Genomic DNA, 55471 nt, shown 5'->3' on the forward strand with positions numbered 1-55471 from the left:
CAGCGTCCCGCCACGCGGTGTCGCCCGGGGAGCCAGCGTCCCGCCACGCGGTGTCGCCCGGGGAGCCAGCGTCCCGCCACGCGGTGTCGCCCGGGAAACCAGCGTCCCGCCACGCGGTGTCGCCCGGGAAACCAGCCTCGCGCCATGCCGCGTCGGCCGGGTCGCCGGCGGTCGGCAGCGCGCCCACCCAGGTCGTCGAGCGGCCGGCGTCGGGCCAGTGCGGGGCGGCGGACACGGTCTCCACCCGGACGGCGGGGTCGGCGAGCAACGCCGACACCGGCCGGGACAGCGTCGGCCGGCCGACCACCAGCACCCGGTCGGGCCGGTGCGCGGCCAGCCAGCCGGGCACCCCGAGCAGCAGCGCGCCGCCGCGCACGGATCCCGCCCAGGCGCCGCTCGACGGCTCGGCGACCACGGGCCAGCCCTGCGCGCCGGCCAGCTCGGCCGCTGCCCGGCCCAGCGGGGGCGGGGCGTCCCCGACGACGACCAGCGTGCGGGCCGGGCCGGGATCGGCCGGCCGCGGCGGTGCGGGCACCGAGCCGTCGGTCCACGGGGCACCGTCCGGCCGGCCGGACCACGGGCCGGTGGTGCGCACGCCGGCGTCCTCGGGCAGCAGCGGCTCGCGGAGCGGCAGGTTGAGGTGCACCGGGCCCGGGTCGCCGGAGAGTGCGCCGCGCGCGGTGAGCAGCGCCTTGGCCGCCAGCGAGCGCCAGTACCGGTTCTGCGCCTCCTCGCGGCCGACCTCGGGCACGCCGACGTCGACCGCCGCCCGCACCGCGCCCCCGTAGAGGCCGGGCTGGGCGATGGTCTGGTTGGCGCCGGTGTCGCGCAGCTCCGGCGGCCGGTCGGCGGTCAGCGCCAGCAGCGGCACCCCGGCGGCGTCGGCCTCGAGCACGGCGGCGTGCAGGTGCGCGGTCGCCGTCCCGGAAGTGGTCAGCACCGGGACCGGCCGCCCGGACGCCTTGGCCAGGCCCAGCGCGAGGAAGGCCGCCGTCCGCTCGTCGATGCGCACGTGCAGGGTGAGTCGGCCGTCGCGCTCGGCGTCGGCCAGCGCCAGCGCGACCGGCGCGGAGCGGGAGCCGGGCGCCACCACGGCGTCGGTGACCCCGCCGCGGACCAGCTCGTCGACGAGCACCCGCGCGAGGGCGGTGGAGGGGTTCACCCGCGCACCGCGGCCAGCCGTGCCCGCCAGCGCGCCTCGACCTCCGGGCCGGCGGCGACGTCGGCCAGCCGGTCGGGTGTCACGGCGCGCACCGGGAGCGCACCCTCCACGGGCAGCAGCGGGTCGCTGGTGACGTCGCCGTCCAGCAGTGCGACGGTGGCCAGCCCGCAGGCGAACGGCAGCTCCGGCAGCGCGGCGGCCAGCGCCACGCCGGCGGCGATGCCCACCGAGGACTCCAGCGCCGAGGAGACGACGCACGGCAGGCCGTGCGCGCCGGCCACCTCGAGCGCTGCGCGGACACCGCCGAGCGGCTGCACCTTGAGGACGACGACGTCCGCCGCCTCGCGGAGGTCCACCCGCAGCGGGTCGGCCGCGCGCCGGACCACCTCGTCGGCGGCGACCCGGACGCCGACCCGGCGGCGCAGCACGGCCAGCTCCGACAGCGACGCGCACGGCTGCTCGACGTACTCCAGGCCGACCCGGTCCAGCTCGCGGATCCGGGCGGCGGCGGTGTCGACGTCCCAGGCGGCGTTCGCGTCGACCCGGATGGCGCCGTCCCGGCCGAGGGCGTCGCGCACCGCCTCGACCCGGGCCAGGTCGTCGGCCGCGGTCTGGCCCGGCTCGGCGACCTTGACCTTCGCCGTCCGGCAGCGCGAGGCGGTCACGATCGCGTGCGCCCGCTCGGGGTCGACGGCGGGGACGGTGACGTTCACCGGCACGGCGTCGCGCACCGGCGCCGGCCAGCCGTCGCAGGCCGCCTCGACCGCCGCGGCCCACCAGCGGCGGCTCTCGGTCACGTCGTAGTCCCAGAACGGGGAGAACTCGCCCCACCCGGCCGGCCCGCGCACCAGCACGCCGTCACGGACGTCGATGCCGCGGAACCGCATCCGCATCGGCACCGACCAGACCCGCGCCCCGTCGGTGTCGATCACGGCAGCAAGCGTAGTTCGGCCCCGCTGCAGGGTCCCGCCGCGAGCCCTACCGGCCCCCGTGCGGGAGCCCGCCGCGAGCGTGCGGGTGGCGGGTGGGCAAGGGGGTCCTCCACGGGGGCAGGAGGGTCCCTACTCTCGGACCTCGTGCCCCGGCACCTGACCCTCGTGCCCGCGCCGGCCGACCCCCTCGCGCTCCTGCCACAGCTGCGAGCCGCCCTGGACGGCACGGCGCCGCTCGCGGTGCTGCCCGCGGGCCCGCCGCCTGCCCTCGAGGCCGCCCGGTGGGTGCTGCGCCCCGAGGTGCCCCTCGAGGACGGCGCGGACCTCGTCGTCGTCACCTCCGGCTCGACCGGTGGCGGCCGCGGCGTACTGCTGCCGGCGGCCGCGGTGCGCGCGTCGGGCGAGGCCACGCTGCGCCGGCTGGGCGGCGCGGGCGCCTGGCTGCTCGCGCTGCCGGTCTCGGCGATCGCCGGCCTGCAGGTCCTCTGCCGCTCGATCCTGGGCGGCACCGACCCGGCCGTGCTCGCCTCCGGGGAGCCGCTGGCCGCCGCTGTCGCCCGGATGCCGGCCGGCCGGCGCTACACCTCGATGGTGCCCACCCAGCTGCGCCGGTACCTCGATGCCGAACCCGCCGCGCTGCGCGCCTTCGACGCGATCCTGGTCGGCGGCGCGGCCACGGATGCGGCGCTGCTGGCCCGGGTCCGGAAGGAGCACGTCGCCGTCGTGACCACCTACGGGATGACCGAGACCGCCGGCGGCTGCGTGTACGACGGCGAGCCGCTGGACGGCGTGCGGGTGCGCGTCGCCGACGGCGGGATCGAGCTCGCCGGGCCGGTGCTCGCGACCGGCTACCGGCTCGACCCCGAGGGCACCGCCACGGCCTTTCCCGACGGCTGGTTCCGCACCCGCGACGCCGGTTCTCTCGACGACGCCGGCCGGCTGACCGTGCACGGCCGGCTGGACGACGTCGTCGTCACCGGCGGGGTCAACGTCGCGCCGCAGGCGGTCGAGGCGGTGCTGCGCCAGCACCCGGACGTCGCCGACGCCGTCGTCTTCGGCCGGCCGGACGAGGAGTGGGGCCAGCGGGTGGTCGCCGCGGTCGTGCCGGCACCCGGCGCGGAGCCCGACCTGGCCGCGCTGCGCCCCTGGGTCACCGCGCGACTGGGTGGGCCCGCCGCGCCGCGGGAGCTGCACCGCATCGCCGCCGTCCCGACCCTGCACACCGGCAAGCCCGACCGCCAGGGTGTCGCCGCCGCGATCCTCGACGGGAGGTCCTGACCGTGGCGACCCCCGCCCAGTGGCTGGCCGGTGCCCGACCCCGCACGCTGCCCGCGGCCCTGGCTCCCGTGCTCGTGGGCACCGGCGCCGCCGCGGCCCTCGACGGCTTCCGGCCGCTGACCGCGCTGCTGGCCCTGCTGGTCGCCCTGGCGCTGCAGGTGGCGGTCAACTACGCCAACGACCACTCCGACGGGGTGCGCGGCAGCGACGCCGTCCGGGTGGGCCCGATGCGGCTGGTCGGCTCGGGCGCGGCGACCCCGCGGCAGGTGCTCGGCGCGGCGCTGGCCTCGTTCGCCGTCGCCGGGCTCGCCGGGCTGGCGCTGGCAGCGTTGTCGAGCTGGTGGCTGGTCGCGGTCGGCGCGGCCTGCATCGCCGCGGCCTGGACCTACACCGGCGGCCCGCTCCCCTACGGCTACCGGGCGCTGGGCGAGGTGTTCGTCTTCGTCTTCTTCGGCCTGGTCGCCGTCGTGGGGACGACGTTCGTCCAGACCGGCTCGGTCGACGGGCTGGCCGTCGCGGCCTCGGTGCCGATCGGCCTGCTGTCGGTGGCGCTGCTGGTGGTGAACAACCTGCGCGACATCGAGGGCGACGCCGCCGTCGGCAAGCGCACGCTGGCCGTGCTGCTCGGCGACCGCGGCACCCGGATCGCCTTCGCGGCGCTGCCGGCGGGGGCGTTCGCGGTCGTCGTCGCGATCGGCGTGGTCCGACCTTGGGCCCTGCTGGCGCTGCTCGCCGTCCCGCTGGCCGTGCCACCCGTGCGCACCGTGCTCTCCGGCGGGCGCGGACCGGCGCTGATCGCGGCGCTGCAGGGCACCGGGTTGCTCACCCTGGTCACCGGCGTGCTGCTCGGCGCGGGGCTGGCCCTCAGCGGCTGAAGAAGGACCCCGTCCTCCTCACCGTGGAAGGACCCCGTCCTCCCCACCCCTCGCTCCGCTCGGGGCGGTGCCCTGGACGGGGCCGGCGGCGAGCCTCTGGACGGGGCCGGCCCGGGAGGGTCGGTCAGCCCTCGCCGGTCAGGCGCGCCTCCCGCGCGGCCTTGGCCTGCTGCCGCGCGACGCTGCGCGCGGCCAGGCCCTCGGTGAGCCGCTCGCGCGAGGAGCGCAGCAGCAGGTACGAGACCGGCATCGACAGCAGCAGCCCGAAGAGGGCACCGGACCAGAAGTCCAGCCCCAGCAGCCACAGCAGCAGGACCAACGCGGCGGCGATGGCCAGCCGGCCGATCGTGTACACCACCAACCAGGGCGCGATCCTGGGCGGCGCTGCCGGCCCCCCGGTCGGCGCGCCGGGCACCGCCGGCTCAACCCTCTCCGCCATGACGGCCCTCCCACTTGGTGCTCAACACGACCGTCGTCCGCGTGCGGGCGACGCCTCTGATCCGGTTCAACGCGCTGATGGTGGTCTCCAGTGCCGCGATGTCGGTCACCCGGACCTTCAGCACGTAGCCCTCGCTGCCGGCGACCCGCCAGCAGTCCTCGACCTCGGGCATCGCGGCCAGCGCCTCCTCGATCCCGGTCTCGTCGACCGAGTCGCTCTCGATCACGCCCACCAGCGCGGTGACCCCCAGGCCCACCGCCGCGGGGTCCACGATCGCCCGGTAGCCGGTGATGACCCCGGCGGCCTCCAGCTTGCCGACCCGCTCGTGCACCGCGGGGGAGGAGAGGCCCACCCGCCGGGCCAGCTCGGCGTAGCTCGCCCGCCCGTTGGCACGCAGCAGGTCGATCAGCTGCTGGTCGACGGCGTCGATGGCGCACTCCTCTCGCCGTGTGCGCGGTCGAGTATCGCCCGCGCACGTACTGTGGAGGACACTCGGGCTCGATCGAGGGGGTGGCCGCGATGGCCTTGGTGGTGGTGCTGGTGGTGGCGATCGCCGTCGTGGTGCTGGTGCTGCGCGCGGCCGAGAAGGGCGGTCCCGGCGGGGTCCGTGCGCCGAGGCGGCCGCGGCCGCAGCGCGCCGTCCCCCCGGTGGCGCCCGACGACGACCCGGAGTTCCTGCGCGAGCTGGAGCGCCGCACCCGGCGCGACGACGGCTCTCCCGCGTAGCGCCTCGAACGCCCAGGCCCGAGCGCGGCCTCGGCCAGGATCCCGCCCTGGGCCCGCGAAGGGTGGGGAGTACGGGTCCTCCCTCACGCGGCGCGGAAGAGGCGCCGCCACCCGCGGCGTATCTGCGGCTGCCCGGCGTCCGACGCGGCCTGAGGGGCCTGGTCGGAGATCCCGCCGGGCCAGCCCAGGCCCTCGTGCGTCGTCGGGTCACCCGGCCAACCCAGGCCGCTCTCGGTGCCCTCGGCACGCGGCTCGCCGTGCCGGCCGGCCGGCACGTCCGCCGACCGCTGCGCGAGTGCGGCGGCCACCACGGGGTCCACCGCGGCCCCCTCGAGAGCAGAGTGCCTACCCACGGGGAGCTCCCCTCCGGCGCGACATGGGGGCATGGAAGCACGGCCGCGTCCGGCGTGTCACCGACACGCCGCCGGTACGGGAGGCCCGTGTCACCTCGTGTGACGAACGGGACGGCGCGCTCACCGGCCCCTGCCCCCGCGGATGCCCCGGTCAGTACTCCCAGGAGGCGTACCGCGGGTCCCGCTCGGCCATCGTCCCGAACAGCAGCACCATCCGGTCGATGAACCAGGCCTTGGCGCACTGCACGAGGAGGAGCCCCCCGACGACGGACTTCAGGTCGAACACGACCAGGCCGCGGGCCAGGACGGCCAGCCCGGCGAACTGGAACGCATAGGTGGTGTTCGGGACGGCGGTCGACCGGAACTGCTCCGGGAGGTCGACCACGTTCCGGTCGGCCCAGATGCGCTCGCCGAACACTCCTCTCGACGCCCAGTTCCGGGTCGACCGCGGCGGGGGGAACAGCAGCGGCTCGACCACCATGAAGACCAGCGACGCAGCGAGGGGCAGCAGCGACCGCGGCCCGATCCACCGCCGGCTCCAGATCGACAGGACGATCAGCGGCACGACGGCGAACCGGACCCAGACGCTCACCGGGTTGGCGTGCCGCAGCCAGCCGTCGCCTCGCAGGCCGAACAGCGCCGCCAGCCGGGCGTCGGTCGTGACGGCGTCGGTCGTGACGGCGTCGGGCGACGGGGTGGTTCCGGCCGCGCCGTCCCCTCCGGGCGCGGCACCGGTCCCCCGCCGGCCGGCCACCGGAAGACGAGGACGCGGTGCCCCGGGAGCACTGCCCGCCGTCGTGCCGCTCCGCCCGCTCGTCCTGGCCATGGCGCTGCCTCCTCGATCGAGCACCCGGGTCCGGCGCAGTTCCTCCTCGGCGGAGTCGCTCGCGCACGCCGGCGGGGTGTCGCGCGGAGGGAATGCTCCGCCGGTGCGGCCGGGCGGGGAACCCCCGGCGGGGTGCCGGGAGGGCGGGACGTGTGGCCGTGGCACCCCGTCCGCAGGGCGATCCACCCCGTCCAGGCCTCAGCCTGGGGTCGCGAACGGGTCCGGCGGCCCCGTCCCGGGTCCCGCCCCGAGCTCGCGAGGGGTGGGGAGGACGGGGTCCTTTCTCAGTCCAGCCCGCCGTAGCTGTGCAGGCCGGTCGAGACCATGTTCACGTAGAGCAGGTTGAAGACCATGACGGCCAGGCCGACGACGTCGACCCACGCGGCCGGGCGCCCCCGCCAGCCGGCCGTCGTCCGCGCGTGCAGGTAGCCGGCGTAGACGACCCAGGCGATGAACGCCCAGGTCTCCTTGGGGTCCCAGCCCCAGTACCGGCCCCAGGCGCTCTCCGCCCAGATGGCCCCGGCGATGACGGCGAAGGTCCAGATCGGGAAGCCGAAGACCGCGGTGCGGTGGGCCACCCGGTCGAGGGTGACCGCACCGGGCAGCCGGGAGAGGAACGTGCCCTCGGCCTCCGCGCCGCGGGCGTCGGAGCGCAGCTTCAGCAGGTAGAGCACGCTGGCGATGCCGCTGACGAAGAAGATGCCGAAGCCGAGGATGGCCGTCGAGACGTGCACGGCCAGCCAGCTCGAGCGCAGCGCGGCGACCAGCGGTCCGGTCTCGGTGTAGAGGAACAGCCCGGTGGCGACCAGGGAGATGACGACCGGCGCGAGCACGAAGGCGCCGATGTCGCGGACGGCCGGGATGCGGACGGCCAGCACCAGGTAGACGACCACGCCGACGAGGACGACGGCCGTGGCGAACTCGTACATGTTGCCCCAGGGCAGCCGGTCGGCGGCCATCCCGCGGGTGACCAGCACACCGGCGTGCACGGCGGCGCCGAGGACGGTGACCGCCAGCCCGGCCAGCCCCCAGCGGTCGGTGCGGGGCGGGGCGGCAGGCGCACCCGCACCGCCGGACCCGGCGGGGACCAGCTGGCGCGCCGGGCGCCGGCCGAACGCCAGCTGCGCGGAGAACGCCACGACGGCGACCGAGTAGAGCGCGACGGCGATCGAGAACAGCCTGTCCGACAGCTCGGCCAGCGACGGGTCAACGGTCACTCGGGGGGACCTCCGGTTCCGGTGCGGCCCCGCCGGACGGCGGGGCGGAGGGGGTCGGGGAACGCTCGTCGAGCGCGGCCCGCAGCCGCCCGGTCAGCTCGGCGAAGGACGTGGCGCTCTCGCCGCCACCCCGCGTCAGCGAACCGACCGACAGCACGGTACCGCCGCCGTCGGGGGCCGGGCCGACGCGGGCGAAGAAGCGCTCACGGCGCAGCAGGAGCAGCGCGAGCAGGCCGACCAGCAGGGCGATCGCGGCGGCGAGCACCCACACCTGGCCGGGGTCGTGGGAGAACTGCAGCGCGGCGAACTGCGAGACGCCGGTGAAGGTGATCGCCGTCCCGTCGGGGAGGGTGAGCGTCTCGCCGACCGCCAGGTTGGCCCGGCCGACCTCGGCGAGCCGGCCGCGCTCGATCTGGCTGGCGTCGAGGGAGTAGACCGACTGCGGCAGGCCGGAGTCCAGGCCGAGGTAGCCCTGGTAGGCCAGGACCGCCACCTGCGGGTTCAGCGGCCGCGGGTCGATCGAGGTCAGCACGCCGCCCTGCATCAGCCCGGTCGGGGCGAAGAAGCCCTCGAGGGCCAGCTGGTCCTCCACGCCGGCGCCGAGGTCGGGCAGCTTGAGCGCGCCCTCGCTGGACATCGTCGTCTGGTCCGAGGGCAGGAACGGCGCCGAGACGTCGGTGAACGCCGTCCCGTCGGCCAGGGTGACGGTGAACCGCGGCGCGTAGCCGTGGCCGGTGACGTACACCCGGTCGCCGTCGAGCCGGAGCGGGTCGTTGACGCCGATGGTCGCCGGCTCCCCCTCCTCGCCGGGGCCGCCGTAGCGGATGTCGGCGGTGTAGGAGGCCGCGGTCAGGTCCTCCTCGTACTCCGCGCGGAAGTCCTCGAGGTCGATGCAGAGCGGGCTGAGGTCACCGCTGTCGACCAGCGCGCCCGAGGAGTGCGTGTCGTACTGCTGGAAGGCGTTGCAGAAGCCCTGGCCCTCGGTGACCAGGATGCTGCCCTCGTAGCCCCACAGCTTGCCGCCGGCCAGGCCGAGCAGCAGCGCCACCAGGGACAGGTGGAACAGCAGGTTGCCGGTCTCCTTCCAGAAGCCCTTCTCCGCGGAGAGCTCCGGGCCGTTGCCGCTGGACCCGGCGGAGTCGGCGTGGCCGGTCTCCCGACGGACGACGCGGAAGCGCCGCACCCGCAGCTCCTCCTCGACCACGTCGAGGGCGGCCGGGCCGGTCAGGGGGGTGGCCAGCTCGGCGGAGTCGGGCAGCCGCTGCAGCCGGCGCGGCGCGGGCGGCGGAGCGGCCCGCAGCGCGCGGACGTGCTCGGCCAGCCGGGGGACGACGCAGCCGATGAGCGAGACGAACAGCAGCAGGTAGACCGCGGCGAACCACGGCGAGCCGAAGACGTCGAAGGCGTAGAGCCGGTCGAGCACCGGCGCCAGCGTCGGGTGGTCGGCGAAGTACTGCCGGACGGCGTTCTGGTTCAGCGAGCGCTGCGGCAGCAGCGACCCCGGGATCGCCGCCAGCGCCAGCAGGAACAGCAGGACGATCGCCGTCCGCATCGCGGTCAGCCGGCGCCACCAGCGGAGCCACAGGCCCCGGACGCGGGTGCCGAGGGAGGGTCGGGCGGGGGGCGGCGGCGCCGGAGCCGGCCGCGGCGGGGCGGTGGTGGTCACAGGACGCTCTCCGCGAAGCCGTTGGCGGCCAGCCAGCCCTGCAGCCAGCGCATCATCTCGGTCCAGGCGCCGGTGACCAGCAGCAGGCCGACCACCACGAGGACGACGCCGCCGAACCGGGTGACCGCCCGCGCGTGCCGGCGCAGGAACGACGTGGCGCCCATGGCCCAGCGGGCGCCGAGCGCGACCAGCACGAACGGCACGCCCAGGCCCAGGCAGTAGGCCAGCCCGAGCAGCGCGCCGCGGCCGGCGGTGGCCTCCTGGAAGGCGAGGTTCTGCACCGCGGCGAGCGTCGGGCCCAGGCACGGCGTCCAGCCCAGCCCGAAGACGACGCCGAGCAGCGGGGCCCCGGCCAGCCCGGTCGCCGGCCGGAACGCCACCCGCCTGGTGCGCTGCAGCAGCGGCAGCCAGCCGAGGAAGCCCAGCCCGACCAGGACGGTGACGACGCCGAGCACGCGGGTGATCTCGTCGTTGTACTGCAGCAGCAGCCGGCCCAGGCCGCCGACCGCCGTGCTGATGGTGACGAAGACGGCGGTGAAGCCGAGCACGAACAGCACCGCGCCGAGCACCATCCGTCCGCGGGGCGAGCGCTCGTCGGTGCGGACCGCCACCGCCGTGCCGCCGGAGCCCTGGACCGCCGGTGCGGGAGCCGGCACGGCACGGGTGCCGGAGCCGACCAGGCCGGTGACGTAGGACAGGTATCCGGGCACCAGGGGCAGCACGCAGGGCGAGGCGAAGCTGACCAGCCCGACCAGGGCGGCGACCGCGGCGGCCACGAGCAGCGGCCCGTCGGCCACCAGGCCGCTGAAGGTCTCCCCCATCAGCCCTCCTCGGCCATCAGCAGGTCGAGCACCGCACGCAGGTCCTCCTGCGCGACCGCGCCGGTGTAGACCGCGGCCACCCGCCCCTGCGCGTCGAGCACGATGGTGGACGGGATGGCGTTGGCCGGGTAGTCCCGGAACGCCAGCGCCACCTCGCCCCGCGGGTCGTGCAGCGAGGGGAACTCGATGCCGAAGCTGTCCTCGAACGCGCGGGCCAGCTGGTCGGTGTCCTTCACGTTGACGCCCAGGAACTGCACGCCCCGGTCGCGCACCTCGGCGTGGACCTCCTGGAACTCCGGCGACTCCACCCGGCACGGCGCGCACCAGGAGCCCCAGAAGTTGACCACCGCGATGCCGCCGTCGAGCTCGGTGGAGTCGAAGTCGCCGCCGTCGAGCAGGGTGCCGGAGAACTCCGGCGCGGCGGCGCGCTCGCCGGACGGGATGACCTCGCCGGCCGGGGTGCCCTGGACGAAGCGGAACTCCCCGCCGTTGTTGACGTCGACGGCGCCGTCGCCGGTGGCGCAGCCGGTGAGCAGCAGCGCACCCACCAGGGCGCCGAGCAGCCCTCGCCTCATGCCCCGGGCACCGCGTCGGGGGGTGTGGCGCCGGCGGGCTCCGCGTAGGACAGCCCCACGAAGTGGTCGCCGTCGTAGGTCAGCGAGGTGATGCTGGCCAGGCCGCACTGCCGACGGCGCGGGTCGTGGGCGTAGCGGCGTCCCTCCAGGTGCAGCCGCAGCGTCCAGATCGGCAGCTGGTGGCTGACGCAGACCGCCGCGGCGCCGCGGGCGGCGTCCCGGGCGGCCTCGACCGCGGCCAGCATCCGCGCGGCGATCTCGACGTAGGGCTCGCCCCACGAGGGGCGCATCGGGTTGCGCAGCTTCCACCAGTGCTGTGGCGAGCGCAGCGCGCCGTCCCCCACACCGACCCGCAGCCCCTCGAAGGCGTTACCGGCCTCGATGAGCCGGTCGTCGGTCTCGACCGGCAGGTCGAGCTTGCCGGCGATCGGCGCGGCCGTCTGCTGCGCGCGCTCGAGCGGGCTGGAGACGACGTGGGTGAGCCCCTTGTCGCCGAGCCACTCCGCGGCGGCGAGCGCCATCGCCTCGCCGGTCTCGGACAGCCGGTAGCCGGGCAGCCGGCCGTAGAGCACCTTCTCGGGGTTGAACACCTCGCCGTGGCGCAGCAGGTGGACGACGGTGGTCTCGGCCATCAGGTGCTCATCCCGGTGGCGGCGTCGGCCGGCTCCTCGGCCGGCGGGGCGGACGACGGGTCGACGGCCGCCGCGGCGCGGGCGGCAGCCGGGAGGGCCTCGAGGACCCGCTCCACGGCCTCGTCGTCGAGCGCGGCGCTGACGAACCACGACTCGAACGCCGAGGGCGGCAGGTAGACGCCGCGGGCGAGCATGGCGTGGAAGAAGGCGGTGTAGCGGGCGGCGTCCTGCGAGCGGGCGTCGTCGTAGTCGCGCACCTGCCGCTCGTCGGGGACGAAGAAGACCGAGAACATCGAGCCGGCCTGCTGGACCCGGTGCGGGACGCCGGCGGCGAACAGCGCGGCGCTGGCCGCTCCGCGCAGGGTGACGGCGACCTGGTCGCAGCGGGCGTAGACCTCGGGGGTGCAGTGCCGCAGCGTGGTCAGGCCCGCGGCGACCGCGACCGGGTTCCCCGACAGCGTGCCCGCCTGGTAGACCGGCCCGGCCGGCGCCAGGTGCTCCATGAGGTCGGCGCGGCCGCCGAAGGCCGCGGCCGGCAGCCCGCCGCCCATGACCTTGCCGAAGGTCATCAGGTCGGCGTCCACCGGGTCCAGGCCGTACCAGCCGGAGCGGGAGACGCGGAAGCCGGTCATGACCTCGTCGACGATCAGCAGCGCGCCGTGCGCCGCGGTGACCCGGCGCAGCGCCTGGTTGAAGCCGTCCAGCGGGGGGACGACGCCCATGTTGCCGACCGCGGCCTCGGTGATGACCGCGGCGATCTCGCTGCCCCGCTCGGCGAAGACGGCCTCCACCGCGGCCGCGTCGTTGTAGGGCAGGACGACGGTGTCGGCGGCGGCACCGGTCGTGACGCCGGGGGTGTCGGGCAGGCCGAGGGTCGCCACGCCGGAGCCGGCCGAGGCCAGCAGCGCGTCGACGTGGCCGTGGTAGCAGCCGGCGAACTTGACGACGACCCGACGTCCGGTGACGCCGCGGGCCAGTCGCACCGCTGAGAGCACCGCCTCGGTGCCGGAGTTGACCAGCCGCACCTCCTCCACCGGGGGCATCCGGCGGACGATCTCCTCGGCCAGTTCCACCTCGCCCTCGGTGGGGGCGCCGAACGTCAGGCCGCGGCGGGCGGCGGCGGTGACCGCCTCGACGACCGCCGGGTGGGCGTGGCCGAGGATCAGCGGCCCCCACGAGGCGACGAGGTCGACGTAGCGGCGACCGTCGGCGTCGGTGAGGTACGCGCCCTGGCCCTGGGCCATGAAGCGCGGGGTGCCGCCGACGGCGCCGAAGGCGCGCACGGGCGAGTTCACCCCGCCCGGGGTGACCCGCTGCGCGCGGCCGAACAGGTCGGCCGACGCGGGGGCCTCGTAGGCGTACGGAGGGCTGTCCAGCGAGGTCACGACCCCAGTGTCCCCTGCCTCCCCGGCGCGCCGCCGGGGACGTCCGACACAGCCGCGAGCAGTGCCGCGGCGAGCGCGGCGGGGTCGCGGGTGGGCACGAGCACGGTGCGCCCATCAGTGGTGCGCAGGGGCAGACCGGAGCGGCCGCGGGGCAGCGACCAGCCGCCGCCGAGGACCGGGGCGCCGGCGTCCACCCCCGCCGTCCCGGCGCCGACCGCGCGCAGGTGCGCGGCGTCGACCGCGGCCAGAGGCACGCGCTCGGGGCCGACCGACAGCGCCGGCTCGTCGCCGGCGGCGTCGACCCGCACCGTCCAGGCACGGCGGGCGGAGACGACACCGGTCCCCGCCACGCCCAGGACGGCGACCACCGCCAGGACCCGCACGAGCGGCGGCAGGTCGGGGCCGGGTAGGACGGCGGCCAGGACGACGAGGAGCCCGAGGACCCCGGCGACCAGCCAGAACGGCCGCCAGGAGCCCCCGGGCTCGTCGTAGGACATCAGCGCTAGCGCTAGGGGCGGGTGCGGGACAACCACTGCGCCGCTTCCACCGCCCAGTAGGTGAGCACGGTGCCCGCGCCCGCCCGGCGGATGGCGGTGAGGGTCTCCAGGATCGCCCGCTGCCGGTCCACCCAGCCGTTCGCGGCGGCCGCCTCGAGCATCGCGTACTCGCCGCTGACCTGGTAGGCGCTGACCGGGACGTCGACGGCGTCGGCGACCCGGGCGACGATGTCCAGGTAGGGCAGCGCCGGCTTGACCATGACCGCGTCGGCGCCCTCGGCGAGGTCCTGCGCCACCTCGCGCAGCGCCTCGTCGGCGTTGGGCGGGTCCATCTGGTAGGTCGAGCGGTCGCCGAACTGCGGCGCTCCCTCGGCCGCCTCGCGGAACGGGCCGTAGAAGCCCGAGGCGTACTTGGCGGCGTAGGCCAGGATCGGCGTCTCCTGGAACGCGGCGCCGTCCAGCGCCCGCCGGATGGCCGCGACCTGGCCGTCCATCATCCCGCTGGGGGCGATCACGTGCGCTCCGGCCTGGGCCTGGGCGATCGCGACGGCGGCGTAGCGGTCCAGCGTCGGGTCGTTGTCGACGACGAGCTCCCCGCCCTGCCCCCGGACCCCACCCCTGGCCGGGGTGACCAGCCCGCAGTGCCCGTGGTCGGTGTACTCGCACAGGCACAGGTCGGCCATGAGCACCAGCTCGTCGCCGAGGTCGGCGCGCAGCTGCTTCAGGGCGACGTTGACGACGCCGTCGGCGGCGTCGGCCTGGGAGCCGACGGCGTCCTTCTCCGACGGGATGCCGAAGAGGATCAGCCCGCCGATGCCGGCCTGGGCCGCCTCGTGCGCGGCCTTGCGCAGCGACTCGGTCGTGTGCTGGACGACGCCGGGCATCGAGCTGATCGGCTGCGGCTCGTCGATGCCCTGCTTGACGAACACCGGCAGCACGAGGTCGGCCGGGGCCAGCCGCGTCTGCGCGGTGAGCCGTCGCAGCGCGGGCGTCGACCGCAGCCGACGCCCGCGGGCGAACCCGGGACTGGCGCCTCCGGTCACTCGTCCGCCTCGCGCAGCGACAGCGCGTGCTCGGCCAGCGCGTCCACCAGCGGGCCCACCGCGGCGGTCTCCGGCTGGACGTCCACCCGCAGGCCGAACTCCTGCGCGGTGGCCGCGGTCTGCGGGCCGATCACCGCCACGACGGTCTTCGCGTGCGGCTTGCCGGCGATGCCGACCAGGTTGCGCACGGTGCTCGACGAGGTGAAGCACACCGCGTCGAAGCCGCCGCCCTTGATCGCCTCGCGCACCGGGGCGGGCGGCGGGGCGGCCCGGACGGTGCGGTAGGCGGTGACGTCGTCGATCTCCCAGCCGCGCTCCTTGAGGCCCGCGGCGAGGGTCTCGGTGGCGATGTCGGCGCGGGGCAGCAGCACCCGGTCGATCGGGTCGAGCACGTCGTCGTACTCGGGGAAGTCGGCCAGCAGGCCCTCGCTGGACTGCTCCCCGCTGGGCACCAGCTCCGGCACGATGCCGAAGGCGCGCACCGCGTCGGCGGTGGACTCCCCGACGCAGGCCACCTTGACGCCGGCGAACGCGCGGGCGTCCAGGCCGAGCTCGACGAACTTCTCGCGCACGGCCTTCACCGCGTTGACCGAGGTGAAGACGATCCAGCCGTAGCGGCCGGTGACCAGGCCCTTGATGGCGCGGTCCATCTGCGCCGGGCTGCGCGGCGGCTCCACGGCGATGGTCGGCACCTCGACCGGGACGGCGCCGTACGACCGCAGCCGGTCGCTCATCTCGCCGGCCTGGTCCTTGGTGCGCGGCACCAGCACCCGCCAGCCGAACAGCGGCCGGCTCTCCCACCAGGACAGCCGGGCGCGCTTGTCGACGGCCGACCCGACGGTGGCCACGACCGGGCCGCTGACGGAGTCCAGCCCGGCGGTCTTCTCGGCGACGGCGGCGAGCTTGGCCACCACGCTCCGCTGCCCGGTGCCCGAGCCGCCGGTGGTGACGACGACCGCGGTGCTGCCGGACAGTCCGCCTTCGACCAGCCGCGCGGCGGCGTCGGGGAGGTCCTCGGCGTTGCCCTGGAGCACCAGCGGCGCGTCCAGGCTCTTGGCTGCGGCGGCCAGCGCCGTCAGGTCGGCCTCGCCACCGCGCAGGTCCGCGGTCAGCGAGGTGCCGCCCAGCGCGACGCCGGCGAACGCCGGGACGGCGGTCTGCGAGGCGACGCCGGGGACGACGTCGAACCCGACCGAGGTGCGGCCCACGGCCAGCACCTCCTTGACCACGGCGTCGGAGGTGAACGGGTCGCCGGCGACCAGCCGGACGACGGTGCCGCCGGTCCGGGCGGCGGTCACGGCGGCCTTGGCGACCTCCGCCGGCTCCCCGGTCGCGGGGGTCAGCTCGAGCTCCGGCCGGTCGGCGCGGACGGCCTCGGCGATCGCCGGCGGGACGTCGGCGTCGACGAGGACGGCGTGCGCGTCGGCGAGCGCCGCGGTCGCCCGGGCGGTGAGCATCCCGGGGTCGCCCGGGCCGGCGCCGACGAAGACGACCGTGCCGGTCGTCCCGCCGTTCTGCTTGCGGAAGCGCGTCATCGCGTGCTCCTGGGTAGGGCCCTGACGGGCTGGTGTGCGGGGGTACGGGGGGCCGGGGGCTGCTGCCCGGCCCGGAGGGTGCAGCTCACCGGGACGCCGCCATCAGCTCGGCGGCTCCCCGGTCGAGGAGTTCTGCGGCGAGCTCGCGGCCGAGCCGCTCGGCCTCGGGAGGCGGTCCGGTGATCGAGCCGCGGACTCCGTCGCTGCCGTCGAGCGCGGTGACCGAGGCGCGGAGGAACATCTCGGGGCCGTCCTCGCCCTCGGCCAGCTCGGCGTAGGCGGCGACCGGCGCGCTGCAGCCGGCCTCCAGGGCCGCCAGCGTCGTCCGCTCGGCGACCACGCAGGCACGGGTGCCGGCGTCGTCGAGGGCGGCGAGCAGCTGCCGGGTCCGCTCGTCGTGGCTGCGGCACTCCACGGCCAGCGCGCCCTGCGCCGGCGCGGGGAGGACCTGCAGCGGGTCGAGGGTCTCGGTGACCGCCGACAGCCGGCCGAGCCGGGACAGCCCGGCGCGGGCGAGCACGACGGCGTCCAGGTCGCCCGGCACGACCCGGGCCAGGCGGGTGTCGACGTTGCCGCGGATCGGCACCACCTCGAGGCCCAGACCCAGCGCGCGCAGCTGGGCGACGCGGCGCGGGGCGCCGGTGCCCACCCTCGATCCCGACGGCAGCTCGCCGAGGGTGAGGCCGTCGCGGGCGACCAGCGCGTCGCGCGGGTCCTCCCGGGGCGGGATGGCGGCGATGGTCAGCCCCGGCTCGGGCAGCGTCGGCAGGTCCTTGTAGCTGTGGACGGCGACGTCGACGGTGCCCTCGAGCAGCGCCTGCCGGATCGCCGCCACGAAGACACCCGTGCCGCCGAGCTGGGCGATCGCGGCCGAGGAGCGGTCGCCCTCGGTGCTGATGGGCACGAGCTCGACCGGGACGCCGCCGGCCGCGGTGATCGCGTCGGCGACGGTCCGCGACTGGGTGGTCGCAAGCCGGCTGGCGCGGGTGCCCAGCCGGAGCGTGCCGGTGGTGGTCGCCGTCATGCCGTGCCCCCGGGCCGCAGCTCGTCGGGGTCGACGGCGACCGCCTCGGCCAGGTTGGTCCGCGCCGGGAGGACCTCGGCGTCGATGCCCAGGCCGAACAGGGCCCGCAGCGCGTCGGCGTAGTCGACACCGCCGGGGGCGCTGGCCAGCTCCTTGACCCGCACGGTCGGCTCGTGCAGCAGCTTGTCGACGACGCGGTGCACGGTCCGGGCCACCTCGGTGCGGGCGCGGGCGTCCAGGTCGGGCACCCGCGTGGACAGCCGCAGCAGCTCCGCGTCGACGACCTCGGCGGCCTGGCTCCGCAGCGCGGAGACCGTCGGGGCCACCGCGGCGGCCTGCCGCTCGGCACGCAGCAGCGCGGTCTCGGCCTCGATCAGGGCGTGGGCGGCGGCGAGGTCGTCCGCCGCCACCGGGCCGGCGGACGCGTGCCCGTCGGCACCCCGCGCGCCCTGCAGCAGCGCTCCGTTCCGCTCGCCCTGCAGCAGCGCGAGGTCGACCACGTGCACACCGGGCAGCGCGGCCACGCCGGGGTCGACGTCCCGCGGCAGCGCCAGGTCGATGACGACCAGCGGCCGGTCCGGCCTGGCGGTCCCGATCCTGGCCCGCATCGCCCGGGCCACCACCTCGGTGCCGATGACGAGGCCCCGGGCGCCGGTGCAGGTGACCAGCACGTCGGCGGCGGCGATCTCCGCCGGCAGGTCGGCGAGGTCGGCGGCCCGGCCCTCGACGGACGTCGCCAGCCGCTGGGCGTGCGCGGGGGTGCGGCTGCTGACGGTGACGGCGGCGCCGCGGCGGGCCAGCGTGGTGGCGGCCAGCGCCCCCATGGAGCCGGCTCCGACGACGAGCACCGGGCGGCCCTGCAGCGAGCCGATCCGCTCCTCGGCGCGGTCGAGCGAGACCGACACCAGGGAGGCCCCGGCCCTGTCGATCCCCGTCTCGGAGTGGACGCGCTTGCCGACCCGCAGCGCCCGCTGCGCGACCGGGTGCATCGCGCGGCTCACGGTGCCCTGCTCCCGGGCCAGCGCGTAGGCGTTGCGCAGCTGGCCGAGGACCTGGGTCTCGCCGACGACCATGGAGTCCAGGCCGGCGGCGACGGTGAACAGGTGCGCGACGGCCTGGTCCTCGTAGTGCACGGTGACGTACGGGGAGAGCTCCTCCACCGTGGCGCCCGCCTGCCGGGCCAGCACCCGGCTGACGTCGGTGACGCCGCCGTGGAACCGGTCCACCTCGGCGAAGACCTCGACCCGGTTGCAGGTCGCCAGCACGATCGCCTCGCTGACGTGGTCGCTGCCGACCAGCTCGTGCAGCGCCTTGACGGTGTCGTCGGCGCCCATCGCGAACTGCTCGAGCAGCGCCACGGGGGCGGTCTGGTGGCTGATCCCCACGGCGAGCAGGCTCACGAGTCCTCCTCGCCGGCGCTCGTCGGACGCGTCCGCCGGGCTGCTGTGCCCATGGGTGAGCTCGCGAGCTCGCTCACGCAGTCACCTCCACGGTCGTCGCGGCCGCGCCGCGCTGCTGGCCGAGGAACGCGAGCACCTGCAGTTCCACGGAGAGGTCGACCTGGCGGACGTCGACCCCTGCGGGCGCGTTCAGCGCCACCGGCGCGAAGTTCAGGATGCTCCTCACCCCTGCCGCGGTCAGCCGGTCGCAGACCGACTGGGCGACGTCGGCCGGTGTCGCGATGACCCCGATCGTGGCCGCGGTGGCGGCAACCACCTCGTCGAGCTCGGCCACCGGTCGCACGGGCTGGCCACCGATCCGCCTGCCGACGCGGTCGGGGGCGGCGTCGAAGAGTCCGACGAACCGGAACCCGCGGCTGCCGAAGCCGGCGTAGTCGGCCAGGGCCGTGCCCAGGTTGCCGATCCCGACCAGCACGCAGGGGCGGGACTCCTCGACACCGAGGACCCGGGCGATGCGGTCGCGCAGCGTGGCCACCTCGTAGCCCACCCCGCGGACGCCGCAGGGGCCCAGGTGCGAGAGGTCCTTGCGCAACCCGGCCGGGTTGACGCCCGCCGCCGAGGCGAGCTCACCCGAGGACACGTTGCTGCGCCCGCCGTCGGCCAGACCGACGAGCACGCGCAGGTACACGGCCAGGCGGGCGACGGTGGCCTCCGGGATCCGGGGCCGGGGTGCGGACACGGGCCACTCCTCGCTGGCGCTCGTCGACCCCGCACCCTGAGGAGCTGTGCCGTCGCACGACCTCGCAGGCTCGGTCATGTGGCACTCCACAAACGGTCGCGCCCGGAGGTCCGGCGGGTGCCGGATGCGGTCGAACGACATCGGGGACCCGGGCGGTCGGCCGCCCGGCGAACGCCACGGTAACCGCTTGTGAACGCAGGAACAAAGTCGCCGAGGGGCCACCAGGCCGCTCCCCAGCGCAGACGCGCACTGCTGTGGTGGAGACCATAGCAAGGACCCCCGTGCAGGGGCCCGGTCGGGCGAGGCCGATCCGTCGTCGACCGGCACCCTCTCGCGCTGTTCCACCCGCGTCCGCGCCGTTGCAGCGGTGCGTGAGTGCCGGGAACAGCGCGGGAGTCGACGGCAGTGCCGCTTGCCCGGGCGCCGGTCGCTGCGCCCCTACCGGCCGAGGTCGCGCCGCAGCCGGGGCACGTCGACGGTGAAGTAGGAGTGCTCCCGCCCGTCGAGCAGCACCACCGGCACGCGGTCGCCGTACTCGGCCTGCAGCTCCGGATCCGCGTCCACGTCGACCGTGGCCACCGCCAGCCCGGCCTCCGCGGCGAGTCGGTCGAGGGTCTCCGCGGCCACCGCGCACAGGTGGCAGTCGGCCCGGGTCAGCAGCTGCAGCCGGGGAGCGTCACCGGTCACCGTCGCCCCCGGCGGTCGGCTCGTCGTCGGCGCGGGCCAGGCCCAGCTCGCGCAGCCGCGCCCGGCTGACCTTGCCGGTCAGCGAGTGCGGCAGCGCGGCCAGCACGTGCACCGACGTCGGCACCTTGTACCGGGCCAGGGACGCCGCGGCGTGCTCCCGCAGCTCCTCGAGACCCAGCCGCGCACCCGGCCGCAGCGCGACCACGGCGCGCACGGCGGCGCCGGTCCGCGCGTCGGGCACGCCGATGACCGCGCTCTCCGCGACGGCCGGGTGCGCGTCGAGCACCCGCTCCACCTCGGCCGGGTAGACGTTGAAGCCGCTGACCAGGACCAGGTCGCTGCGCCGGTCGACCAGGTGCAGGTCGCCGTCCTCGTCGGCGTAGGCGAGGTCGCCGGTGGCCAGCCAGCCCTCGGCGTCCGGCCCGTCGGCGCCGTCGGGCCAGTACCCGGAGAAGAGGTTGGCGCCGCGGATCCATACCTCACCGGGGCCGTCCTCGGCGAGGTCCCCCGGCGCCGACACCTCGCCGTCCTCCGGCGGCTCGTGCAGCGCGGTGTCGCGCAGCTGCAGCTCCACCCCGGGGACCGGGCCGCCGATGCAGTTCGGCTTGGCCCGCCCGGTGGCCAGCGTGCTGGCCACCACCGGGCAGGCCTCGGTGAGTCCGTAGCCCTCCCACACGGCAACCCCGGCCCGCTCGCGCATCGCCGTCCAGACGTCCTCGGGCAGCGGTGCGGCGCCGGAGGAGGCGATCCGGACGGCGGCGAAGGCGCGGCGCAGGCCGGTGTCGGACCCGGCGGCGTCGGCCACGGCCAGCCAGGCCTGGTACAGGGGCGGGGCGCCCGGGATCGCGGTGACCTCCTCGCGCGCCATCACCTCGAGGGAGGTGACCGGGTCGAAGGACTCCACGAGCACCGCGCAGGCGCCGGTCGCGGCGACCAGGCCGAAGCCGGCGTTGAGGCCGTAGACGTGGAACAGCGGCAGCACCAGGAGCACGCGGTCGTCGGGCCGGACCGGCGGCGGGTCCATCCGCAGGCACTGCTCCTGGTTGGCCTGCAGCGCGGCGGCCGACAGCATCGCGCCGCGCGGCCGGCCGGTGGTCCCGCTGGTGTAGGCGAGGACGGCCAGGGAGCCGGGGGCCTCGGGCACCGCCGGCGGGGCGGCGTCGTCCGTCGGCGGCCCGGCGAGCACGGGCACGCCGGCCACCTGCGGCCGGTCCCCGGTCGCCACGAGCAGCGCCGCTCCGGAGTCGGTGAGCACGTACTCCAGCTCCGGGTCGGTGTAGGCGGTGTTGACCGGGACGACGACCAGCCCCGCGCGCAGGGCGCCCAGCGCCGCCCGCAGCCAGTCCACGCCGTTGGGCAGCTGGACGGCCACCCGATCGCCCAGGGCGAGGCCGCGGGCGGCATACCCGGCGGCCACGCGGTCGACCTGGGCGTCCAGCTCGCCCCAGCCCAGCCGCTGCTCGCCGGCCACGACCGCCGGCGCGTCCGCGCGGTCCCGGGCGGCCGCGTGCACCAGCACGGACAGCGAGCTACCGACGTCGGTCATGCACTTCTCCTCCGGTGGAGCGCTTCCGGTCACCCGCGGGAGGCGCCTCGGCCCGGCCGCGAACGGGGTGGCGTGGACGGGCCGCAGCGATGTTGTCACCACGGGCACACCCGCAGCGCCGGGCCCCCCGTACGGCGGGCGTTCCGGACCGGGACGACGGGGTCCCGGCGGGCGAGGAGGACGGACGCTCGCGGCGGTCGCGCCCGGTCGACGAGCGCGCGCCCGCAGCAGCGTCCGCCGGGTCACGGCCGCGACCCACCCCCGTGACCACGCCCTACCCGCGGACCGCCGGCGACACACTGCCCGCTCCGTGATCCCCGGGAGCCTGACGCGCCGATGCTGGACACCCCGCGGCCGATCTTCATCCGGCCGCTCGTCTGCTGAGCCCGGGCGAACGGTCGCGCCCGGACCCCCGGCCGCCGTGCCCGCGGACGCCACTAGGGTTCCCCCGGAGATCCACCAGCCGCCCGGAGGGGCGGTGGAGGAGCGACAGTGGAGGTCGTCGTGCCGGGACTGCCCTTCCGCGGCCGCCGCGCCCGCCGGGCGGACGTACCGGACGAGGAGACGCGGGCCCACGTCGCCGGCGCCGCCTCGGCCGCGGCCGCCGAGGTCGAGCCTGCGCCGGCCGCCGTCCCGGACCTGACCGCGGCGGCGTTCTTCGACGTCGACAACACGATGATGGTCGGCGCCTCGATCTTCTGGTTCGCCCGCGGCCTGGCCGCCCGCAAGTACCTCACCGCCCGCGACATGTCGCGCTTCGTGTGGCAGCAGGCGAAGTTCCGCATCGCCGGCAACGAGAGCGCCGGCGACATGCACACGATCCGGGAGAGCGCGCTGGCCTTCGTCGCCGGGCGCCCGGTGGCCGAGATCGTCCAGGCCGGCGAGGAGATCTACGACGAGCTGATGGCCGACCGGATCTGGGCCGGCACGCGGGTGCTCGCCCATCAGCACCTGGACGCCGGGCAGCGGGTCTGGCTGGTGACCGCGACGCCGGTGGAGCTGGCCGGCATCATCGCTCACCGGCTCGGGCTGACCGGCGCGCTGGGCACCGTCTCGGAGGTCGTCGACGGGCACTACACCGGGCGGCTGGTCGGCGAGCTGATGCACGGCGAGGCCAAGGCGGAGGCGGTCCGGGCGTTGGCCGACCGGGAGGGTCTGGACCTCTCCCGCTGCACCGCCTACAGCGACAGCTCCAACGACCTGCCGATGCTGACGCTCACCGGCCGCGCGGTCGCGGTGAACCCCGACACCGAGCTGCGTGCGGTCGCCCGGTCCCGCGGCTGGGAGATCAAGGACTTCCGCACCGGTCGCAAGGCCGCGAAGACCGTCGTGCCCACCGTGGCGGCCGCCGCGCTCTCCGGCGGGCTGGTCGGCGGCGCGCTCGCCCTGCGCCGCCGCAACAGGTTGCCCTGGTGACGCTCTGGAACGGCCCTCGTCAGGGCCCGCCGGCCTCCCTGCAGGGTCCCGCCGCGAGCGTGGTGACGTGCTGGAACGGCCCGGCTGCAGGGACCCGGCCCGAGCGGAGCGAGGGTCGGGGGGCAGCCGGGTCCTTCTTCAGCTGAAGACGGACCTGCGCTGCAGGAGCAGCTCGTAGAGCGACTGCTGGATCGTCTCGCGCACCTGGTCGGTGAGGTTGAAGACGAGCATCGGGTCCTCGGCGGCGGACGGACCGTAGGACGCCGTCTCGATCGGCTCCCCGAAGGCGATCAGCCACTTCGACGGCAGCGGCACCAGCCCCAGCGGGCCGAGCGCGGGGAAGGTCGGCGTCACCGGGAAGTAGGGCAGACCGAGCAGCCGGGCGAGGGTCTTGACGTTGCCGATCATCGGGTAGGTCTCCTCGGCCCCGACGATGGCGCACGGGATGATCGGCGCACCGGTGCGCAGCGCGGCGGTGACGAAACCGCCCCGGCCGAACCGCTGCAGGGTGTACCGCTCGCGGAACGGCTTGCCGATCCCCTTGAAGCCCTCGGGGAACACCCCGACCAGCTCGCCGCCGGTGAGCAGCCGCTCGGCGTCCTCGTTGCAGGCCAGCGTGGAGCCGAGCTTGCGCGACAGCGAGCCGATGACCGGCAGGTCGAACACCAGGTCGGCGCCGAGCAGCCGCAGCCGGCGCCGGGCCGGGTGGTCGTCGTGCAGCGCGACCGTCGCCATCATCGCGTCGAGCGGCACCGTCCCCGAGTGGTTGGCGACGACCAGCCCGCCGCCGGTGTCGGGCACGTTCTCCACCCCGTGGGTCTCGACCCGGAACCAGCGCGAGAACAGCGGCCGCAGCAACGGCAGGAGCACGTGGTCGGTGAGGTCGGCGTCGAACCCGAACTCGTCGGTGTCGTAGTCGCCGGTCAGCCGCCGCCGGAGGAACTCCAGGCCGCCGGCGACCTGCTCCTCCCACGAGGCGGACGACGGCGGCGGGACCCGCGGCTCGTCGTCGTCCGGCCGCAGCTGGATGACCCGTGCCTCAGGCATCGCGCACCGCCCGCAGGCCGGGGGTCGGCGGCGCCGGCCACAGCCGCTGCCCGACCGAACCCGCCGCCGAACCGACGCGGGCCACGAGATCCTGCGCCCGCGTGGTCACCCCGGTGACCACCTCGGGCGGGATCACCGGCGTCAGGGTGCTCGCGTAGTCGGCCAGCGCCTGCTCGGTCGTATAGCGCGGGGTGTAGCCGAACTCCTCGCGCAGCACGGTGGTGTCGACGACCCGGCCGAAGTTCAGGAAGCGCATCTGCTCCGGGGAGTAGTCGACGTAGCCGAACCGGCGGGTGAACCGGCCCAGGGACCCCAGCGCCGGCGAGGGCAGCGGGACCTGCAGGCGGCCCAGCCGGCGGATCACCTGTGACAGCAGCAACGTGCCCTCCCCACCGACGTTCGCGGTGCCGGCGAAGTCGCCGGTGGTGGCCCGCGTCAGCACCGCCAGCGCGTCGTCCTCGTGCAGCAGCTGGACACGGGCGTCGTACCCGAGCGCCGTCGGGACCAGCGGCATGCGCAGGAAGTGCGTGAGCACCGAGTCGATGCGCGGGCCGATGAAGTTGGTGAAGCGCAGCGCGGCCACCCCGACGTCGGGACGACGGCGGGCGAAGGACCGGACGTAGCCCTCGATGTCGAGGCTGTCCCGGGCGAAGCCCCCGGAGGGAACCCGACGGGCCTGCATGGCCTCGGTGAAGACGGCCGGGTCGCGCGAGGAGGCGCCGTAGACGGCACTGCTCGACTTGAGCACGAACCGACGGACCGACGAGGCCCGCTGGCAGGCGGCCAGCAGCTGCATCGTCCCGATGACGTTGAGTTCCTTCATCGGTCCCCGCCCGCCGGAGCCGGCGGGCGTGGAGCTGATGTTCATGTGCACGACCGTGTCGACCGACGCCGTCGCGATGACCTTGCCGATCAGCGGGTTGCGGATGTCGGCCCGCACGAACTCGGTGCGGCCCAGCCGGCGGAGCATCTCCGGCGACGGGGGGATGGTGTCCACCCCGATGACGCGCTCGATGGAGCGGTCGCGAGCGAGCTCGGCCGCCAGCGCACCACCGAGCCACCGGCTGACGCCGGTGACCAGGACGACGACGGGCGGCACGAGCGTCAGCTCACTTCTTGTTGCGGCGCTGGACGCGGGTCTTCTTCAGCAGCTTGCGGTGCTTCTTCTTCGCCATCCGCTTGCGGCGCTTCTTGATGACCGAACCCATGTGCGTGCTCCCGACGTCGTCGCGGCGCGGCGGCCACCGTCGACCGGGAGGTCGTACCGGGCACCGCGCGAGGTGATCAGCTCGTGTGCGACGACCGGGACCGATCGGTCCCGGTGTCGCTCGGCGCCCGAGCGTACCCGGCGGCCCCGCGGCGACGCTGCCGCGTGGGCCTGCCGGCGATCCGGACCCACCCGCGAGGGGTGGGGTGGTGCAGGAGGCCTCCGCGAGGAGCGGCGGTTCCGCCTCCTCCAGGGTCCTGCCCCGAGCCTGCGAGGCACTGGAACGGCCACCCTTCACGGACCCGCTGGCCTCCCTGCAGGGTCCCGCCGCGAGCTCGCGAGGGGTGGGGGCGGAGAGGTCCTCTCACGAGGGGTGGGGGAAGGGTGGTCCTTCGTCAGGCGAGGGCGACAGCGCGACTCCGCGCGCCGGAGCCGGCCCCTCTGCAGGGTCCCGTCGCAAGCTTGCGAGGGGCGGGGCAGAGGGGTCCTCTCTCACGCGATGTCGGTGTAGGCGTCGCGCAGGTAGTCCTGAACGGCGCGCTCGGGCACGCGGAACGAGCGGCCGACGCGGACGGCGGCGAGCTCGCCGGCGTGCACGAGGCGGTACACGGTCATCTTCGAGACGCGCATCATGCTGGCGACCTCGGCGACCGTCAGGAAGGTGACGGCGGCGCGGGGGGTCGGGACCGGCGGGCGGCCGACCGGCATGGCGGCGGGGTGCTGCGGCGGGATCGGGCGGGCCATGGTGGCGGCCTGGATCGGCCGGCCGACGGGGCGCGGGCCGGGAACGCCGGGGCGGGCGTAGGCGGCGGCGGGAATGGTGCGCTGGGGCATGGTCATCTCTTCATCTCCGGACCTAGCACGCGCCGGGCGTCGGCTTCCCCACCGACTACGGAGCCCGCATGTGCTGACACAGAGAGTAGGGGGACATGCGTGACAGAAGCGATGGAAGAAACGAACAGGGGGAACGGTCCGTCCTGGGCAGAACTAGACCTATGTAGCCGTATCGACATGTGCCTGGGCGCGTCGTCGACGACACGTCCCGACCCGGTCACGGATTGTCGACACATCGATGCTCCGTCGCGCTACGGTCACCGGTCGCGCGCGGCCCGCCCCAGCTCCACCGAGCGGGCGTGCGCCGCCTCGATGGCGGCGATGAGCGCCGCACGCACGCTGTGCCGCTCCAGCTCCCGGATGGCGGCGATCGTCGTCCCGCCGGGGCTGGTGACCGCCTCCCGCAGCTGCACCGGGTGCTCACCGGAGTCGCGCAGCATGACCGCCGAGCCCAGCGCGGTCTGCACGATGAGGTCCGCGGCCAGGTCGCGCGGCAGGCCCAGCAGGATGCCGGCGTCGACCATCGCCTCGACCAGGTAGAAGAAGTACGCCGGGCCGCTGCCCGACAGCGCCGTGACGGCGTCCTGCTGGGCCTCCGGCACCCGCCGCACCCGCCCGACGGCGGCCAGCAGCGTCTCGGCCTCGTCCAGGTGCCCCTCGTCGGCGTGCGCCCCGGCCGAGAGCACGCTCATCCCCTCGTCGACCAGCGCCGGGGTGTTGGGCATGACCCGGACGACGGGGACGCCCGCGGGCAGGGCGGCCTCGATGGTGGCCGTCGGGACGCCGGCGGCGACCGACACCACCAGGTGACCGGGGTCCACCGAGCCCGCCAGGGACCCCAGCAGCGTGCCGATGTCCTGCGGCTTGACCGCGAGCAGCAGCACCCGCGCCCGGGAGGCGGCCTCGGCCAGCCCCAGCACCGGGACGCCGTAGCGCGCGGTCAGCTCCGCGGCCCGCTCCGGGTGCCGCTCGCAGACGACGATCCCGTCGGCCCCGCCGCGGCGGACGAGGCCGGAGATCAGGGCCTCCCCGATCTTGCCGCCACCGATGATGGCCAGCCCGGAGCGGCCGGCGCCCCCGGCGCTCACGACCGGCCCTCCGCGCGACGCACGGCGGGAACCGGGGCACCCGAGCGCAGGACCACCCGCACCCGGTACCCGCCGGCGACCAGCCGGCGCTGCTGCTCGCTGCGGACCTGCCACGGCATGACGTACTCCCAGCTGTCGGGGACTCGTTCGTTCCAGGCGGCGCGCTCGCCGGCGAGGGCGACCAGGCGCGGGTCGGTCGTGCCGACGCCGGGGCGCCCGGCCCCGCTCATCAGCACCTCGAGGCAGCGCACGAAGGCCAGGTCGGCGGCCGCGCCCCGCCCGCCGGTGAGCCGCACCCGGCCGCCGGCCAGCGCGTGGCAGCGCTCCTCCGCGGCGGGGTCGGCCGCGCGGACCACCACGGTCACCGGGCCGGTCTCGGCGGCCAGGGCGTCCACCGCGGCGGGGTCGCCGTCCAGCGCCACGTCCAGGCCGGCACCGGCGGCGGCGCGGGCCACTCCGGCGGCCGCGCCGCCCAGCCGGTCGACGGGGACGGTGAGCTCGCAGGCGCCCGCCAGCCCGGCGCCGGCCACCCGGGCGACGAGGTCGCGCAGCTCGGCGGCGGCGTCCGCGGCGGGCGGGTGCTCGAGGGCGACCGCGCACCCCGCTGCAGTGGCGTCGGCGGCGGCACGGACCGGGTCGGCGACCCGCGGGCCGGCGCCGGGGAGGACGTCGAGCAGGCGGCGCACCGGGCTGTGATCCGTGCACGCACGGGGTCGAACCTAGTGCTCGGGGCGTGTGTGCTCCTCAGGGGCGGGGTAGCCGCCGCCGCATGGCTGACGAACTCGACGGGTTGAAGGTGGCCGTCCTCGCGACCGACGGCGTGGAGCAGGTGGAGCTCGACCGGCCCTGGCAGGCGCTCGACGAGGCCGGCGCCCAGCCGGAGCTGGTGTCGCTCGAGGCCGGTGAGATCACCGCCTACCAGCACATCGACAAGGGCGACACCAAGAAGGTGGACGCGGTCGTCAGCTCGACCGACCCCGACGAGTACGGCGCGCTGGTGCTGCCCGGCGGCGTCATCAACGGCGACTTCATCCGCGCCGACGCCGACGCCGTGGCCTTCGTCAAGGCGTTCTTCGACGCGGGCAAGCCGGTGGCGGCGATCTGCCACGCCGGATGGGTGCTCGCCGAGGCCGACGTCGTCCGCGGGCGGAGGATGACCTCCTGGCCCTCGCTGCGGACCGACCTGCGCAACGCCGGCGCGACGTGGGTGGACGAGGAGGTCGTCGTCGACGGCAACCTGGTGACCAGCCGCAACCCCGACGACCTCGACGCGTTCACCGCCGCGATCGTCGAGCAGTTCGCCGCCGAGCCGGTCGACGACGAGGACTGAGGCCGGCGACCCCTCTGGGAGGTAGGAGGACCCCCTCCTCCCACCCCTCGCGGGCTCGGGGCGGTGCCCGGACGGGGCCGGCGGCGGGACCCGGAGGGGCCGAGCGTGGGGAAAGGGCGGTCCGTCAGCCGGTGGCGAGCAGGCCCGCGGCCGGCGCGATGGTGAGCAGGGTCCCGGCGAAGACCAGCACCGCCACCAGCCGGGCGCCGACCGGCTCCCGGTCCTGACGCTGCCGCCACGCACCGACGCCGCCGACCAGCCCGGCCACCGCGACCGGGGCCAGGAGGACGGCCAGGTAGGGCAGCTGCTGCCAGAGCACGGTGAACAGGAAGTAGATGCCGACGCCGGCGGCCAGCGCCAGCACCAGCTCGCCGCCGAAGCGCAGCCAGGCCATCGCGCCCTCGCGGGGAGCGAGGCCGTCGTCCTCGAGCAGCGGCGGGTCGTCGGCCCGGACCACGGGGATCGGGCCGGTCCGCGGGCCGGGAGCGGCGGTCCCCCGCTCGCGGGGCGGCCGCTCCCGCGACCGGTCCTCCCGCGACCGGTCCTCCCGCACGGCCCCGTCGCGCGCGGCCCCGGGCGCGGTCGCACCCGGGACGCCGGGCTTGCGCGAGGGCCGCAGGCCGGGGATGGCCGCGGTGGAGGGTTCCGGCTGCCGGCGTCCGGCCCGCCGGTCGCCCCGCGGTGCGGCGGAGGCGCCGTCCCCGGTCCGGTCGCTGGCCCGCCGGCCGAACTCCGGCCGGTCGGCCACCCGCCCGGTGTCCCCCGTGCCGCGCTGGCGGACGCCGGTGTCCTCGAGCTCGTCCCCTCGCCGACGCCGTCCGCGGGTCGGTGACTCGACCCCGGCCTCGCGCAGGATGTCGGCGAGCGGACGGCCGCCGGTCTCCGGGTCGCGGCGTGCCTCGCCGCGGCTGCCGGGAGGAGTGCTCATCTCTCGTCCTCCAACGAGTCCAGTCGCCGGAGGATGACGCCCTCCCGCAGCGCCCACGGGCAAATCCGCACGGACGGTACGTCCAGCGCCCGCATGGCGGCCCGCGCCACGACGGCACCCCCGGGGATCTGGTGGGCCCGGTCGGGCGACACGCCCTGCAGCTCGGCCAGCGCGGAGGACTCGATGCGGGCGACGAACCCGAGCAGCTGCACCAGCCCCTCCCGGGTCAGCTGGCGCGGGGCGCGCAGGCCGGCGGAGTAGGGCGCCGCGCCGGTCAACCGGGCCAGCGTCCGGAACGTCTTGGAGGTCGCCGCCACCAGGTCCGGCGGGCCGCCGGCCAGCAGCTTCTTCGCCGCGGGCTCGAGCAGGTCGGCGGCGTGCTCGTCGAGCTCGGCGAGGGCGTGCAGGTCCGGGCGCCCGCCGGTGCGCGCCTCGGGCAGGAAGCGCCGGGTCACCCGGCCGGCGCCCAGCGGGAGCGACAGCGCGACGTCGGGGTCCTCGTCGAAGCCGCTGGCCAGTTCCAGCGATCCGCCGCCGATGTCCAACACCAGCAGCCGCCCGGCGCTCCACCCGAACCACCGGCGGACGGCGAGGAAGGTCAGCCGCGCCTCCTCCTCGCCGCTGGTCACCTGCAGCTCCACGCCGGTCCTGTCCCGCACCCGCTCCAGCACGTCCATGCCGTTGCGGGCGTCGCGGATGGCGGAGGTGACCAGCGCCAGCACCTCGTCGCAGCCCTGCTTCTCGGCCTGCTCGCACGCCTTGCGCACGGCCTTGAGCAGCGCCTTCTCGCCGTCCTTGGACAGCAGGTCGTCGTCGCCGACGTGCTCGGCGAGGCGCAGCAGCCAGCGGTCGTCGTGCTGCGGGGTCGGGTGACCGCCGCGATGGGCGGAGACCACGAGCAGGTGCACGGTGTTCGAGCCGACGTCCAGCACCCCGAGCCTCATGCGGTCAGTCTGCATGGCCGCCTCCAGGGGCTCGCGCCGAGCGGAGCGAGAGAGAGCACCCGCTCCTCCCCGACCCTCGCAAGCTCGGGCCGGGACCCTGGAGCGGGCAGGAGCCGGAGGTCCCTTCTCTACGCTGGACGGGTGCACGACGTCCCGCCCGAGGTGCCGCTGGACTTCGCCCGCGAGTGGGTCGAGTTCCCCGACCCGGCTGACCCGCACCACGTCGTCCGGGCCGACCTGACCTGGCTGTCGTCCGCCTGGACCTGCGTCTTCGGCCGCGGTTGCGCCGGCGTCGTCGAGGGCCGCCCGGACGACGGCTGCTGCAGCCACGGGGCCTTCTTCGCCGACGAGGACGACCTGGCCCGCGTCACCGCCGCCGTCGCCGACCTCCCCGACGAGGACTGGCAGCTGGCCCCCGTGGGCCGCAGCGCCTGGACCGAGGAGGACGACGCCGACGAGCACGAAGGTGGCGTGCGCTCGCTGCGCACCCGCCTGGTCGACGGCGCCTGCGTCTTCCTCAACCGGCCCGGCTTCCCCGGCGGCACCGGCTGCGCGCTGCACCGGATGGCGCTGCGCGAGGGGCTGCACCCGCTGCTCACCAAGCCCGACGTCTGCTGGCAGCTGCCGGTGCGCCGCGAGCAGGAGCAGGTCGAGCGCGCCGACGGCACGACGGTGCTGGTGTCGAGCATCGGCGAGTTCGACCGCCGCGGCTGGGGCCCCGGCGGGCACGACCTGCACTGGTGGTGCACCGGCTCCCCGGCGGCGCACGTCTCCGCCGAGCCGCTCGTGGTCACCTACGCCGGGGAGCTCACCGCCCTCCTGGGGACGGCGGCCTACGCGGAGCTGCGGCGGCTGACCGAGGAGCGCCTGGACCGGGGCCTGGTCGCCCCGCACCCGGCCAGCCCGGCACCCGTGCCGGTGACGCTGCACCGCCGTCGTCCCTGAACGTCCACCCGATCGGAGGTCCGGCAGCACCGACCCGGCCACGCTGCGCCACTACCCTCTCCCCCGACTGACCGACGAGCGGACGGCGGGGAGCAGTGGACGAGGAGCGCGCGCCGGCGGCCCCGCCCCCGGCCGGGGAGCGCACCACGGCCGCCGCCGCGCGCCCCGACAACGCCTTCTTCGCGCTGGTCCGCATCCCGGTCTTCCGCCGGCTGTGGGCGGCGATCGCCGTCTCCAGCCTCGGCGACTGGCTGGGCCTGCTGGCCACCACGGCCATGGCCCAGCAGCTCACCCGCGAGGAGTCCCTCGCGGTGCAGGGCGCCGCGATCTCCGGCGTCATCCTCACCCGGCTGCTGCCCGACCTGGTGCTGGGCCCGCTGGCCGGAGCGCTGGCCGACCGGCTGGACCGGCGGACGACGGTCGTCGTCGGGGAGCTGCTGGCGCTCGCGCTGTACCTGTCCATCGCGGTCACCTACGAGCTGACCTGGCTCTACGTCGCGCAGTTCCTCGTCGAGGCGGTCGGGCTGTTCACCAACCCGGCCAAGCAGGCGATGTGGGTGTCGATCGTGCCTCGCGAGCGGCTCGCCGTGGCCAACCAGGTCTCGCTGTTCTCCGTGTACGGCGCCGTCCCCGTCGCCGCCCTGGTGTTCGCCCTGATGTCGACGGTCAGCCGGCTGGTCGGCGAGGGCGACGGCAGCGAGGCCCGGACGGCGATCGTCGTCGCGCTCGTCGTCAACGCCGGCACCTTCGGCCTGAGCGCGGCCACCGTGTTCCTCTCCCGCCGGCTCATCCCGGGCACGCCGGTCGACCGGGACGGCGGGCAGCGCAACGTGCTGTCGCTGGTCGTGGAGGGCGTGGCCTTCCTGCGCGGGCAGCCGTTCATGCGCGCCCTCTACGTGGGTGTCATCGGCGCGTTCGGCGCCGGCGGCCTCACCGTCGGGGTCGCCCAGCTGTACGTGGCCACGCTGCGCGCCGGCGCGGCCGGCTACTCGGTCGTGTTCGGCGTCGTCTTCACCGGCCTGGCCATCGGCATGCTGGCCGGCCCCCGGATCCTGCCCACGGTGCCGCGGCGCAGCGTGTTCACGCACGCCATCGGGCTGGCCGGGGTGGCCCTGCTGGTGATGTCCCTGCTGCGGGACTTCGTGCTGGCCACCGCCGCGGCGTTCTGCGTGGGCCTGTTCGCCGGCGTCAGCTGGATCATCGGCTACACGCTGATCGGCTTCGAGGTGGAGGACCGGCTGCGCGGCCGCGTCTTCGCCTTCGTCATCTCCTCGGTGCGCATCGTCCTGCTCCTGGCGGTGGCGGTCGGCCCGGGCCTGGCGGGGCTGCTCGGCACCCACGACGTCCGCCTGGGCGACCTGGTGCTCACCCTGACCGGCCCCGGCCTGACGCTGCTGGTGGGCGGGGTGATCGCCCTGGGGGTGAGCGCCTACGCCACCCGCCAGGTGGTGCCGGCGCGCTCGCGCACGCGGTTCCGCGACGTGCTCCGGCTGCTGTGGGGCCGCTCGGACCTGTTCTCGGCCGCCTCCAGCGGCGTGGGGCTGTTCGTCGTCGTCGAGGGGGCCGACCGCGAGCTCACCCGCCGCTACACCGCGGAGCTGGCGCAGGTGCTGCGCGACTGCGGCTGCCCGGTCGAGGTCACCTCCGAGCCCAGCGACACCCAGCTGGGCCGGCAGGTGCGCGGCCTGCTCTTCCCGCCTCGGCACGGCTCGGGCACCGGCTTCCCGGAGCCGGAGCCGGCCGTCGACGACACCGGCAGCCCGGTCGGGGCGCACACCGCCGCGCTGCTGGCCGCCGCCGACCGCGCGCAGCACGTCGCGACGGTGATCCGCCCGGCCCTCGAGCGCAGACGGGTGGTGGTCAACACCCACTACGTGGACACCTCGATCGCGTTCCACGGCGCCGGCCAGGGGCTGGACGCCGACCGCATCTTCCGGACGTCGCTGTGGGCCACCCGCGGGCTGCTGCCGGACCTCACCGTCGTCGTCGACTCCCCCGTCACCTGCGCTCCCGCGGACGCGGACGCCGAGGCGGTGCGCCGCGCCTTCCTCGCCCAGGCCGAGGCCGCGCCGGACCGCTACGTCGTCGTCCCGGGGGAGCTGCTGGACGCCGACGGCGGGGAGGGGCTGGTCTCCCCCGTCGTCCGCCGGCGGCTGGCCACCCTGGTGGCCACGCGCTACCCGCCCTCCGCCGCGGACTCCGCGGTGCCCGCGGCGCCGGGCGCGGCCTCGACCGCTGCCGCGGAACGGGCCGGTCGCTCCGTAGGCTGACCGGGTGGACGAGCGCACCGGCTGGACGGCCGAGGACACCGAGGACGTCGTCTGCTGCCTGTGCCGGGTGCCCGGCACGCTGGTGCACGACGTCGCCCCGTTCGGCGTGGTCCGCTGCCCGCAGTGCGAACTCGTCTTCACCAGCCCGCGGCTGCGCCCCGAGGCGCTGCAGCGGATCTACGACGACGCCGGCTACTTCGAGGGCGGCGTCTACGGCTCCGCCGTCTCCACCGACGCGGCGCCCTCGATCGAGACGCGCCTCTCCCCGGCGATGCTGCTGCAGCGCACCTGGACGGCGGGCCGGCTCGCCCTGATCGACCGGGAGCGGGGCGGCCCGGCGGCGGGCGGGCGGCTGCTGGAGGTCGGCGCGGGCTACGGCCTGTTCCTCGCCGCGGCCCGCGAGGCGGGGTGGACGACGTCCGGCGTCGAGCTCTCCCGCACCGGGGCCAAGCACGCCCAGGACACCCTGGGGCTCGACGTGTTCTGCGGCCAGCTCGAGGAGGCGCCGTTGACCCCCGGCTCCGACGTCGTCTGCGCCTGGGACACCGTCGAGCACGTGCCCGACCCGCTGTCGTTCTGGCGGACGGTGCGCGCACAGGTCGCCGACGACGGCGTGGTCCTGTTCTCGACGCCCTACGTCTCCTCGCTGCCGGCGCGGCTGCTCGGCACCCGCTGGTGGACGCTCAAGCCGACCGAGCACATCTGGCACTTCACCCCGCGCACCCACGCGTTGCTGCTGGCCCGGGCCGGGCTGGCGCTGACCCGGGTCGTGCGCAACCCGCTGGCCCCGGCCAACGCGGGGCGGCTGGACTCCCTGGTCGGCGTCGCCCGGCCGATCCCGGACGCCTAGTCCCGGGTCCTGTCGGCCCCTGCAGGGTCCCGCCGCAGGCCCTGTCCCGAGGCTCGCTGGCCCCCTGCAGGGTCCCGCCGCGAGCCTGCGAGTGGCGGGGGGCAGGGGGCAGGGGGTCCTCTCACGAGGGGTGAGGAGGACGGGGTCCTTCAACGGTGGGGGGCAGGGGGTCCTTCATCAGGCGGCCCGGTCGTCGTCCGCCGCGGCGAGCGTCCGGCGGAACGTCTGCCGGTAGGCCCGCGGGGAGACGCCCCGGCGGCGGGTGAACTGCTCGCGGAAGCCCGCGGCGGTGCCGAAGCCGACCAGCCGGGCGATCTCCTCCACGGGGGCGTCGCTGCCCTCCAGCAGCGCCTCGGCGGCGGCCAGCCGCTGGGCCAGCAGCCAGGCGTGCGGCGTCGTCCCGGTGGTGGCCTTGAACCGGCGGGCGAAGCTGCGCGGGCTCATCAGCGCGCGGCGGGCGAGCAGGTCGACGCTGAGGTCGTCGGCGAGGTGGTTCTGCGCCCACTCCAGGACCGCGCCGAGCAGGTCGTCCTGGCACTCGGCGACGGGGGCGTCGATGAACTGCGCCTGCCCGCCGTCGCGGTGCGGCGGCACCACCATCTCCCGCGCCAGCGCGTTGGCGGCCGCCGCACCCCACTCGCGGCGCACGAGGTGGAGCAGGGTGTCGACGCCGGCCGCCGTCCCGGCGCCGGTGATGACCCGGCCGTTGTCCACGTAGAGCACCGACGGGTCGACCTGGACGGCGGGGTAGCGGGCGGCCAGCTCCCCGGCGTACTTCCAGTGGGTGGTGACCCGCTTGCCGTCGAGGAGCCCCGCCTCCGCGAGCACGAAGGCACCCGTGCAGTGGCTGACGATCGTGGCGCCGCGGGCGTACGCCCCGCGCAGGGCATCGAGCAGCGCGGGCGACGGCACGCGGTCGAACAGCTCCCAGGCCGTGATCGAGACGATGTCCGAGCGGGCCAGCCGCTCCAGGTCGTGCTCCACCGTGATGGGGATCCCGGTGTCGGTGCGCAGCACCCCCGGCGCCTCGGTGACCAGCGCGAAGTCGAAGCGCGGCAGCCCCATGTGCCGGCGGTCGTAGCCGAAGACCTCGGCGCACACGCCGAGCCCGAAGCTGCCGACGAGACCGTCGGCGACGACGACGCTCACGACCAGCGGGCGACTCGTTGCTGCCATGCACGGAGTATGGCAGGAAACATGCGATCGGGGTCACTCCTGCCACTCGTCGGGCCACCCTCCGGGGAGCACGCTCGTCCCATGTTGCTGATCACCTGCCCCGTGACGAACACGGACGAGTTGGTCGCCGAGCGGCGCATCCGCTCGGCGACCAACCACCCGACCCACATCGCGCTGCACGTGGAGTGCCCCTGCGGCGGCGTGCACGTCTACCGCACCGGCCGCCGGTGGGAGTCCGCTCGCCGCGCGGTCGCCGCTCACCCTGCGCCGGAGCTCACCCCGGCCTAGACTCGAACACATGAGCGAACCGACTGCCAACGACGACCGCAGCGCCGAGAAGGACCCCTCGGACTGGGTGACCGGCGACGAGCCCGCGACCGGCGCCCAGAAGAGCTACCTGCACACGCTGGCCCGCGAGGCCGGCGAGGAGGTGCCGGACGACATCACCAAGGCCGACGCCTCGCGCAAGATCGACGAGCTGCAGGACGAGACCGGCCGGGGCCAGTAGCCCCGGCCGGTCCGCACCCTGGAGGCTCCGCTCAGCCGGGGACGGCACCTGGTGGCGGTGGAGCCGGTAGGCCGACCGAGTACTACGCCTCCAGCTTGTAGCCCAGGCCGCGCACGGTCACCAGGTACTTGGGGTTGGCCGGGTCCGGCTCGATCTTGGCGCGCAGCCGCTTGACGTGGACGTCGAGGGTCTTGGTGTCGCCCACGTAGTCCGAGCCCCACACCCTGTCGATCAGCTGCACCCGCGTGAGCACCCGCCCGGCGTTTCGCAGCAGCAGCTCGAGCAGGTCGAACTCCTTGAGCGGCAGCGCCACCGGCTCGCCGTCCACCGAGACGACGTGCCGCTCCACGTCCATGCGCACCGGGCCGGCTTCCAGCGCCGATTCCACCGGCGCCTCTGCGTCGCCGCGGCGGCGCAGCACCGCGCGGATGCGGGCGACCAGCTCGCGGGCCGAGTACGGCTTGGTCACGTAGTCGTCGGCGCCGAGCTCCAGGCCCACGACCTTGTCGACCTCGGCGTCCTTGGCGGTCAGCATGATGATCGGCACGCTGCTGCGGGAGCGCAGCTGTCGGCAGACCTCGGTGCCGGGCAGCCCCGGCAGCATGAGGTCGAGGAGGACGAGGTCGGCGCCTCCGCGGTCGAACTCGGCGAGCGCCTGCGGCCCGTCGTTGGCCACGACGGGGTCGAAGCCCTCCTTCCGGAGCATGTACGACAGCGCGTCGGAGAAGGAGTCCTCGTCCTCCACCACCAGCACTCGGGTCATGACCGTCCCTCCGGGGCGTCAGCGGCGGGCGGACCGCCGGCGAGGTCGTGCTCGGCCGGCGCGTCGCCGGCGGGTCCTGGGGTGTCCGCGCCGGCGGCCAGCGGGATCCGCAGCGTGAAGGTGGAGCCGAGGCCCTCCTCGCTCCACACGCTGACCGAACCGCCGTGGTTGCTGGCCACGTGCTTGACGATGGCCAGCCCGAGACCGGTGCCGCCGGTGCGGCTGGCCCGGGACTGGTCGACCCGGTAGAAGCGCTCGAACACCCGCGAGCGGTCCTCCCGCGGGATGCCGATGCCGTTGTCGGTCACGGTGATCTCCGCGAAGCCGGCCCGGGCCCGGGCGCCCACGGCGATCCGGGTGTGCTCGGGGCTGTAGGCGACGGCGTTGGCCAGCAGGTTGGTGACGGCAGTGGCCAGCTGAGACTCGACACCGCGCACGACCAGTCCGTCCTCGCCGCCGGTGACGATCGCGATCTCCTTGGCCGAGGCGGCCAGCTTGGTGCGGTCGACGGCCTCGGCGATGACCGTGTCGACCTCGACCGGCACCAGCTCGGGCAGCGGCTCGCCGCCCTGGAGCCGGGAGAGGTCGATGAGCTCGCGCACCAGGCGGGCCAGCCGGTCGGCCTCGTGGGTCATGCGGGAGGCGAAGCGGCGCACCGTCTCCGGGTCGTCAGCGGCGTCCTCGATCGCCTCGGCGAGCAGGGACAGCGCGCCCACCGGGGTCTTCAGCTCGTGGCCGACGTTGGCGACGAAGTCCCGGCGGACCGCCTCCACCCGGCGGGCCTCGGTCACGTCCTGCAGCACCAGCGCCACCGGCCCCAGCGCCGGGCGCGATCCCCGCTCCAGCCGGACACCCAGGACGCCGACCTGCCGTGGCCCCCCACCCACGACCGAGCCGGGCAGCGCCACCTCGGCGCGCCGCCGGCCGCCGTCCCGCACCGCGCGGGCCAGCTCCAGCAGCTCGGGGACCAGCAGCCGGGTGTCGCGGACGATGCCCAGGGATCGCGCCGCCGGGTTGGCCAGGAGGACGACGTCGTCCGGGTCGAGCAGGACGATGGCGGGGTCGATCAGGTCGAGCAGCCGGCGGGACAGGACCGCCTCGGGGGGTGCTCCGTCGGACGGCGCGGACTGCTCGAGGTCGGGACGGCGCGGACGCAGCAGCAGCGTGGCGACCAGGACGCCGGCGACCAGGCCGACGACGCCGCCGACCAGCAGGGCGACCGACGAGCTCACGCGCCGATGCTAGGCCGCGCTCGGCCACGGACACCCCCCGTCCGGGTGACCGGGACACCCCGGACCGTGACTGTTCACGTCCCGGTGTCCTCCCGTTCACCGACAGGGCCGAAGCGGGTCGACGAACGGACCTACCCTCGGGGTCCGGAGATCGTCGGGGCCTCGCGCAGCGGGTACCCCGAGCGTTGGGCCACGGCCGACAGGGCCGACGAGGAGGACGACGGTGCGCCAGCACTACCACGAGGAACTCGCCGACATCAACAACTGCCTGGTCGAGATGGCGAACTCGGTCGGGTCGGCCATGAGCAAGGCCACCACCGCGCTGCTGGACGCCGACATCGAGCTGGCGAACCTGGTGATCGAGGGCGACGAGCACATCGACGCCACCCGGGAGAGCATCGAGCAGCGGTGCTTCACCCTGCTGGCCCGGCAGGCGCCGGTCGCCACGGACCTGCGCACCATCACCGCGGGGATGCGGATCATCAGCGACCTCGAGCGGATGGGCGACCTCGCCGTCCACGTCGCGAAGCTGGCGCGGATGCGCTTCCCCGAGCACGCCGTCCCGCAGGAGCTGCGGCCGATCTTCCTCCAGGCCGGGCACGTCGCCGAGAGCCTGGTGACCCAGACGGCGACCGTCATCGCCAAGCTCGACGTCGAGGCGGCCGCGGCGCTGGAGGCCGAGGACGACCTGATGGACCAGCTGCACCGGCAGCTGTTCAACGAGCTGCTCGTCAAGGACTGGCCGCACGGCATGGAGGCGGCCATCGACATCACCCTGCTCGGCCGCTACTACGAGCGCTTCGCCGACCACGCGGTCAGCGTCGCGCGCCGGGTGGTGTACCTGGTCACCGGCGAGCGGGAGATGCACGCCCAGGCCGACTGATCGCCCTCCGGGCGATCGACCGCGCCCGCCGCCTCCCCCGCGCGCGGGCCCGCTCACACGGCCGTGGCCCTCTCCCTCGTCGAGGAGGGGGCCACGGCCGTGTCCCGGGAGCTGTCCGCTACTTCCTGCCCTGGTTCTTGACGGCCTCGATGGCGGCGGCTGCGGCCTCGGGGTCGAGGTACTGGCCACCGGGGTTGGTCGGGCGCAGGTCGTCGTCCAGGTCGTAGCGCAGCGGGACGCCGGTGGGGATGTTGAGCCCCACGACCTCGTCCTCGCCCATCCCGTCCAGGTGCTTCACCAGGGCGCGCAGGCTGTTGCCGTGCGCGGCGACGAGCACGGTCAGCCCCGCGCGCAGGTCGGGCACGATCGCGTCGTACCAGTACGGCAGCATCCGGACGACGACGTCGGCCAGGCACTCGGTCTGCGGGCGCACCTCCGGCGGCAGCACGGCGTAGCGCGCGTCGCCGTCCTGGGAGTACTCGCTGCCGGCCTCGATGGGCGGCGGCGGGGTGCTGTAGGAGCGACGCCAGACCGTGAACTGCTCCTCGCCGTACTCGGCGAGCGTGGCGGCCTTGTCCTTGCCCTGCAGCGCGCCGTAGTGCCGTTCGTTGAGCCGCCAGGAGCGCTTGACCGGGATCCACTGCCGGTCCGCGGCGGCCAGCGCCAGCTCGGCGGTGCTGATCGCGCGCTTGAGCACCGAGGTGTGCGCCACGTCCGGCAGCAGGCCGTGCTCGGCGAGGAGCTCACCGCCCCGGGCGGCCTCGCTGCGACCCTTCTCCGACAGCGGCACGTCCACCCAGCCGGTGAACAGGTTGGCCTTGTTCCACTCGCTCTCGCCGTGGCGGAGCAGCACGAGCGTGCCGGGGCGGGTCTGGGGTGAGGACATCGTCACCCGGGCCATCCTGCCCGACCGGTGAGGTGATGGAACGGCCTCCCTGCAGGGTCCCGCCGTGAGCCTGCGAGGGGCGGGGGGCAGGGAGGTCCTTCATCCGGCGAGCAGCGGCCACAGCAGCCAGGCCTCGAACACCGCCGGCGGCAGCAGGCCGCTGAACAGCCAGGGGCTGCGGACAGGACGGTCCACACCCCAGCGCAGTGCCGCGACGGCGGCCACGCTGCAGCCCGCGCCGACGGCCAACCACAGCAGGGTGCCGCCCACGTCGACGGCGAGGAGCTGGGCGAAGGTCAGCCGCACCGCGCACAGCAGCAGCGGGTACACCAGCGCCGTCGCGGCGAGCAGGCCCACGAGTGCCCGGACCTGCCGCTGCTGCTGCCCGGGACCCTCCTGCACCGCCGCCACGCTAACCCCCGGCGGGAGCTCCGGCCCCGGACCGGGCGCGCCGCCCCGGCAGCCAGACGAGGACGACGACGGCGGCCAGGGCGGTCGCCAGTGCCGTCCCCAGGGCGGTGAGGTGCATCGCCGCCACGAACGCCTCCTGGGCCGGGCCGACCAGGTCGCCCGCCGCGGCCGCGGCCTCGGGGTCCCCGCCCGCCACGGTCCGCTGCACCGCCGCGAGGGTGGCCACCAGCGAGGTGCTGGCCTCCGCCCGGGCGTCGGCCGGCAGCGCGTCGACCGCGTTCCCGAGCTGGGCGGCGTAGGCGTTGGCCAGCAGCGAGCCGAGCACCGCCACCCCCAGCGCACCACCGACCTGGCGCACGGAGTTGTTCACCGCCGCGCCGGCGCCGGCCTTGTGCCGGGGCACCACCGACATGATCGACTCGGTCGTGGGCGCCATGACCGTCCCCATCCCGACGCCCTGCACCGACAGGATCACGAGCAGCAGCCACAGCGGCGAGGTCGTGTCCAGCAGCTGGAAGCCGCTGACGGCCGCGGTCAGCAGGACGAAGCCGGTGCCGACGACGGCCTTGGCGCCGAACCGCTCGGCCAGCCGCGAGCTGCCCGGCGCCATGACCGCCATGCCCAGCGCCATGGGGATGAGCGCCGCGCCGCTGGCCAGCGGGCCGTACGCGAGCGCGCCCTGCAGGTAGTAGACGAGGTAGAAGGTCGCGCCCATGAGGGCGAAGAAGTTCAGCCCGAGGGCGGCCGCGGCAGCGGAGAAGGCCGGGTTGCGGAACAGCGTGACGTCCAGCGCCGGGTGGGGGGAGCGGCGCTGCAGCCAGACGAACAGCCCCAGCAGGGCCAGCCCGCCGAGCAGGGGCACCAGGACGCCGGGCGATCCCCAGCTCGCTCCCGAGCCGCCGTGGATGATCCCGTAGACCACCCCCACCAGCGCCAGCACCGACAGCAGCACCCCGGGGACGTCGAGCCGGCCCGGGGACGGGTCGCGGGACTCCGGGACGACGAGCAGCGCCGCCGCGATGCCGAGGAGCGCGACCGGCACCGTGATGAGGAAGATCGCGCCCCACCAGAAGTGCTGGAGCACCGCGCCGCTGGCCAGCGGGCCGCCGGCGACGGCGATCCCGGCGGTGCCTGCCCAGACACCGATCGCGCGACCGCGCTCGCCCGGCGGGAACACGTTGGTGATGACCGCCAGGGTCGTCGGTTGCACCGCAGCGGCGCCGATGCCCATGACCGCGCGCCAGGCGATCAGCTCACCGGGGCTGCTGCTGAACGCGCCCAGCAGCGAGCCCGCCGCGAAGACCGACAGCCCGATCACCAGCACCCTCCGGCGGCCGATCCGGTCGCCCATGACGCCCCAGGAGAAGAGCAGGCCGGCGAAGACGAGGATGTAGGCGTCGATCGCCCACTGCAGCTGGCCCTGGCTGGCGCCGAGCTCGCGCTGCAGCGTGGGGATCGCGACGTTGAGGGTCGTGTTGCCCATGATCACCACGAGCAGGCAGACCGTCATGGTGGCCAGCACCCACCACCGGCGGGCGTAGCCGGGTCGCTCCTGGGCGACCTCGGGGAGCGACCGTTCGGTCGCCGTCACGCCCCGCCGTCCGGGGCTCCGGCGGCGCGGGACCTCCGGCCGGGGTCGACGAAGTCGGCGAAGGCCTCCAGGTTGCGCAGGGACTCCCCGCGCTTGACCCGCCACTCCCACTCTCGCCGGATCGACGTGCCGAAGCCGATCTCGAGCATCGCGTTGAAGTGGTCGTCGGCGTAGCTGAGCACCGCGCCGAGGATGCGGTCGAGCTCCTCCGGCGTGACCGCGGCGTGCGGCAGCCGGCCGGTCAGGTAGACGTCGCCGATGCTGTCGATCGAGTACGCGACGCCGTACATGCGCGCGTTGTGCTGCAGCAGGTAGGTCCACAGCTGCTCGCGGTTCTCGTCGGGCCGGCGGCAGACGAAGGCCTCCACCCGCAACGCGTGCTCACCGACGATCAGCCCGCAGACCGTCTTGAGCTTCTTGGTACCGGGCAGGTCGACCAGCCAGCGACCCGGCGCGGAGTGCTCGTGCACCAGCTCGCTGTCGCGCAGCGTCTGCTCGATGACCGCGTCGAGCTCCTCGACGAGGCTCACTGGGCCACCTGCGCACCGAGCGCACGGACGCCGCCCCGCGCCCAGGCCGGGCGCAGCAGCGTGCCGGGAGCCGCTCGCTGGGATGCCACCTCCTGGGACGTCATGGCCATCTCCTCCGCGGCGGCGGTGTAGGCCGCGACCAGGCTGTCGACGGTGCGCTCCCAGGAGAAGGCGCCGGCGTGCCGGCGCGCGCCGGCCGAGAGCAGCTCCCGGCGGGCGAGCACGGCGCGGATGGCGGCGGCGTAGTCGGTCGGGTCCCGGCCCTCGACCAGCACCCCGGAGACGCCGTTCCGGACGGCGGTGCGCAGGCCCCCCACGGCGGCCGCGACGACCGGCGTCCCGCAGGCCTGGGCCTCCAGGGCCACCAACCCGAAGGACTCGTTGTGGCTGGGGACGACGGCGACGTCGGCGGCGCGGTAGTGCTCGGCGAGCAGCTCGGCGTGCACCGGTGGCAGGAAGCGGACCAGGTCGGCGATGCCGAGCCCGGCGGCGAGCTGCTCGAGCCGGCGCGGGGCCTCCAGGCCGGTGCCGCTGGGTGCACCGACGACGTGCACCTGCAGGCGGTCGCGCAGCGCCGGGTCGTCGGCGAGCATCCGCGCGGCCGCCTCGAGCAGCAGGTCGGGGGCCTTGAGCGGCTGGATGCGGCCGACGAAGAGCAGGACGACCGCGTCCTCGGCGACCCCGAGCCGGCGGCGGGCCGCCGTCCGGTCGCCGGGGGTGAAGCGGTCGAGGTCCACGCCGGGCGGGACGACGAGGGTGCGCCGCGGGTCTGCGCCGTAGTGGTCGACCAGCTGGCGGGCCTCGTCGTCGGTGTTGGCGACCAGCCGGTCGGCCTCGGCCACGACCTGTTCCTCGCCGATCACGCGGGCGCGCGGCTCGGGGCGGTCGCCGATCGCGAGCGCGGCGTTCTTCACCTTCGCCAGGGTGTGCGCGGTGTGGATGAGCGGCACGCTCCACCGGTCGCGGGCCAGCCAGCCGACCTGGCCGGACAGCCAGTAGTGCGAGTGGACGACGTCGTAGTGGCCCGGCTCGTGCTGGGCCTCCTCGCGCAGGACGGCCGCGGTGAAGGCGCACAGCTGGGCGGGCAGCTCCTCCTTGCCCAGGCCCTCGAACGGGCCGGCGCTGACGTGCCGCACGGTGACGCCGGGGCTCATCTCCACCACGGGCGGCAGGTCGCTGGACACGGCGCGGGTGAAGACGTCGACGGCGATGCCGCGCTCGGCCAGCCGGCGGGACACCTCGAGGACGTAGACGTTCATCCCGCCGGCGTCACCGGCACCGGGCTGGTCGAGCGGGCTGGTGTGCACCGAGAGGGTGGCCACCCGCCGGGGCACGGCCGAGCGGGGACGGCGGCGAGCGGCCACGTGCGACCTCCCGCCTCGCTCCAGGGCGCCGGGAGGCACCCGCTCGACATTGCAGTCTGCAACAACGCCAGGATGGGCCTCATGCCCGGTTCCCCGACCCATCCTGCATCCGGTCCCCGCGAGCTGCCCGGCACGGGGCGGAGCGCCGTCGTCACCGGCGCCTCCAGCGGCATCGGTGCGGCCACCGCGACCCGCCTGGCGGCGGAGGGCGTCGTCGTCGGCGCGCGGCGCATGGACCGGCTGACCGAGCTGGCCGCCTCCATCGGCGCCCGGGCGCTGCCGCTGGACGTCACCGACGCCGACTCGGTGGCGGCGTTCGCCGGCGCCCTGGACCGGGTCGACGTGCTGGTCAACAACGCCGGCGGCGCCTTCGACGCCGACCCCGTGGCCGAGGCCGACCTGGACTCCTGGGCGCGCACCTACGAGGTGAACGTGCTGGGCACCGTCCGGCTGACCAAGGCGCTGCTGCCCGCGCTGATCGCCTCGGGCGCCGGCGACGTGCTGTTCGTGGGCTCGACCGCGGGGCTGGTCAGCTACGAGGGCGGCGCGTCCTACACGGCGGCCAAGCACGGCGTGCACACGCTGGCCGAGACGCTGCGGCTGGAGCTGTTCGACCAGCCGGTGCGGGTGGTCGAGATCGCACCCGGGATGGTGAGGACCGAGGAGTTCACCCTCAACCGGGTGCGCGACCGGGACCGGGCCGAGGCGGTCTACCGCGGCGTGCGCGCGCCGCTGGTGGCCGAGGACGTCGCCGACTGCATCGCCTGGGCGCTCACCCGCCCGCACCACGTGAACATCGACCTGCTCGTGGTCCGCCCGCGGGCGCAGGCCGCCCAGCACAAGGTGCACCGCGAGTAGAAGGACCCCCTGCCCCCCACCGCTCGCACGCTCGCGCTGGGCCCCTGCAGGGGGCCGGGGTCAGGGGCGGATGGCGGTGGGCTCGCGCTCCAGGGTCACGCCGAAACGCTCCTGCACCGCAGTGATGATCTTCTCGGAGAAGGCCAGCAGCTCCTCGGCGGTCGCGCCGGGCTCGGTGGTCAGGGCGAGGCTGTGGTGGGGTGAGGTCCCCACGCGCCCGTGGCGGGTGCCGCGACCGAAGCCGGCGTGCTGCACCAGCCAGGCGGCGCTGAGCTTGACCTGGCCGTCGCCGGCCGGCCAGCTGGGGCAGCCCTCGACCGTCCGCTGCAGCGGGACGACGGGATTGGTGAAGAACGAGCCCGCGCTGCGGCTGGTGGGGTCGGCGAGGTCCCACACCATGCCCTTGCCGCGGCGCAGCTCCAGCACGGCGGCGCGCACGTCGGCGAGCGGGGTCCGCTCCCCCAGCTCGACGCCGAGGGTGCGCGCCAGCTCGGCGTAGCCCACCGGCCGGGACAGCTCCCCCGGCTCCAGCTCGAAGGAGACGGTCAGGACGACGTACCGGCCCGGCTCGCGCTTGAGCCGGCTGTCCCGGTAGGCGAACCCGCACTCCTCCGGGGTGAGCACCTGCTCGGCCGACCGCACGCGGTCCCAGACGCGGACGGCGGCGATGACCTGGCCGACCTCCTGGCCGTAGGCGCCGACGTTCTGCACCGGTGTCGCCCCGGTCGAGCCCGGGATGCCGGACATCGCCTCCATGCCGGCCAGCCGCTGTTCGACGGTGTGCGCGACCAGGTCGTCCCAGGGCTCGCCGGCCTGCACGACCAGCCGGCTCCCGTCCCGCTCGATGCCCCGGCTGCCGACCAGCACCACGTCCCCGGGCCACCCGGCGTCCGGGCCGATCAGGTTGGAGCCGCCGCCGAGGACCAGCAGTGGCCGCCCCGCGTCGTCGGCCTCACGGACGGCGGCCACCAGTTCGCCGGGGTCGGAGACCTCGACCAGCCGGTCGATGGGACCTCCCACGCCGAGGGTCGTCAGCTCCGCGAAGCGGGCGTTCCGTCGGACCTGCACGGCACCACGCTAGCCGGGACTACGCTCCGGGCCGGTGAGCGAGGCAGGAGGGCGACCCCGGAGAGGCGTGGACCACAAGGGCCGGGCCAGCCTCCCCCGGAAGGCCGCCCCGCGGCTGGCCGCCGGCCGCGCCCGCGCCCTGGGCCTGCCGACCCGCGGGACCACCAACGCCAACCGGTTGCGCCGGGTCGACCGCTGGCTGCGGGCCACCCAGGTACCGCGGCTGCGCGACGCCGCCCGGCCGCTCGTCGTCGACCTGGGCTACGGCTCGTCGGCGGTCACCACGCTGGAGCTGGCCGACCGGCTGGGCCCGGAGGTGCACGGCCTCGAGGTCGTCGGCCTGGAGATCGACCCCGAGCGGGTGACCGCCGTCGCCGCCGACCGCGACCCGCCGCGGGTCGACTTCCGGGTCGGCGGCTTCGAGCTGGCCGGCCTGCGCCCGGTCCTGGTGCGCGCGTTCAACGTGCTGCGCCAGTACGACGAGGAGTCCGCCGCGCAGGCCTGGCAGACGATGTGCGCCGCGCTCGGCCCCGGCGGACTGCTGGTGGAGGGCACCTGCGACGAGTGGGGACGGCGCTCGGCGTGGGTCGCCCTGGACGCCGACGGGCCGCTGACCCTGACGCTGTCGGCCCGGGTGTCCGACCTCGACGAGCCCTCCGACCTCGCCGAGCGGCTGCCCAAGGCGCTGATCCACCACAACGTGCCCGGGCAGCCGGTCCACGTGTTCCTCCGTGCTCTCGACACGGCCTGGGCCACCGCGGCCGGGCTGTCCACCTTCGGCCCGCGCCAGCGCTGGACCGCCGCCGTCGAGACCCTCGCCGGACAGGGCTGGCCGTTCGTCGGTTCCAGCCGCCGGTGGCGGCACGGCGAGGTCACCGTGCGCTGGTCGGCCGTCGCCCCGGTCTGAGCCCGCGGGGCGCGGCCCGGGGCACCGTCCGGCGACCCGGATCGTGATCCGCCCCACACCTGCCCGACTGGTGTGCACCTCGTCGCCGCGACCTCGTCGGCGGCCGGACGGACCTCCCCCGGCGTCCGCGGCAGGGGTTCCTATCCGCTACGGTCCGTACTTGCGGGGCGACGGAGTCGGACTGCGGAGGAGGGTCTGGGGGCACGACCATGCACTGGCTGACCCACGGCCCGAGGCCGTGACCTCCGTCGGTACGGCAGCTGACTGGCCGCGGCGGGTGGCGTCCGTCCTCGCCGAGCCGTCCCTGCTGCGACTGCTCTTCCAGCCGATCGTCGACCTGCAACGCGGCGTCGTCGCCGGCTACGAGACCCTCGCCCGGTTCTCCGAGCCCGATGGCCGGCCGAGCCGGGTGCCACCCGACCAGTGGTTCGCCGCTGCAGGCGCCCAGGGCGTCGGTGCGCGGCTGGAGGGCCTCGTCGTCAGGCGCTGCCTGGACCTGCTGCGCACCGTGCCGCCCAACTGCTTCCTCACCGTCAACGTCAGCCCGCACCTGCTCACCGATCCCGAGCTGGCCGGGGCCCTCCTGTCCGTCCCGGACCTCGCTCCCCTCGTCCTCGAGCTGACCGAGCACCAGGACGTGGCCGACCTGGACCCCCTCATCGCCCTCCGCGACCGGCTGCGCAGCAAGGGCGCGCTCCTCGCGGTCGACGACGCCGGGTCGGGCTACTCGGGCCTCCAGCAGATCGCCGCCATCAAGCCCCAGATGGTCAAGCTGGACCGGGCCATCGTGAACGGGGTGGACGGCGACGAGGTCAAGCTGGCGCTCACCGAGCTGCTCGGCGAGTTCGCCGGACGGATCGACGCGTGGTTGCTGGCCGAGGGCATCGAGGCCTGGGGCGAGGTGGAGGCGCTCCTCCGCCTGGGTGTGCCCCTCGGCCAGGGCTGGCTCTTCGGCCGGCCCGGACCCGCGTGGCCCCGGCTCGACCCGGGGATGGCCGCGCCGCTGCGGTTCCGGTCGGCGAGGGCGCGCCTGGTGGAGCACGTGGCCAGCCTCGTCGAGGACGTGCCCGTCGAGGGCGGGCCGGTGGGTGGCGTGGTGGCCGGTGGCCAGTTGGGGCTGCGCGTCGACTCCGGCGGCCGGCCGCAGGCGCTGCTGCTGCCGCGCCGCCGCGGCGACGACGACCCCGGGCACCGGATCGCCCCGGTGAGCCTCCGCGTCCCCGTCCTCGCGGGGGTCCGCGAGGTGGCCCGACGGGCGGCGGCGCGCCCCGAGCACTCCCGCTTCGACCCGATCGTCTGCGTCGACGACGTCGGCGTCGCGGTCGGCGTCGTCCGCGTGGAACGTCTCCTGCTCAGGCTCGCCGCCGATGGGTAGGAGCTGGCTGTACCACTGGATCCCTACCACCACATCGAGGTGACCGTGAAGCAGTTCTCCTGTGGCGACGTCGTCCCCACCTGCACCCGCACCTTCCTCGCACCCACCGACGAGGAGATCCTGGCTGCCGTCGCCGCGCACGCCCGCGCCGACCACGGCCTCACCGACATCCCGGAGCACCTCGTCGACGAGGTCCGCAGACACATCCGCAGCGACGCGTGACCCCGCGGCGAGATCGCGCGTTCCCGGCCCTCCGGCCGTGCGGGATCGCCGGTCTCGCCGGTACGGCACGATGGTCGACGTGCCTCCCGTCCCGGTGATCCGGTGAGCCGGCGCCGGCAGGCCGAGCCCGTCGTCCCACCCGGTCCCACACCCGTCGACGGCGGCACCGCCGAGCTGCTCGGGGACGCCGACCGCGACGGCTCCTGGGTGCTGGTGGTGGACGGCACGCCGCAGTCGCACGTCGACCTCGCCGACCCCACCCACCTGGAGTTCGAGTACGTGCGCCGGATGGGCCACGTGCTCGACCTCGCCGCCGAGGAGGGCCGGCCGATCGACGTCGTGCACCTGGGCGGCGGCGCCCTGACGCTGCCCCGGTACGTCGCGGCGACCCGGCCCGGGTCCCGGCAGAGGGTCGTCGAGCTCGACCAGCCGCTCACCGAGCTGGTCCGGGCGCACCTGCCGCTGCCGCGCGACGCCCGCGTCCGGGTGCGCGCCGCCGACGCGCGTGCGGGCCTGGCAGCGCTCCCGAGCGCCGCCGCCGACGTCGTCGTGAGCGACGTCTTCGCCGGGGCCCGCACGCCGGCGCACCTGACCAGCACCGAGTACGCGCAGGAGGCCCACCGGGTGCTGCGGCCCGGCGGCACCTACACCGCCAACGTCGCCGACGGCCCGCCGCTGCGCTTCGCCCGCGCCCAGGTGGCCACGCTGCGCGCCGTCTTCATGCACGTGTGCCTGCTCGCCGAGCCGGGCACGCTGCACGGCCGCCGCTTCGGCAACCTGGTCGCGGTCGCCTCGGACGCCGAGCTGCCGATCCCCGCGCTGGTGCGCCGCTGCGCCGCCGACCCGATGCCGAGCCGGGTGGTCGAGGGCGCCGACCTGGACCGCTTCGCCGGCAACGCGCAGCCGGTGCACGACGCCGGCGCGGTCGCCTCACCGGAGCCGCCGGAGGGCGTCTTCAGCCGCTGAGCGCGGCCTCGAACGCCGCCAGCGCACGATCGTCGAACAGCACGAACCGCACCTCCTGCACGTGCTGGACCTCGGCCGCGCGGACCCCGGCCACCGCCTGCACCGCGGCGTCCTCCAGCGGCCAGCCGTAGACGCCGGCCGAGATCGCGGGGCAGGCCACCGACCGGGCGCCCAGGCCGTCGGCCACCCGCAGGCTCTCGGTGTAGCAGGAGCGCAGGACGGCGGAGCGGTCGACCTCGGCCGACCAGATCGGGCCGGCGGTGTGCACCACCCAGCGGGCCGGGAGCCGGCCGGCCGTCGTCGCGACCGCCTGGCCGCGGGGCAGCCGGCCGCCGGGCAGTCCGGCCTTCAGCGCACGGCACTCCGCCAGGACCTCGGGGCCACCGGCCGCGTGGATCGCGCCGTCGACCCCGCCGCCGCCGAGCAGCCCGGGGTTGGCCGCGTTGACGACGACGTCGACGTCGGCCTCGGTGATGTCGCCGCGGACCGCGCGCAGGAGCACGTACCGACCGTAGGGTCGGGGACATGACCCCGCCTGCCCGTCTCCCCCTCCGTCGCGACACGCACAACAAGGTCATCGCCGGTGTCTGCGCGGGGATCGCCCGCCGCTACGGCATCTCGCCGAGCGGCCTGCGCCTGGCGTTCGTGCTCTCCTGCGTGCTCCCCGGCCCGCAGTTCATCGCCTACCTGGTGCTGTGGATCCTGATCCCGAAGGACACCCGGTACTGAGCGCCCCGGCGGCTCACCAGCTGTTGCCGCCCCGGCTCAGCCCGCGGACCGCGGGCCGGACGTCGACGAGGTAGACGATCGCCGCGATGACCGCCGGCAGGCCCAGGAAGCTCAGCGGGCTCTGGAAGACGACGATGACGAGCACCGACAGCCCGAGGATGGCCGCCCAGCCGGGCTTGGTGAGCTTGCCCGCTGCGACGTAGCCGGCAGCCGGGCGGACGAGGGCGTCGACGAGCGCCCACACGGTGAGCGCCAGAGCCGCGTAGAAGAGCACCGCGTACACGGCACCCTGGAAGCTCAGCATGCCCGGCAGGGTACCCGCCGGGCCGCTCCGGGCCGCGGTCCCGCGACCCGTCCGGGGGAGTTCCGGACACGGCAGGGCCCCGGAGCGCTGTCCGCGGCTCCGGGGCCCTGGGACCGTGTGGTGATCAGTTCTCGCGCTTGGCGGTGCGGGTCACCCGCGCGGAGGTGCCGGCCGGCGCCGACTTCCTCGCCGGGCTGGTCTTCTTGGCCGCGGCGCGCTTGCGGGCCGGCTTGTCGGCCGCGGGCTCCTCGGCCGACTCCAGGGTGGCCTTGGCCTGCTCGGCGGCCTCGTGGGTGGCCTCCTCGGCCTGGTCGATGGCCTTCTCGGCCTTCGCCGCGGTCTTCTGCGCGATCGAGGTGACCTCGTTCGAGGCCTCGGCGACGGTCTCGGCGGTCTCCTCGAGCACGTCCTCGAGGGCGTCCTCGACGGCGTCCACGGCACGCTCGGCGCGGCCGACGACCTTGCGGACGACGGGCTGGCGGCGCAGCTCCTCGACGACCTCGGCACCGCGGACGGCGAGGGTCTCGATGGTGGCGACGGTCTGCGTGCGGGCAGTGCTCACCAGGCCGGCCACGGTGCTGGCGACAGCGTCGGGGCGGACGGCGGAGGCGACGTGCTGGGCCGACGTGCGCGCGGTCCGGACGGCCTCCTCGGCGCGGGTGCGGGCCTCCTTGGCGGCCAGGTCGACCTGCACCTGGGCCTCGCCGGGCAGGGCCTCGACGCGCGAGCGCACGGTGCCCACGACGGCGCGGGTGCGCTCGACGGCCAGGTCACCGGCGCCGACAGCGGCCAGCAGGACCTGCTTGTTCTGGACGGCGACGGTCTCGCCGTACTTCTTCAACGTGTCGGTGGCGGTCATGCCGACTCCTTCGTGGGATGGGGTGGGGCGGGTTCAGTGGGAGCGACCGGGGTGGGCGCGCTCGCGGCGTGCTCCCGGACGTAGGTCTCGTACAGCTCGAGCAGCACCGCCTTGTGCCGCTCGGAGAGCGACTGGTCGGCGCGGATCGCCGCCACGGTGTCCGGGTTGCCGCTGCGGCGGTCGAGGATCCCGGCCTGCTCGTACAGCGTCTCCGCCGAGATCTTCAGGCCTCTGGCGATCGAGGCCAGGATCTCCGCGGACGGCTTGCGCAGTCCGCGCTCCACCTGCGAGAGGTACGGGTTGCTGACGCCGGCCACGCGGGCGAGCTCCCGGAGGGACACCCGGGCGGCGTTGCGCTGCTCCCGGATGAACTCCCCGACCTGGGACCCGGTCGCCGAGACCTTGGAGCGCTCAGCGGCGACGGTCTCCGCGACGCTGCCCGCGAGCTGGTCCACCTTCTCGCGGACGCTCGTCACCTGCTCGCGGACGAACTCGCCGGGGATCTGCACGTTGTCGACGCTAGACGCGGGTGCTAGCTATTGCAAGCGGAGGAGCTAGCACCCGGGCGTGAGACGCCTCACACCCGGCGTGTCGCTGTCAGCCGGTCAGCGCCGCGGCGGCCCGCACCTCGCCGACCACGCCGTCCCCACCCGGGACCGGCGTCACCGCCCAGGCGGCCAACTGCCCCTCCGGGACGCCGAGGTGCCGCAGCCCGGCGCACAGAGCGGGCGTGCGGCCGCGGTCGCCGCCGTCGTCGAGCTTCAGCGCGACCGCGCCGCGGCCCGGCAGGGCGGCGACGTGCACGCCGTCGGCCCCGCCCTTGACCAGCAGGCCGTCGACGGCGTGCATCAGGTCGGTGTCCTCCCGGCCGGTGCCCGCCACGAACCAGGGGTGCGCCCGCATCGCGTCGGCGACCGCCCGGTCGTGCGCACCGGCCGCGGCCTCGACCAGCGAGGACACCCCCCGGGCCAGGCCGGTCAGCGGCAGTCCGTGCTGCGGGGCACCGCAGCCGTCGACGACGACCGCCGCCACCGGGGTGTCCGCCGCCTCCCCGAGCCGGGTCTCGATCGCCTGCTGCAGCGGGTGCTCGCGCTCGAGGTACCCCTTCGTGGGCCAGCCGGCGGCGACGCAGGCCGACAGCATCGCCGCGTGCTTGCCCGAGCAGTTCATCGCCAGCCGCTCCGGCGCCCGGCCGGCGACCAGCCAGGCGGCGCGGGTGGCCTCGTGCGAGGGCAGCGCCGGCGGGCAGCCGAGGTCGTCGGGCGAGAGGCCCGCGGCCGTGAGCATGCCGGCGACCAGCTCACGGTGGCCGTCCTCGCCGGAGTGCGAACCGGCACCGATGGCCAGCTCCTCCCCCGAGCGCGGTGTCCAGCCGGCGGCCAGCAGCGCGGTCGCCTGCACCGGCTTGTTCGCCGACCGCGGCAGCACCGGCCGGTCGACGTCCCCGACCGCGTGCAGCACCGCACCGTCGGGGCCGACGACGACCAGCGAGCCGCGGTGCACCGACTCCAGGAACCCCGAGCGCTCCACCTCCACCAGCACCGGGTTCTCCGGCCACAGGAGGGCCCCCTCGCCCCCCGCCACTCGCGAGCTCGCGGCGGGCCCCCGCGAGAGGGCCGTCAACGGCCCTCGTCGGCGAGCAGCGCGGCGACGTCGGCCTCGCCGTTGCGGTACCGGCGGCCCAGCTCGGCGGCCAGCCCGTCCATGACCTGCTGCACGCCGCGGCGCCGTTCGGACAGCGACCCCTCGGCCGCGGCCAGCGCGCGGGCGGCCTGCTGCAGCTCGGCGTCGGACAGCGCGGGGACCGCGGACAGGTCGACTCCCGGGGTCAGGGACTTGACCCAGCTCTCGTAGTCCTCGGGTGCCGCCGGCTGCACCGTCTGGTGCCGGCCCAGGCCGTGCGCGGGACCGCGGCCCTTCTCGGCGAGGATCTCCGGCAGCAGGTCGACCAGCGAGCGGCCGTCGTGCTCGGCGCGGCGCTGCAGCTCGCGGCGCACGATGTCCAGCCGGCCCTGCAGCAGCCGCCGGGTGTAGGAGAGGTTGACCTCCTCCTGCTCGGCCTGGCGGCGCAACCGGCGGACGTCGGCCATCGGCCGCTGCACTGCGGCCTCGAGGAAGCCGGGGTCGAGCAGCGCGTCGACGGCGGCGCCGCCGGCGCGGGTCGGTTCGGGGGTCACGAGCGGGCCTCTCCGGTGGGTCGAGCGGTCACCGGGGGATCGTCCCAGACCGGACGGCCTGGACCCGTTCACGCGCCGCAGCGACCGTGTCGTCGAGGCCGGCCGGGGCGTCGTCGGGGTCGATCGCGGCGCGGGCGCCGGCCACGGTGAGCTCGGCGTCCATCGCCACCGACTGCTTCACCAGCGCCAGCGCCACGACGCCGAGCTCGTGGTGGCGGACGACGGAGCCGACCCGGCCGACGTCGCGCGCGCCGAGCTGCACCGGCGTCCCGGCCTCCGGGAGCTGCTCGGCCAGCCCGTCGAGGTGCAGCAGCACCAGCCGACGCGGTGCCCGGCCCAGGTTGTGCACCCGGGCCACGGTCTCCTGGCCGCGGTAGCAGCCCTTGGTCAGGTGGACGGCGCTGGTCAGCCAGCCGGTCTCGTTTGGGATGGTGCGGTGGTCGGTGTCGACGCCCAGGCGCGGACGGCGGGCCTCGACCCGCAGCGCCTCGTAGCCGTCCACCCCGACGGGCGCGGCCCCCGCGGCCAGCAGCGCGCCGGCGCGGGCCGCCAGCTCACCGCGCGGCACCAGCAGGTCGACGACGGGGGCACCGTCCCCGACCGGGGGCATGCGGCGCACCCACCCGCCGCCGTCCAGCGCGAGCACCGCGTACCGCGCGACAGGAACGGGCAGGCCGGCGGTGGCGAGCACGGCGTCGGCCCGGGGCCCGACCAGCGACAGCAGCGCCCAGGCGTCGGTCGCGAGCGCCGGCTCGACGCGGAGCAGGAACCGCATCCGCTCCAGGTACGTCTGCAGCGCCGCGCCGGTCCCCGGCTCGACGTCGACCCAGGTGGTGCCGGCGATCTCGGCGAGGACCAGGTGGTGCTCGACGTGCCCGTTCGGGGAGAGCTCCAGGGCCTCGGCGCCGGTGCCGTCGCCGAGCTGCTCGAGGTGCTGGGTGAGCAGGCTGTGCAGCCAGGTCAGCCGGTCGGCACCGGGGACGACGAGCACGTCGCGGTCGCTGCGGTCGACCAGGCCGGCGCCCTCGGCGAGCTCACGCTGCTCGCGGAGCGGGCTGCCGTAGTGCGCCGGGACGGACCCGTCCTCCACCGGGACGGCACCGGGGCGCGACAGCAGGGGGCTGGGGGTGGACATCAGGACTCCGATCCGGGTCGTTCGCGACAGGCGCGGCACGTCCCCGACAGCGCGACGTGCCCCACGTCCAGCTGGAAACCGAGGTCGGCCGCCAGACGTTCCGCGGCGCCGTCGAGGAGTGCCGGGTCGACCGAGGAGATCTGCCCGCAGCCGGCGCAGACCACGTGCAGGTGCGGGCGCTCCGCGGCGTGGTAGACCGGCGCGCCCTTGCCGAGGTGGGTGTGCCACACCAGCCCGAGCCGCTCGAGCAGCTCGAGGTTGCGGTAGACCGTCGAGGTGTCCGGCGCCGCGCCGCCCGGGCCCGCCTCCTCGCGCAGCCGGGTGGCGATCTCCTCGGGGGTGGCGTGCGCGAGCGCGGCGACCGCGGCGAGCACCCGCTGGCGCTGCGTGGTCAGCCGCAGCCCGCGGGCGCGCAGGCGCTCGGCCAGCGGCTGGTTCCCCGTCGGTGGGGCGTCGGAGGGCGGGTGCGGGGCGGGCACGCCGTCCAGCCTAGGTCCGTGTCGGACGCGCACCTGTCGACGGAGACGCGGGCAGGGAGACCGTCCGCCCGGTCGGGAGGCCATCGGAGCCGGGGTCCGCGTGTCGTGACCGCCGAGCAACCATCGAGGGAGGCCGCCCGCGAGCCGATCCGCCCGCGCGATGCGTCGGGCCTGCGGTCAGGGGGCGAGCACCGCGCGGTCACGGCCGGAGCGTTTGGCCCCGTACAGGGCGGCGTCAGCGGCGGCATAGAGGCCGCGCAGGTCGTTGGCGTGCCGCGGCGCATGGGCGACGCCCACGCTGATCGACAGCGCGAGCCAGGTGCCGTCGGGCAGGCGCAGCGGGGTGGCGCGGACGGCCTCGACGAGCTGCTCGGCACGAGCGGCCGCATCCTGCGCGGTGCAGCCGCGCAGCAGCACGGCCAGCTCGTCGCCGCCCAGCCGGGCGAGCACGGGGTCCCCGGAGCGCGCGTGCGTGCGCAGCACCCCGGCCAGGTGCACCAGCGCGTCGTCGCCGACGGGGTGGCCGTGCACGTCGTTGATCGACTTGAACGTGTCGACGTCGAGCAGGATCAGCGCGGTGCCGGCATCCGAGCCGTCGCGCGACCAGGGCGGCGCCAGTGCCGCGGCGAGCGCGTCGTCGAGCACCCGCCGGCTGACCAGACCGGTGAGGGAGTCCAGGCCCGCCTGCCGCTGGAGAGCTGAGACCAGCCGCGCCATCCGGTTCATGACCTGGACGAGCAGGACGGCGGTCGAGCCGAGCACGGCGGCGACGAAGACCGCGGCCACCGCCGCGGCCCGAGGCGCCTCCACCACCGCGAGCACCGCCGTGTC

At 75.7% G+C, this 55471-nt stretch carries 63 protein-coding genes (1 of these 63 cut by a window edge); 17 read left to right on the forward strand and 46 right to left on the reverse strand.

Annotation, left to right across the window (positions count from 1 at the left end; genetic code table 11):
• Both menD and BUB17_RS15960 read right to left on the reverse strand, forming a co-directional pair.
• Positions 1–1162, reverse strand: a 1162-nt coding sequence (gene menD / locus BUB17_RS15955) for a 2-succinyl-5-enolpyruvyl-6-hydroxy-3-cyclohexene-1-carboxylic-acid synthase (protein WP_244277274.1), incomplete at its 3' end; no start/stop codon positions are given.
• Positions 1159–2094 (reverse strand): o-succinylbenzoate synthase, encoded by a 936-nt coding sequence (locus BUB17_RS15960; RefSeq protein WP_072919625.1) that lies wholly within the window; start codon positions 2092–2094, stop codon positions 1159–1161. The genes menD and BUB17_RS15960, both read right to left, overlap by 4 nt.
• Positions 2095–2238: 144 nt before the next feature.
• Between BUB17_RS15960 and menE the strand changes: the two genes are divergently transcribed.
• Both menE and BUB17_RS15970 read left to right on the forward strand, forming a co-directional pair.
• Complete coding sequence (menE, locus tag BUB17_RS15965; protein ID WP_072919627.1) at positions 2239–3372, forward strand: o-succinylbenzoate--CoA ligase; 1134 nt, start codon at positions 2239–2241, stop codon at positions 3370–3372.
• Between the two features lie 2 nt (positions 3373–3374).
• Positions 3375–4247 carry a 1,4-dihydroxy-2-naphthoate polyprenyltransferase gene (locus BUB17_RS15970; protein WP_072919628.1) on the forward strand — a complete coding sequence of 291 codons (873 nt, stop codon included), beginning with the start codon at positions 3375–3377 and terminating at the stop codon, positions 4245–4247.
• 124 nt (positions 4248–4371) lie between these two features.
• Here the strand turns inward: BUB17_RS15970 and BUB17_RS15975 are convergent, their stop codons facing one another.
• Positions 4372–4686, reverse strand: a complete 315-nt coding sequence (locus BUB17_RS15975) for a DUF4229 domain-containing protein (RefSeq protein WP_072919630.1) — start codon at positions 4684–4686, stop codon at positions 4372–4374.
• A complete protein-coding gene (locus BUB17_RS15980; RefSeq protein ID WP_072919753.1) occupies positions 4670–5116 on the reverse strand; it encodes an Lrp/AsnC family transcriptional regulator in 447 nt (148 codons plus the stop codon). Before BUB17_RS15980 ends, BUB17_RS15975 begins: the two co-directional genes overlap by 17 nt.
• A gap of 89 nt (positions 5117–5205) precedes the next feature.
• On the opposite strand from BUB17_RS15980, the gene BUB17_RS15985 reads away from it, so the two are divergent.
• A complete protein-coding gene (locus tag BUB17_RS15985; protein ID WP_072919754.1) occupies positions 5206–5412 on the forward strand; it encodes a hypothetical protein in 207 nt (68 codons plus the stop codon).
• An 83-nt stretch (positions 5413–5495) separates the two neighbouring features.
• Here the strand turns inward: BUB17_RS15985 and BUB17_RS15990 are convergent, their stop codons facing one another.
• The 16 genes from BUB17_RS15990 to BUB17_RS16065 form a co-directional block, all read right to left on the reverse strand.
• Positions 5496–5732 carry a hypothetical protein gene (locus tag BUB17_RS15990; RefSeq protein ID WP_072919631.1) on the reverse strand — a complete coding sequence of 79 codons (237 nt, stop codon included), beginning with the start codon at positions 5730–5732 and terminating at the stop codon, positions 5496–5498.
• 184 nt (positions 5733–5916) lie between these two features.
• Entirely contained in the window at positions 5917–6519 is a 603-nt protein-coding gene (locus BUB17_RS15995) for a DUF6653 family protein (protein ID WP_141243042.1), read from the reverse strand.
• A gap of 356 nt (positions 6520–6875) precedes the next feature.
• The gene (gene ccsB, locus BUB17_RS16000) at positions 6876–7808 is read right to left on the reverse strand and encodes a c-type cytochrome biogenesis protein CcsB (RefSeq protein WP_072919633.1); all 933 of its coding nucleotides are present in this window, start codon (positions 7806–7808) and stop codon (positions 6876–6878) included.
• Entirely contained in the window at positions 7798–9474 is a 1677-nt protein-coding gene (gene resB / locus BUB17_RS16005; protein ID WP_072919635.1) for a cytochrome c biogenesis protein ResB, read from the reverse strand. The genes ccsB and resB overlap by 11 nt, the downstream gene beginning before the upstream one ends.
• Complete coding sequence (locus BUB17_RS16010; protein ID WP_083606366.1) at positions 9471–10295, reverse strand: cytochrome c biogenesis CcdA family protein; 825 nt, start codon at positions 10293–10295, stop codon at positions 9471–9473. Before BUB17_RS16010 ends, resB begins: the two co-directional genes overlap by 4 nt.
• Positions 10295–10870, reverse strand: coding sequence for a TlpA family protein disulfide reductase (locus BUB17_RS16015; protein WP_072919637.1), 576 nt, complete (start codon positions 10868–10870; stop codon positions 10295–10297). The genes BUB17_RS16010 and BUB17_RS16015 overlap by 1 nt, the downstream gene beginning before the upstream one ends.
• On the reverse strand, positions 10867–11502 hold the full coding sequence (locus BUB17_RS16020) for a histidine phosphatase family protein (RefSeq protein WP_072919638.1): 636 nt from the start codon (positions 11500–11502) through the stop codon (positions 10867–10869). The genes BUB17_RS16015 and BUB17_RS16020 overlap by 4 nt, the downstream gene beginning before the upstream one ends.
• Positions 11502–12887 (reverse strand): glutamate-1-semialdehyde 2,1-aminomutase, encoded by a 1386-nt coding sequence (gene hemL, locus BUB17_RS16025; protein WP_072919640.1) that lies wholly within the window; start codon positions 12885–12887, stop codon positions 11502–11504. The genes BUB17_RS16020 and hemL overlap by 1 nt, the downstream gene beginning before the upstream one ends.
• Positions 12884–13384, reverse strand: a complete 501-nt coding sequence (locus tag BUB17_RS16030) for a hypothetical protein (RefSeq protein WP_072919641.1) — start codon at positions 13382–13384, stop codon at positions 12884–12886. Before BUB17_RS16030 ends, hemL begins: the two co-directional genes overlap by 4 nt.
• A gap of 11 nt (positions 13385–13395) precedes the next feature.
• Complete coding sequence (gene hemB, locus BUB17_RS16035) at positions 13396–14427, reverse strand: porphobilinogen synthase (RefSeq protein WP_072919643.1); 1032 nt, start codon at positions 14425–14427, stop codon at positions 13396–13398.
• The gene (locus BUB17_RS16040; RefSeq protein ID WP_072919645.1) at positions 14424–15962 is read right to left on the reverse strand and encodes a uroporphyrinogen-III synthase; all 1539 of its coding nucleotides are present in this window, start codon (positions 15960–15962) and stop codon (positions 14424–14426) included. Before BUB17_RS16040 ends, hemB begins: the two co-directional genes overlap by 4 nt.
• An 85-nt stretch (positions 15963–16047) precedes the next feature.
• Positions 16048–16986, reverse strand: a complete 939-nt coding sequence (gene hemC / locus BUB17_RS16045) for a hydroxymethylbilane synthase (RefSeq protein WP_072919647.1) — start codon at positions 16984–16986, stop codon at positions 16048–16050.
• The gene (locus BUB17_RS16050) at positions 16983–18386 is read right to left on the reverse strand and encodes a glutamyl-tRNA reductase (RefSeq protein WP_072919648.1); all 1404 of its coding nucleotides are present in this window, start codon (positions 18384–18386) and stop codon (positions 16983–16985) included. Before BUB17_RS16050 ends, hemC begins: the two co-directional genes overlap by 4 nt.
• A gap of 73 nt (positions 18387–18459) precedes the next feature.
• A complete protein-coding gene (locus BUB17_RS16055) occupies positions 18460–19125 on the reverse strand; it encodes a redox-sensing transcriptional repressor Rex (RefSeq protein WP_072919655.1) in 666 nt (221 codons plus the stop codon).
• A gap of 438 nt (positions 19126–19563) precedes the next feature.
• The gene (locus BUB17_RS16060; RefSeq protein ID WP_072919657.1) at positions 19564–19812 is read right to left on the reverse strand and encodes a glutaredoxin family protein; all 249 of its coding nucleotides are present in this window, start codon (positions 19810–19812) and stop codon (positions 19564–19566) included.
• Entirely contained in the window at positions 19802–21358 is a 1557-nt protein-coding gene (locus BUB17_RS16065) for an AMP-binding protein (RefSeq protein ID WP_072919658.1), read from the reverse strand. Before BUB17_RS16065 ends, BUB17_RS16060 begins: the two co-directional genes overlap by 11 nt.
• 492 nt (positions 21359–21850) lie before the next feature.
• Between BUB17_RS16065 and BUB17_RS16070 the strand changes: the two genes are divergently transcribed.
• Positions 21851–22774: an HAD family hydrolase gene (locus BUB17_RS16070; protein ID WP_083606367.1), complete on the forward strand. Its 924-nt coding sequence runs from the start codon at positions 21851–21853 to the stop codon at positions 22772–22774.
• Between the two features lie 138 nt (positions 22775–22912).
• Here BUB17_RS16070 and BUB17_RS16075 read toward each other — a convergent pair whose 3' ends face one another.
• The 6 genes from BUB17_RS16075 to BUB17_RS26170 all read right to left on the reverse strand — a co-directional run bounded on the left by BUB17_RS16075 (position 22913) and on the right by BUB17_RS26170 (position 27636).
• Positions 22913–23821 carry a lysophospholipid acyltransferase family protein gene (locus tag BUB17_RS16075; RefSeq protein WP_175561387.1) on the reverse strand — a complete coding sequence of 303 codons (909 nt, stop codon included), beginning with the start codon at positions 23819–23821 and terminating at the stop codon, positions 22913–22915.
• Positions 23814–24920 carry an NAD-dependent epimerase/dehydratase family protein gene (locus tag BUB17_RS16080; protein ID WP_072919662.1) on the reverse strand — a complete coding sequence of 369 codons (1107 nt, stop codon included), beginning with the start codon at positions 24918–24920 and terminating at the stop codon, positions 23814–23816. The genes BUB17_RS16075 and BUB17_RS16080 overlap by 8 nt, the downstream gene beginning before the upstream one ends.
• Positions 24921–24930: 10 nt before the next feature.
• Positions 24931–25029: a 30S ribosomal protein bS22 gene (locus tag BUB17_RS16085; RefSeq protein ID WP_012854759.1), complete on the reverse strand. Its 99-nt coding sequence runs from the start codon at positions 25027–25029 to the stop codon at positions 24931–24933.
• Positions 25030–25520: 491 nt separating this feature from the next.
• A complete protein-coding gene (locus BUB17_RS27865) occupies positions 25521–25868 on the reverse strand; it encodes a helix-turn-helix domain-containing protein (RefSeq protein ID WP_244277276.1) in 348 nt (115 codons plus the stop codon).
• Between the two features lie 251 nt (positions 25869–26119).
• Positions 26120–26950 carry a pyrroline-5-carboxylate reductase gene (gene proC / locus BUB17_RS16095; protein ID WP_072919663.1) on the reverse strand — a complete coding sequence of 277 codons (831 nt, stop codon included), beginning with the start codon at positions 26948–26950 and terminating at the stop codon, positions 26120–26122.
• Positions 26947–27636, reverse strand: coding sequence for a hypothetical protein (locus tag BUB17_RS26170; protein ID WP_072919681.1), 690 nt, complete (start codon positions 27634–27636; stop codon positions 26947–26949). The genes proC and BUB17_RS26170 overlap by 4 nt, the downstream gene beginning before the upstream one ends.
• Before the next feature lie 83 nt (positions 27637–27719).
• Here BUB17_RS26170 and BUB17_RS16105 point away from each other — a divergent pair, with 83 nt between their 5' ends.
• Positions 27720–28280: a type 1 glutamine amidotransferase domain-containing protein gene (locus tag BUB17_RS16105; protein WP_072919683.1), complete on the forward strand. Its 561-nt coding sequence runs from the start codon at positions 27720–27722 to the stop codon at positions 28278–28280.
• A gap of 124 nt (positions 28281–28404) precedes the next feature.
• Here BUB17_RS16105 and BUB17_RS16110 read toward each other — a convergent pair whose 3' ends face one another.
• Both BUB17_RS16110 and BUB17_RS16115 read right to left on the reverse strand, forming a co-directional pair.
• A complete protein-coding gene (locus BUB17_RS16110; protein WP_072919686.1) occupies positions 28405–29208 on the reverse strand; it encodes an MFS transporter in 804 nt (267 codons plus the stop codon).
• Positions 29205–30152, reverse strand: coding sequence for a Ppx/GppA family phosphatase (locus BUB17_RS16115; protein WP_072919759.1), 948 nt, complete (start codon positions 30150–30152; stop codon positions 29205–29207). Before BUB17_RS16115 ends, BUB17_RS16110 begins: the two co-directional genes overlap by 4 nt.
• 141 nt (positions 30153–30293) lie before the next feature.
• On the opposite strand from BUB17_RS16115, the gene BUB17_RS16120 reads away from it, so the two are divergent.
• The 3 genes from BUB17_RS16120 to BUB17_RS16130 all read left to right on the forward strand — a co-directional run bounded on the left by BUB17_RS16120 (position 30294) and on the right by BUB17_RS16130 (position 34217).
• Entirely contained in the window at positions 30294–31097 is an 804-nt protein-coding gene (locus tag BUB17_RS16120; RefSeq protein ID WP_072919688.1) for a DUF3109 family protein, read from the forward strand.
• Positions 31098–31192: 95 nt separating this feature from the next.
• Positions 31193–33367, forward strand: coding sequence for a bifunctional MFS transporter/dTMP kinase (locus tag BUB17_RS16125; RefSeq protein ID WP_072919689.1), 2175 nt, complete (start codon positions 31193–31195; stop codon positions 33365–33367).
• Positions 33368–33371: 4 nt separating this feature from the next.
• Positions 33372–34217 (forward strand): class I SAM-dependent methyltransferase, encoded by an 846-nt coding sequence (locus BUB17_RS16130; protein ID WP_072919691.1) that lies wholly within the window; start codon positions 33372–33374, stop codon positions 34215–34217.
• 177 nt (positions 34218–34394) lie between these two features.
• Here BUB17_RS16130 and BUB17_RS16135 read toward each other — a convergent pair whose 3' ends face one another.
• The gene (locus BUB17_RS16135) at positions 34395–35393 is read right to left on the reverse strand and encodes a helix-turn-helix domain-containing protein (protein WP_072919693.1); all 999 of its coding nucleotides are present in this window, start codon (positions 35391–35393) and stop codon (positions 34395–34397) included.
• Positions 35394–35474: 81 nt separating this feature from the next.
• Between BUB17_RS16135 and BUB17_RS16140 the strand changes: the two genes are divergently transcribed.
• Positions 35475–35681 carry a hypothetical protein gene (locus BUB17_RS16140; RefSeq protein WP_072919695.1) on the forward strand — a complete coding sequence of 69 codons (207 nt, stop codon included), beginning with the start codon at positions 35475–35477 and terminating at the stop codon, positions 35679–35681.
• 10 nt (positions 35682–35691) lie between these two features.
• Positions 35692–35901, forward strand: coding sequence for a DUF3072 domain-containing protein (locus tag BUB17_RS16145; protein WP_012950573.1), 210 nt, complete (start codon positions 35692–35694; stop codon positions 35899–35901).
• An 82-nt stretch (positions 35902–35983) separates the two neighbouring features.
• On the opposite strand, the gene BUB17_RS16150 is transcribed toward BUB17_RS16145, so the two are convergent.
• Both BUB17_RS16150 and BUB17_RS16155 read right to left on the reverse strand, forming a co-directional pair.
• Positions 35984–36664 carry a response regulator transcription factor gene (locus BUB17_RS16150; RefSeq protein WP_072919697.1) on the reverse strand — a complete coding sequence of 227 codons (681 nt, stop codon included), beginning with the start codon at positions 36662–36664 and terminating at the stop codon, positions 35984–35986.
• Entirely contained in the window at positions 36661–37896 is a 1236-nt protein-coding gene (locus BUB17_RS16155; RefSeq protein ID WP_072919698.1) for a sensor histidine kinase, read from the reverse strand. The genes BUB17_RS16150 and BUB17_RS16155 overlap by 4 nt, the downstream gene beginning before the upstream one ends.
• A gap of 223 nt (positions 37897–38119) precedes the next feature.
• On the opposite strand from BUB17_RS16155, the gene phoU reads away from it, so the two are divergent.
• Complete coding sequence (gene phoU / locus BUB17_RS16160; protein WP_072919700.1) at positions 38120–38779, forward strand: phosphate signaling complex protein PhoU; 660 nt, start codon at positions 38120–38122, stop codon at positions 38777–38779.
• Positions 38780–38897: 118 nt separating this feature from the next.
• On the opposite strand, the gene BUB17_RS16165 is transcribed toward phoU, so the two are convergent.
• The 5 genes from BUB17_RS16165 to mshA form a co-directional block, all read right to left on the reverse strand.
• Positions 38898–39665, reverse strand: a complete 768-nt coding sequence (locus tag BUB17_RS16165) for a phosphoglyceromutase (RefSeq protein WP_072919760.1) — start codon at positions 39663–39665, stop codon at positions 38898–38900.
• Positions 39666–39764: 99 nt separating this feature from the next.
• Entirely contained in the window at positions 39765–40067 is a 303-nt protein-coding gene (locus BUB17_RS16170; protein ID WP_141243043.1) for a hypothetical protein, read from the reverse strand.
• 10 nt (positions 40068–40077) lie between these two features.
• Positions 40078–41667, reverse strand: coding sequence for an MFS transporter (locus BUB17_RS16175; RefSeq protein WP_072919704.1), 1590 nt, complete (start codon positions 41665–41667; stop codon positions 40078–40080).
• The gene (locus tag BUB17_RS16180; protein WP_072919705.1) at positions 41664–42197 is read right to left on the reverse strand and encodes a type III secretion system chaperone family protein; all 534 of its coding nucleotides are present in this window, start codon (positions 42195–42197) and stop codon (positions 41664–41666) included. The genes BUB17_RS16175 and BUB17_RS16180 overlap by 4 nt, the downstream gene beginning before the upstream one ends.
• Positions 42194–43561 carry a D-inositol-3-phosphate glycosyltransferase gene (gene mshA / locus BUB17_RS16185; RefSeq protein WP_072919707.1) on the reverse strand — a complete coding sequence of 456 codons (1368 nt, stop codon included), beginning with the start codon at positions 43559–43561 and terminating at the stop codon, positions 42194–42196. The genes BUB17_RS16180 and mshA overlap by 4 nt, the downstream gene beginning before the upstream one ends.
• Before the next feature lie 81 nt (positions 43562–43642).
• Between mshA and BUB17_RS16190 the strand changes: the two genes are divergently transcribed.
• Positions 43643–44419, forward strand: coding sequence for an SDR family oxidoreductase (locus tag BUB17_RS16190; protein WP_072919709.1), 777 nt, complete (start codon positions 43643–43645; stop codon positions 44417–44419).
• A 60-nt stretch (positions 44420–44479) separates the two neighbouring features.
• On the opposite strand, the gene BUB17_RS16195 is transcribed toward BUB17_RS16190, so the two are convergent.
• Entirely contained in the window at positions 44480–45487 is a 1008-nt protein-coding gene (locus BUB17_RS16195; protein WP_072919711.1) for a UDP-N-acetylmuramate dehydrogenase, read from the reverse strand.
• A gap of 34 nt (positions 45488–45521) precedes the next feature.
• Here BUB17_RS16195 and BUB17_RS16200 point away from each other — a divergent pair, with 34 nt between their 5' ends.
• From BUB17_RS16200 to BUB17_RS16215, 4 genes are all read left to right on the forward strand, one after another.
• Entirely contained in the window at positions 45522–46394 is an 873-nt protein-coding gene (locus tag BUB17_RS16200) for a class I SAM-dependent methyltransferase (protein WP_083606371.1), read from the forward strand.
• Positions 46395–46632: 238 nt separating this feature from the next.
• Entirely contained in the window at positions 46633–47769 is a 1137-nt protein-coding gene (locus BUB17_RS16205; RefSeq protein WP_072919717.1) for an EAL domain-containing protein, read from the forward strand.
• 39 nt (positions 47770–47808) lie between these two features.
• Positions 47809–47991 (forward strand): DUF1059 domain-containing protein, encoded by a 183-nt coding sequence (locus BUB17_RS16210; protein ID WP_244277277.1) that lies wholly within the window; start codon positions 47809–47811, stop codon positions 47989–47991.
• Between the two features lie 102 nt (positions 47992–48093).
• On the forward strand, positions 48094–48957 hold the full coding sequence (locus BUB17_RS16215; RefSeq protein WP_072919719.1) for a spermidine synthase: 864 nt from the start codon (positions 48094–48096) through the stop codon (positions 48955–48957).
• Here BUB17_RS16215 and BUB17_RS16220 read toward each other — a convergent pair.
• Positions 48947–49459, reverse strand: coding sequence for an O-acetyl-ADP-ribose deacetylase (locus tag BUB17_RS16220; RefSeq protein WP_072919721.1), 513 nt, complete (start codon positions 49457–49459; stop codon positions 48947–48949). The genes BUB17_RS16215 and BUB17_RS16220 overlap by 11 nt on opposite strands.
• A 23-nt stretch (positions 49460–49482) precedes the next feature.
• Here BUB17_RS16220 and BUB17_RS16225 point away from each other — a divergent pair, with 23 nt between their 5' ends.
• Positions 49483–49686 (forward strand): PspC domain-containing protein, encoded by a 204-nt coding sequence (locus tag BUB17_RS16225; RefSeq protein ID WP_072919723.1) that lies wholly within the window; start codon positions 49483–49485, stop codon positions 49684–49686.
• Between the two features lie 13 nt (positions 49687–49699).
• Here the strand turns inward: BUB17_RS16225 and BUB17_RS16230 are convergent, their stop codons facing one another.
• The 8 genes from BUB17_RS16230 to BUB17_RS16265 all read right to left on the reverse strand — a co-directional run.
• The gene (locus BUB17_RS16230; RefSeq protein WP_072919725.1) at positions 49700–49990 is read right to left on the reverse strand and encodes a DUF2516 family protein; all 291 of its coding nucleotides are present in this window, start codon (positions 49988–49990) and stop codon (positions 49700–49702) included.
• Between the two features lie 124 nt (positions 49991–50114).
• Positions 50115–50849: a hypothetical protein gene (locus tag BUB17_RS16235; RefSeq protein WP_072919726.1), complete on the reverse strand. Its 735-nt coding sequence runs from the start codon at positions 50847–50849 to the stop codon at positions 50115–50117.
• Positions 50846–51358 carry a helix-turn-helix domain-containing protein gene (locus BUB17_RS16240; protein WP_083606372.1) on the reverse strand — a complete coding sequence of 171 codons (513 nt, stop codon included), beginning with the start codon at positions 51356–51358 and terminating at the stop codon, positions 50846–50848. Before BUB17_RS16240 ends, BUB17_RS16235 begins: the two co-directional genes overlap by 4 nt.
• Before the next feature lie 88 nt (positions 51359–51446).
• Positions 51447–52391 carry an asparaginase gene (locus tag BUB17_RS16245; RefSeq protein WP_083606378.1) on the reverse strand — a complete coding sequence of 315 codons (945 nt, stop codon included), beginning with the start codon at positions 52389–52391 and terminating at the stop codon, positions 51447–51449.
• 77 nt (positions 52392–52468) lie between these two features.
• Positions 52469–53026 (reverse strand): RsiG family protein, encoded by a 558-nt coding sequence (locus tag BUB17_RS16250; RefSeq protein ID WP_072919728.1) that lies wholly within the window; start codon positions 53024–53026, stop codon positions 52469–52471.
• Between the two features lie 28 nt (positions 53027–53054).
• Positions 53055–54161: a CAF17-like 4Fe-4S cluster assembly/insertion protein YgfZ gene (locus BUB17_RS16255; RefSeq protein WP_072919730.1), complete on the reverse strand. Its 1107-nt coding sequence runs from the start codon at positions 54159–54161 to the stop codon at positions 53055–53057.
• On the reverse strand, positions 54161–54640 hold the full coding sequence (locus BUB17_RS16260; RefSeq protein ID WP_083606373.1) for a Fur family transcriptional regulator: 480 nt from the start codon (positions 54638–54640) through the stop codon (positions 54161–54163). Before BUB17_RS16260 ends, BUB17_RS16255 begins: the two co-directional genes overlap by 1 nt.
• Before the next feature lie 177 nt (positions 54641–54817).
• Positions 54818–55471, reverse strand: the 3' portion of a protein-coding gene (locus tag BUB17_RS16265; protein ID WP_072919732.1) for a GGDEF domain-containing protein. The gene runs 393 nt beyond the window's last position; the window shows 654 of its 1047 coding nt (coding positions 394–1047); its start codon lies beyond the right edge, outside the window — the gene reads right to left on this strand; it ends in the stop codon at positions 54818–54820.

Origin of the sequence: Geodermatophilus obscurus (assembly GCF_900143215.1) — a bacterium.
Taxonomy (GTDB): Bacteria; Actinomycetota; Actinomycetes; order Mycobacteriales; family Geodermatophilaceae; genus Geodermatophilus; species Geodermatophilus obscurus_A.

Excerpts from the sequence above, each read along its gene's own strand:
- BUB17_RS15985 (WP_072919754.1), top strand. The coding sequence starts at position 5,206 with ATGGCCTTGGTGGTGGTGCTGGTGGTGGCGATCGCCGTCGTGGTGCTG.
- BUB17_RS16010 (WP_083606366.1), bottom strand. The coding sequence starts at position 10,295 with ATGGGGGAGACCTTCAGCGGCCTGGTGGCCGACGGGCCGCTGCTCGTG.
- BUB17_RS16085 (WP_012854759.1), bottom strand. The coding sequence starts at position 25,029 with ATGGGTTCGGTCATCAAGAAGCGCCGCAAGCGGATGGCGAAGAAGAAG.
- BUB17_RS16235 (WP_072919726.1), bottom strand. The coding sequence starts at position 50,849 with ATGACCGCCACCGACACGTTGAAGAAGTACGGCGAGACCGTCGCCGTC.
- BUB17_RS16145 (WP_012950573.1), top strand. The coding sequence starts at position 35,692 with ATGAGCGAACCGACTGCCAACGACGACCGCAGCGCCGAGAAGGACCCC.
- BUB17_RS16015 (WP_072919637.1), bottom strand. The coding sequence starts at position 10,870 with ATGAGGCGAGGGCTGCTCGGCGCCCTGGTGGGTGCGCTGCTGCTCACC.
- BUB17_RS16230 (WP_072919725.1), bottom strand. The coding sequence starts at position 49,990 with ATGCTGAGCTTCCAGGGTGCCGTGTACGCGGTGCTCTTCTACGCGGCT.
- BUB17_RS16190 (WP_072919709.1), top strand. The coding sequence starts at position 43,643 with ATGCCCGGTTCCCCGACCCATCCTGCATCCGGTCCCCGCGAGCTGCCC.
- BUB17_RS16225 (WP_072919723.1), top strand. The coding sequence starts at position 49,483 with ATGACCCCGCCTGCCCGTCTCCCCCTCCGTCGCGACACGCACAACAAG.
- BUB17_RS16165 (WP_072919760.1), bottom strand. The coding sequence starts at position 39,665 with ATGTCCTCACCCCAGACCCGCCCCGGCACGCTCGTGCTGCTCCGCCAC.
- hemC (WP_072919647.1), bottom strand. The coding sequence starts at position 16,986 with ATGACGGCGACCACCACCGGCACGCTCCGGCTGGGCACCCGCGCCAGC.
- BUB17_RS16030 (WP_072919641.1), bottom strand. The coding sequence starts at position 13,384 with ATGTCCTACGACGAGCCCGGGGGCTCCTGGCGGCCGTTCTGGCTGGTC.
- BUB17_RS16040 (WP_072919645.1), bottom strand. The coding sequence starts at position 15,962 with ATGACGCGCTTCCGCAAGCAGAACGGCGGGACGACCGGCACGGTCGTC.
- BUB17_RS16105 (WP_072919683.1), top strand. The coding sequence starts at position 27,720 with ATGGCTGACGAACTCGACGGGTTGAAGGTGGCCGTCCTCGCGACCGAC.
- BUB17_RS16150 (WP_072919697.1), bottom strand. The coding sequence starts at position 36,664 with ATGACCCGAGTGCTGGTGGTGGAGGACGAGGACTCCTTCTCCGACGCG.
- BUB17_RS16255 (WP_072919730.1), bottom strand. The coding sequence starts at position 54,161 with ATGTCCACCCCCAGCCCCCTGCTGTCGCGCCCCGGTGCCGTCCCGGTG.
- BUB17_RS16140 (WP_072919695.1), top strand. The coding sequence starts at position 35,475 with ATGTTGCTGATCACCTGCCCCGTGACGAACACGGACGAGTTGGTCGCC.
- BUB17_RS16115 (WP_072919759.1), bottom strand. The coding sequence starts at position 30,152 with ATGAGGCTCGGGGTGCTGGACGTCGGCTCGAACACCGTGCACCTGCTC.
- BUB17_RS16065 (WP_072919658.1), bottom strand. The coding sequence starts at position 21,358 with ATGACCGACGTCGGTAGCTCGCTGTCCGTGCTGGTGCACGCGGCCGCC.
- BUB17_RS16020 (WP_072919638.1), bottom strand. The coding sequence starts at position 11,502 with ATGGCCGAGACCACCGTCGTCCACCTGCTGCGCCACGGCGAGGTGTTC.
- BUB17_RS16110 (WP_072919686.1), bottom strand. The coding sequence starts at position 29,208 with ATGAGCACTCCTCCCGGCAGCCGCGGCGAGGCACGCCGCGACCCGGAG.
- BUB17_RS15975 (WP_072919630.1), bottom strand. The coding sequence starts at position 4,686 with ATGGCGGAGAGGGTTGAGCCGGCGGTGCCCGGCGCGCCGACCGGGGGG.
- BUB17_RS16075 (WP_175561387.1), bottom strand. The coding sequence starts at position 23,821 with ATGCCTGAGGCACGGGTCATCCAGCTGCGGCCGGACGACGACGAGCCG.
- BUB17_RS16135 (WP_072919693.1), bottom strand. The coding sequence starts at position 35,393 with ATGGCAGCAACGAGTCGCCCGCTGGTCGTGAGCGTCGTCGTCGCCGAC.
- BUB17_RS27865 (WP_244277276.1), bottom strand. The coding sequence starts at position 25,868 with ATGACCATGCCCCAGCGCACCATTCCCGCCGCCGCCTACGCCCGCCCC.